The 52,992-nt window shown below is 63.8% G+C and carries 50 protein-coding genes, 1 tRNA gene and 1 pseudogene; 25 read left to right on the top strand and 27 right to left on the bottom strand.

Annotated elements, in window-relative coordinates; translation table 11 throughout:
- The 3 genes from EOA79_RS03545 to EOA79_RS03535 form a co-directional block, all read right to left on the bottom strand.
- On the bottom strand, positions 1–893 hold an 893-nt coding region (locus EOA79_RS03545; RefSeq protein ID WP_245489836.1), incomplete at its 3' end, for a mannitol dehydrogenase family protein.
- A complete protein-coding gene (locus EOA79_RS03540; protein WP_095823471.1) occupies positions 890–1,672 on the bottom strand; it encodes an SDR family oxidoreductase in 783 nt (260 codons plus the stop codon). The genes EOA79_RS03540 and EOA79_RS03545, both read right to left, overlap by 4 nt.
- A 71-nt stretch (positions 1,673–1,743) precedes the next feature.
- Complete coding sequence (locus EOA79_RS03535) at positions 1,744–2,631, bottom strand: MurR/RpiR family transcriptional regulator (protein WP_127334726.1); 888 nt, start codon at positions 2,629–2,631, stop codon at positions 1,744–1,746.
- 304 nt (positions 2,632–2,935) lie between these two features.
- Between EOA79_RS03535 and EOA79_RS03530 the strand changes: the two are divergent.
- Both EOA79_RS03530 and EOA79_RS03520 read left to right on the top strand, forming a co-directional pair.
- Positions 2,936–4,119: pseudogene (locus EOA79_RS03530) on the top strand (Gfo/Idh/MocA family oxidoreductase).
- 627 nt (positions 4,120–4,746) lie between these two features.
- Positions 4,747–5,181 carry a hypothetical protein gene (locus EOA79_RS03520; protein WP_067003930.1) on the top strand — a complete coding sequence of 145 codons (435 nt, stop codon included), beginning with the start codon at positions 4,747–4,749 and terminating at the stop codon, positions 5,179–5,181.
- 224 nt (positions 5,182–5,405) lie between these two features.
- On the opposite strand, the gene EOA79_RS03515 is transcribed toward EOA79_RS03520, so the two are convergent.
- The 7 genes from EOA79_RS03515 to EOA79_RS03485 all read right to left on the bottom strand — a co-directional run bounded on the left by EOA79_RS03515 (position 5,406) and on the right by EOA79_RS03485 (position 13,686).
- Positions 5,406–6,596: an NADH-quinone oxidoreductase subunit D gene (locus tag EOA79_RS03515; RefSeq protein WP_127334727.1), complete on the bottom strand. Its 1,191-nt coding sequence runs from the start codon at positions 6,594–6,596 to the stop codon at positions 5,406–5,408.
- Positions 6,597–6,645: 49 nt separating this feature from the next.
- Entirely contained in the window at positions 6,646–7,038 is a 393-nt protein-coding gene (locus tag EOA79_RS03510; protein WP_095823594.1) for a hypothetical protein, read from the bottom strand.
- A 111-nt stretch (positions 7,039–7,149) separates the two neighbouring features.
- Entirely contained in the window at positions 7,150–8,757 is a 1,608-nt protein-coding gene (locus EOA79_RS03505) for an FGGY-family carbohydrate kinase (RefSeq protein WP_095823468.1), read from the bottom strand.
- Between the two features lie 197 nt (positions 8,758–8,954).
- On the bottom strand, positions 8,955–9,839 hold the full coding sequence (locus tag EOA79_RS03500) for an AraC family transcriptional regulator (RefSeq protein WP_095823467.1): 885 nt from the start codon (positions 9,837–9,839) through the stop codon (positions 8,955–8,957).
- Positions 9,840–10,010: 171 nt separating this feature from the next.
- Positions 10,011–10,961, bottom strand: a complete 951-nt coding sequence (locus tag EOA79_RS03495; protein WP_164748133.1) for an ABC transporter permease — start codon at positions 10,959–10,961, stop codon at positions 10,011–10,013.
- A 17-nt stretch (positions 10,962–10,978) separates the two neighbouring features.
- Positions 10,979–12,499 (bottom strand): sugar ABC transporter ATP-binding protein, encoded by a 1,521-nt coding sequence (locus tag EOA79_RS03490; RefSeq protein WP_095823465.1) that lies wholly within the window; start codon positions 12,497–12,499, stop codon positions 10,979–10,981.
- 74 nt (positions 12,500–12,573) lie between these two features.
- Complete coding sequence (locus EOA79_RS03485; protein ID WP_127334728.1) at positions 12,574–13,686, bottom strand: sugar ABC transporter substrate-binding protein; 1,113 nt, start codon at positions 13,684–13,686, stop codon at positions 12,574–12,576.
- Between the two features lie 362 nt (positions 13,687–14,048).
- On the opposite strand from EOA79_RS03485, the gene EOA79_RS03480 reads away from it, so the two are divergent.
- The 4 genes from EOA79_RS03480 (at position 14,049) to EOA79_RS03460 (ending at position 18,097) form a co-directional block, all read left to right on the top strand.
- Positions 14,049–15,230: an SGNH/GDSL hydrolase family protein gene (locus EOA79_RS03480; protein ID WP_164747343.1), complete on the top strand. Its 1,182-nt coding sequence runs from the start codon at positions 14,049–14,051 to the stop codon at positions 15,228–15,230.
- Positions 15,231–15,778: 548 nt separating this feature from the next.
- The gene (locus EOA79_RS03470; RefSeq protein ID WP_095800528.1) at positions 15,779–16,255 is read left to right on the top strand and encodes a hypothetical protein; all 477 of its coding nucleotides are present in this window, start codon (positions 15,779–15,781) and stop codon (positions 16,253–16,255) included.
- A gap of 73 nt (positions 16,256–16,328) precedes the next feature.
- Positions 16,329–17,612 (top strand): SDR family oxidoreductase, encoded by a 1,284-nt coding sequence (locus tag EOA79_RS03465; RefSeq protein WP_128292867.1) that lies wholly within the window; start codon positions 16,329–16,331, stop codon positions 17,610–17,612.
- Entirely contained in the window at positions 17,612–18,097 is a 486-nt protein-coding gene (locus EOA79_RS03460; protein WP_095823461.1) for a DUF2269 family protein, read from the top strand. Before EOA79_RS03465 ends, EOA79_RS03460 begins: the two co-directional genes overlap by 1 nt.
- Positions 18,098–18,180: 83 nt before the next feature.
- On the opposite strand, the gene EOA79_RS03455 is transcribed toward EOA79_RS03460, so the two are convergent.
- The 4 genes from EOA79_RS03455 to EOA79_RS03440 all read right to left on the bottom strand — a co-directional run bounded on the left by EOA79_RS03455 (position 18,181) and on the right by EOA79_RS03440 (position 21,004).
- Positions 18,181–18,486, bottom strand: a complete 306-nt coding sequence (locus tag EOA79_RS03455; protein ID WP_067318770.1) for a hypothetical protein — start codon at positions 18,484–18,486, stop codon at positions 18,181–18,183.
- Between the two features lie 19 nt (positions 18,487–18,505).
- Positions 18,506–19,429, bottom strand: a complete 924-nt coding sequence (locus tag EOA79_RS03450; RefSeq protein ID WP_245322269.1) for an NAD(P)/FAD-dependent oxidoreductase — start codon at positions 19,427–19,429, stop codon at positions 18,506–18,508.
- A 641-nt stretch (positions 19,430–20,070) separates the two neighbouring features.
- A complete protein-coding gene (locus EOA79_RS03445; protein ID WP_127334730.1) occupies positions 20,071–20,427 on the bottom strand; it encodes a hypothetical protein in 357 nt (118 codons plus the stop codon).
- 97 nt (positions 20,428–20,524) lie between these two features.
- Complete coding sequence (locus tag EOA79_RS03440) at positions 20,525–21,004, bottom strand: MgtC/SapB family protein (RefSeq protein WP_067004189.1); 480 nt, start codon at positions 21,002–21,004, stop codon at positions 20,525–20,527.
- 143 nt (positions 21,005–21,147) lie between these two features.
- On the opposite strand from EOA79_RS03440, the gene EOA79_RS32615 reads away from it, so the two are divergent.
- Entirely contained in the window at positions 21,148–21,315 is a 168-nt protein-coding gene (locus EOA79_RS32615; protein ID WP_164746634.1) for a hypothetical protein, read from the top strand.
- A 372-nt stretch (positions 21,316–21,687) separates the two neighbouring features.
- Here the strand turns inward: EOA79_RS32615 and EOA79_RS03435 are convergent, their stop codons facing one another.
- Complete coding sequence (locus EOA79_RS03435) at positions 21,688–26,529, bottom strand: winged helix-turn-helix domain-containing protein (RefSeq protein ID WP_127334731.1); 4,842 nt, start codon at positions 26,527–26,529, stop codon at positions 21,688–21,690.
- Between the two features lie 141 nt (positions 26,530–26,670).
- Here EOA79_RS03435 and EOA79_RS03430 point away from each other — a divergent pair, with 141 nt between their 5' ends.
- Positions 26,671–27,531 (top strand): DUF1194 domain-containing protein, encoded by an 861-nt coding sequence (locus EOA79_RS03430; RefSeq protein WP_095823458.1) that lies wholly within the window; start codon positions 26,671–26,673, stop codon positions 27,529–27,531.
- A gap of 144 nt (positions 27,532–27,675) precedes the next feature.
- Here EOA79_RS03430 and EOA79_RS03425 read toward each other — a convergent pair.
- Positions 27,676–27,765: transfer RNA gene (locus EOA79_RS03425), tRNA-Ser, on the bottom strand.
- 403 nt (positions 27,766–28,168) lie between these two features.
- Between EOA79_RS03425 and EOA79_RS03420 the strand changes: the two genes are divergently transcribed.
- From EOA79_RS03420 to EOA79_RS03405, 4 genes are all read left to right on the top strand, one after another.
- Positions 28,169–28,870 carry a hypothetical protein gene (locus EOA79_RS03420; protein ID WP_067325731.1) on the top strand — a complete coding sequence of 234 codons (702 nt, stop codon included), beginning with the start codon at positions 28,169–28,171 and terminating at the stop codon, positions 28,868–28,870.
- A gap of 91 nt (positions 28,871–28,961) precedes the next feature.
- On the top strand, positions 28,962–29,282 hold the full coding sequence (locus tag EOA79_RS03415) for a hypothetical protein (RefSeq protein ID WP_127334732.1): 321 nt from the start codon (positions 28,962–28,964) through the stop codon (positions 29,280–29,282).
- 196 nt (positions 29,283–29,478) lie between these two features.
- Positions 29,479–30,468 (top strand): BMP family ABC transporter substrate-binding protein, encoded by a 990-nt coding sequence (locus EOA79_RS03410; protein ID WP_067325733.1) that lies wholly within the window; start codon positions 29,479–29,481, stop codon positions 30,466–30,468.
- Positions 30,469–30,538: 70 nt separating this feature from the next.
- Positions 30,539–30,994, top strand: a complete 456-nt coding sequence (locus tag EOA79_RS03405) for a GNAT family N-acetyltransferase (RefSeq protein WP_095823457.1) — start codon at positions 30,539–30,541, stop codon at positions 30,992–30,994.
- Here EOA79_RS03405 and EOA79_RS03400 read toward each other — a convergent pair.
- Both EOA79_RS03400 and EOA79_RS03395 read right to left on the bottom strand, forming a co-directional pair.
- Entirely contained in the window at positions 30,989–31,396 is a 408-nt protein-coding gene (locus tag EOA79_RS03400; RefSeq protein ID WP_095800519.1) for a hypothetical protein, read from the bottom strand. The two genes, EOA79_RS03405 and EOA79_RS03400, sit on opposite strands and share 6 nt — an antisense overlap.
- Positions 31,397–31,434: 38 nt before the next feature.
- Entirely contained in the window at positions 31,435–31,644 is a 210-nt protein-coding gene (locus EOA79_RS03395; RefSeq protein ID WP_067002641.1) for a SlyX family protein, read from the bottom strand.
- Between the two features lie 162 nt (positions 31,645–31,806).
- Between EOA79_RS03395 and EOA79_RS03390 the strand changes: the two genes are divergently transcribed.
- The 6 genes from EOA79_RS03390 to deoA are packed head-to-tail and all read left to right on the top strand — an operon-like array spanning position 31,807 to position 38,018.
- Positions 31,807–33,339: an ABC transporter ATP-binding protein gene (locus EOA79_RS03390; protein ID WP_067325742.1), complete on the top strand. Its 1,533-nt coding sequence runs from the start codon at positions 31,807–31,809 to the stop codon at positions 33,337–33,339.
- Positions 33,336–34,475 carry an ABC transporter permease gene (locus EOA79_RS03385; protein WP_095781077.1) on the top strand — a complete coding sequence of 380 codons (1,140 nt, stop codon included), beginning with the start codon at positions 33,336–33,338 and terminating at the stop codon, positions 34,473–34,475. The genes EOA79_RS03390 and EOA79_RS03385 overlap by 4 nt, the downstream gene beginning before the upstream one ends.
- Before the next feature lies 1 nt (position 34,476).
- Complete coding sequence (locus tag EOA79_RS03380; protein WP_095778796.1) at positions 34,477–35,448, top strand: ABC transporter permease; 972 nt, start codon at positions 34,477–34,479, stop codon at positions 35,446–35,448.
- Between the two features lie 58 nt (positions 35,449–35,506).
- On the top strand, positions 35,507–35,899 hold the full coding sequence (gene cdd, locus EOA79_RS03375; RefSeq protein WP_095823592.1) for a cytidine deaminase: 393 nt from the start codon (positions 35,507–35,509) through the stop codon (positions 35,897–35,899).
- Positions 35,896–36,702 (top strand): purine-nucleoside phosphorylase, encoded by an 807-nt coding sequence (locus EOA79_RS03370; RefSeq protein WP_127334733.1) that lies wholly within the window; start codon positions 35,896–35,898, stop codon positions 36,700–36,702. Before cdd ends, EOA79_RS03370 begins: the two co-directional genes overlap by 4 nt.
- Positions 36,702–38,018 (top strand): thymidine phosphorylase, encoded by a 1,317-nt coding sequence (gene deoA, locus EOA79_RS03365; protein ID WP_095823454.1) that lies wholly within the window; start codon positions 36,702–36,704, stop codon positions 38,016–38,018. The genes EOA79_RS03370 and deoA overlap by 1 nt, the downstream gene beginning before the upstream one ends.
- A gap of 8 nt (positions 38,019–38,026) precedes the next feature.
- On the opposite strand, the gene EOA79_RS03360 is transcribed toward deoA, so the two are convergent.
- The 3 genes from EOA79_RS03360 to EOA79_RS03350 form a co-directional block, all read right to left on the bottom strand.
- Complete coding sequence (locus EOA79_RS03360; RefSeq protein WP_095823453.1) at positions 38,027–38,593, bottom strand: TIGR02281 family clan AA aspartic protease; 567 nt, start codon at positions 38,591–38,593, stop codon at positions 38,027–38,029.
- Between the two features lie 105 nt (positions 38,594–38,698).
- On the bottom strand, positions 38,699–39,328 hold the full coding sequence (gene upp, locus EOA79_RS03355) for a uracil phosphoribosyltransferase (protein WP_095823452.1): 630 nt from the start codon (positions 39,326–39,328) through the stop codon (positions 38,699–38,701).
- Between the two features lie 161 nt (positions 39,329–39,489).
- Positions 39,490–40,464: an adenosine deaminase gene (locus EOA79_RS03350; protein ID WP_095800650.1), complete on the bottom strand. Its 975-nt coding sequence runs from the start codon at positions 40,462–40,464 to the stop codon at positions 39,490–39,492.
- 171 nt (positions 40,465–40,635) lie between these two features.
- On the opposite strand from EOA79_RS03350, the gene ubiE reads away from it, so the two are divergent.
- From ubiE to coaBC, 3 genes are all read left to right on the top strand, one after another.
- Positions 40,636–41,412, top strand: a complete 777-nt coding sequence (gene ubiE, locus EOA79_RS03345; RefSeq protein WP_095800515.1) for a bifunctional demethylmenaquinone methyltransferase/2-methoxy-6-polyprenyl-1,4-benzoquinol methylase UbiE — start codon at positions 40,636–40,638, stop codon at positions 41,410–41,412.
- A 13-nt stretch (positions 41,413–41,425) separates the two neighbouring features.
- A complete protein-coding gene (gene ubiB / locus EOA79_RS03340; RefSeq protein ID WP_095781082.1) occupies positions 41,426–43,000 on the top strand; it encodes a 2-polyprenylphenol 6-hydroxylase in 1,575 nt (524 codons plus the stop codon).
- Positions 43,001–43,073: 73 nt separating this feature from the next.
- Positions 43,074–44,546: a bifunctional phosphopantothenoylcysteine decarboxylase/phosphopantothenate--cysteine ligase CoaBC gene (gene coaBC / locus EOA79_RS03335; RefSeq protein WP_206522069.1), complete on the top strand. Its 1,473-nt coding sequence runs from the start codon at positions 43,074–43,076 to the stop codon at positions 44,544–44,546.
- Here the strand turns inward: coaBC and EOA79_RS03330 are convergent.
- The 6 genes from EOA79_RS03330 to EOA79_RS03305 form a co-directional block, all read right to left on the bottom strand.
- Positions 44,543–45,994 carry an MFS transporter gene (locus EOA79_RS03330; RefSeq protein ID WP_245489835.1) on the bottom strand — a complete coding sequence of 484 codons (1,452 nt, stop codon included), beginning with the start codon at positions 45,992–45,994 and terminating at the stop codon, positions 44,543–44,545. The two genes, coaBC and EOA79_RS03330, sit on opposite strands and share 4 nt — an antisense overlap.
- 195 nt (positions 45,995–46,189) lie before the next feature.
- Positions 46,190–46,666, bottom strand: a complete 477-nt coding sequence (locus tag EOA79_RS03325; protein ID WP_095823451.1) for a DUF992 domain-containing protein — start codon at positions 46,664–46,666, stop codon at positions 46,190–46,192.
- A 189-nt stretch (positions 46,667–46,855) separates the two neighbouring features.
- Entirely contained in the window at positions 46,856–47,707 is an 852-nt protein-coding gene (locus tag EOA79_RS03320) for a tetratricopeptide repeat protein (RefSeq protein ID WP_067002613.1), read from the bottom strand.
- 136 nt (positions 47,708–47,843) lie between these two features.
- Positions 47,844–48,107 carry a 30S ribosomal protein S21 gene (gene rpsU / locus EOA79_RS03315; protein ID WP_040969057.1) on the bottom strand — a complete coding sequence of 88 codons (264 nt, stop codon included), beginning with the start codon at positions 48,105–48,107 and terminating at the stop codon, positions 47,844–47,846.
- Positions 48,108–48,284: 177 nt separating this feature from the next.
- The gene (locus EOA79_RS03310; protein WP_095781084.1) at positions 48,285–48,671 is read right to left on the bottom strand and encodes an SET domain-containing protein-lysine N-methyltransferase; all 387 of its coding nucleotides are present in this window, start codon (positions 48,669–48,671) and stop codon (positions 48,285–48,287) included.
- A 108-nt stretch (positions 48,672–48,779) separates the two neighbouring features.
- Positions 48,780–49,538, bottom strand: coding sequence for an SDR family oxidoreductase (locus tag EOA79_RS03305; protein WP_127334890.1), 759 nt, complete (start codon positions 49,536–49,538; stop codon positions 48,780–48,782).
- Between the two features lie 253 nt (positions 49,539–49,791).
- Here EOA79_RS03305 and EOA79_RS03300 point away from each other — a divergent pair, with 253 nt between their 5' ends.
- The 4 genes from EOA79_RS03300 to EOA79_RS03285 all read left to right on the top strand — a co-directional run.
- The gene (locus tag EOA79_RS03300) at positions 49,792–51,045 is read left to right on the top strand and encodes a sarcosine oxidase subunit beta (protein WP_067002609.1); all 1,254 of its coding nucleotides are present in this window, start codon (positions 49,792–49,794) and stop codon (positions 51,043–51,045) included.
- Positions 51,046–51,054: 9 nt separating this feature from the next.
- On the top strand, positions 51,055–51,465 hold the full coding sequence (locus tag EOA79_RS03295; RefSeq protein ID WP_127334889.1) for a hypothetical protein: 411 nt from the start codon (positions 51,055–51,057) through the stop codon (positions 51,463–51,465).
- Entirely contained in the window at positions 51,465–51,761 is a 297-nt protein-coding gene (locus EOA79_RS03290) for a sarcosine oxidase subunit delta (protein ID WP_067325793.1), read from the top strand. The genes EOA79_RS03295 and EOA79_RS03290 overlap by 1 nt, the downstream gene beginning before the upstream one ends.
- Positions 51,758–52,992, top strand: a 1,235-nt coding sequence (locus EOA79_RS03285) for a 2Fe-2S iron-sulfur cluster-binding protein (RefSeq protein WP_128292864.1), incomplete at its 3' end; no start/stop codon positions are given. The genes EOA79_RS03290 and EOA79_RS03285, both read left to right, overlap by 4 nt.

Here is a 52,992-nt window from a genome sequence, read left to right as displayed (position 1 = left end):
ATCTTGAGATGCTCGAACGGCGTGACGTCGTCTACGAAAGCGGCGCCGCTGCGGTCCCAGCGCGGCACGCGGCCGGCGAAGCGGTTCTCGATCACCCATTGCCGAAAGCGCTCGCCGACGACGACGGCGCTGTCGCGATAGCCGAAGCGCTGCTCGACCGTCTCGATATCGTTCTCGGTCGTTGCAGGCGCGATGCGGTCGACCATGGCCGAGGGGAAGGCGACGTTGGCTGCGATCCAGTCCGCCAAGCCGTTGCCGCGCCGCTCGGCGAATGTCCCCACGACATTGCCGAGGATAGTGCCGTTGGCCGGGATGTTGTCGCAGGAAAGCAGCGTCACCGGGCGGCCATGCGAGCCCATGCGCAGCTCAAGCGCTCGTGCCAGGATGCCGGGCACGCTGCGCGGGGCCTCAGGGTTGGCGAGGTCGTGGACAATGTCGGGATGGTCTAGGTCGAGCGCGCCGCTCGACGGGATGTGGCAATAGCCCTTTTCGGTCACCGTCATCGTGATCATCTCGATTTCGGGTGAGGCGAGCACCTCGAGTGCGGGCGCGGCGCTGTGCTGGCTGTCGACCACACCGACGATGCTGCCGATGACGCGGGCCTCGACCTCGTTGTTCTGACGGATGAGCCGCGTATAGAGGCCGTCCTGCCGGCCGAGCGTCGCGGCGAGCACGGGAGGCCGGATGTTGATGCCGACGAGCCCCCAGCGATCGAAATCATCCGCCAGGAGGTCATCCGTGTATTCGGCCTGGTGGCAGCGGTGAAAGGCGCCGACGCCGATATGGGCAATGCCCGGCTGCAGCGCCGAGCGAGCGTAAGCCGGTTTGCGGACTTCAGGCGGCAGGCCGCCGAGCAGGGCGGGGCCGAGATTGGCGGAGGGTGAGATGCTCACCGGTTCGCTCCGATCACCCATTGCTCCTGGTCGATCAGCGCGCCGGTCATCGGCCCGGCCGCGTCGGAAAGCAGGAAGACGGCGAGGTTCGCTACGTCGGTAACGGAGAGTAGCCGGCCGAAGGGCTGCGCGGCATTGGCCGCGTCTAGCCAGCCCGGGCCGTGGCCGAGCGTTTCGGCCTGCATGACGCGTTCGGCGGGCGTGTCGGTCCAGCCGACATTGATGCCGTTGACGCGGATGCGATCGAAGCGGTGCGCGTTGGCGGCATTCTTGGTCAGCGTCGCCAGGGCGCCCTTGGTGGCGGAATAGACGGCGAGATCCGGGGCGCCGCAATGCGCATTGATCGACAGGATGTTGACGACGGCGCCGCCTTGTCCGCGCTTTTTCATGTCGGCGATCGCCGCCTGCATCAGGAAGAAAGGCGCACGCGCATTGACGGCGAACAATGATGTCCAGTCGTCGAGGCCGGCATCGACGAAGGAGGCCCGGTCGGTCAGAGCCCCTGCATTGACCAGCCCGTCGATGCGGCCGAAGCGCTCGGTGCATGCGGCGGCGAGCAGGGCCGGAGTCTCCGGGACGCCGAGGTCGGCTGCCAGGAAAGCGGACGGCGCCCCGATCGCCGACAGTTCCGCCGCGACCGCGTCGCCGCGCTGCCGGTTGCGGCCGGTGATCAGCAAACCTTCGGCGCCGGAACGGGCGGCCGTCCAGGCAATCGCGCGGCCGATGCCTTGGGTCGAACCGGTGATCAACAAGACCTTGCCGTCGAGCCGAACCTCCATTCCTCCTCCTGGAACAAAGTTTCTATTTTCTCGAATATGGAACGACAGTTCCTTGCAGTCAACTGCGCCGATCAACCTGTCCGCCGCGCGACGACGCCGTGGACCAAAGCCATGCCGACGGCGAGCGAAGCGGCGAGCGAGCGGAAGCCTGCGAAGTCCTGTTCCACCACTTCCAGCCAGGTGTCGGAGAGTTTCACCAGCGGTGAGAAGGTGCTGTCGGTGATGGCGACGATGCGTGCTCCGCGATCATGGGCGAGGGCGACCAGGTCTGGCGTAATCGAGTTGTAAGGGCTGAAGGAAACGGCGAGCACCGCGTCGCGCTGGCTTATGCAGCCGACCTGATCGAGCGCGGTCGAGCCGACATTGTCGACCAACACGTTGCGCACGCCCTGTTGCGACAGCGTCAGCGACAGATAGGTGGTGACCGGGAAAGCGCACTTGCTGCCGATGACATAGATCAGCTCGGCTCCCGCCAGCAGGTCGGCCATCTTCTCGAAGCTGTCGGTGTCGACACCATTGCCGATGCGGTTGAGCGAAGCCTGCGAGGCGCCGACCATGCCGTTGAGGAAATGCAAGTCGGCGTGGGGTTCGGCTGCTGCCGGTTCCTTGTTGTCGCGCGTGCGTCCTTCCGGCCAGGAGCCTTTCAAATGGTCCTTGAACAGGCCCTGGAAGTCGGAAAAGCCGGCATAGCCGAAGATCTGCGCGAAGCGTACCAGCGTCGAGGGCTGCACGCCTGCCTGCGCCGCCACCTGGGCGATGGTGCCGAGCGCAACGTCGCTGGGATGCTGCCATAGGAAGATGGCGACCTGGCGCATCCTTTTCGGGAAATGCACGGTGCCGGAAGAGAGCACCGCGCGCAGCTCCTCATAGGTTTGTGGTTTCGTGTAGCCAAGTGCCGCCAGCGAACGGCCGCGTTTGCGGGGAACGCGCTCGCCGGGTGAGGTTCGTGCGCCGCTCATCAGATGCACCGGATTCGAGCTGTTGTACCTGAGGCGCCCCCAACTTGCGGTGAAGATCGCCAGTCGCCGACGGTTGGAAAAAGGGGAGAATTCAAAACCTGAAGCGATTGTCTTGCTTCCATCGCCTCGACAAGCCGGCGGGTAGCCATGCGACGCTTCACCATCCGAACCCTCCTCCACCGGTCTCGCACAAGGCTAGTGCGGCACGATCGTTTTACAAAACAAAATTTGGAAAGCCTGTTCGAAATTGGCGGGGCGCCCCCTATAGTCCCAGCGCTGGACGGCATCCGGGAGGACTCGAACCATGGTCTACGCAACCGCTGACGGAACCTTACGCAAACGCCTGACGGTCGGCATGGTTGGAGGCGGCCGCAACGCCTTCATCGGCGCGGTTCATCGGTTGGCCATACGGCTCGACGACCAAATCGCGCTGGTGGCGGGTGCGCTGTCTTCGGATGCCGAAAACGCCGCGGCATCGGCCGCCGAGATCGGCATCGCGCCGAAGCGCAGCTATGCTGACTACCATGCGATGGCAAAGGCCGAAGCGGCGCGGACGGACGGCATCGAGGCGGTGGTCATCGTCACGCCCACCCATCTGCGTGCGCCGATCGCCACTGCTTTTCTGGAAGCCGGCATCGACGTCATCTGCGACAAGCCGCTGTCGACGACGCTTGCCGAAGCTGAGGCGTTGGTGGCGCTGACGAAAGCCAAGAAGCGCCGCTTCCTCGTCACATTGAACAACACCGGTTACGCCATGGCGCGGCAGGCGCGCGAAATGGTGGCAGCGGGCGAACTCGGCCGCATCGTGTCGGTGCACGGCGCTTACATCCAGGACTGGCTGACGCAGCCGATCGACGCGCAAGGCCAGAAGCAGGCCGAATGGCGCACCGACCCTGCGCGCGCGGGGCAATCGGCGGTGCTTGCCGACATCGGCGTGCACGCCTTCAACCTGGCGAGCTTCATCTCTGGCTTCGAGGCTTACGCCGTATCGGCGGACCTTTTACCTCCGTGCCAGGTCGTCGCCTCGACGACAACGCGCATGTCCTGGTGCGCTGGACCGGCGGGGCGCGCGGCACCATCCTCGCCAGCCAGACTTCGCCCGGCCACTACAACGATCTCTCGGTGCACATCTATGGCGACCGGGCCGGGCTCGAATGGTCGGGCACGCGGCCGGAGGAACTGCGCCTTGCGCCGTATGGCGAGGAGGCACGCACGCTGGTGCGCGGCGGCCACGGCTCGACGGCGGAAGCCCGGCGCGTCTCGCGCATGCCGGCGGCGCATCCCGAGGGCTATATCGAGGCCTTCGCCAATTTCTACCGCGATGCCGCCGACATCATCCGCGCGCATCGAGCGGGCACTGCGGTCGATGTTGGGCGCGCGGCGCAGGTACCGGACGTCGTCGACGGCGCTCGTGGTGTGAAGTTCGTGGCGGCGGCAGTGGAGTCGAACACGGCTGGAGGAGCCTGGACGCCGGCGCGGTTTGAATAGACGCCGGCTTGGTGCTTTGAATCGTTCAATCCGCTTTACAATGCGGGGCGGCGCGACCGGCCGACGTGTGGCCAATCAGCCGAGCGGCCGAGGTCGGCCTCATCGATGATGTCCCGCACCGATATGGCCTCGTGGCCCTGCACCGAGCGCACCCGAGTGCTTGGGAGGCACGTCGTTCTCATCCGGATTGGGAACGGGTTCCTCGTCCGGCAGCCTCTCCGGATCTGGTTCGCGCATCGGTTTTGGGTCGGGAAACGGCGGCGGCGTGGGGACCGGCGTTGGCGTGGGGTCGGGAGTGGGGAGAATAGCCATAAGGTGGTCCCTCGTTGCGCTGGCAGAGCAGTCCGCGAGATGCGGTTTGGGCAACCGGTATCTGCCCGACCAGAACATGATGGGTAGAGCCGCCTCATCCGACGCTTCATCGACACCTGATCACCGGCGGCTGACGCATGGCAGAACGGCCTCGACCGGGGATGGTTCCACAGCGATCCCGCCGCGCTTCGGCGGGGTCGGACACGAATGACGATCAAATGATTTCCCGTCGCCCATTTCGCCCTTGCCGGCGCCATGCAGCGCCTTAGTTCCGTTTGCGGGGCGGGTGATCATCTGCCGACATAGGAGGCGGCCTTGAAGCACCAAACCGTAGACCAACTCAATGCCGTTGCCGACGTTCATGCTGAAGCAGCGGTTCTCATCGCCAGTCGTGGCCAACGCCTCGAACGCTGGGCGCAACTTCTCGAGCAGGATCCCGGCCGGCGCCTTATGGCGCTTGCGGGCACCGAATACGCCACACCCGACGTGCGCGAAAAGATGCGTTCCACCGGATCGCCGATTACTGTCGCCTTCGAAGACCCGATCTTTCGTGCTCAGGGCCTGAAGGACGACACCTACGGCGAAGCAAAGCGCTTCTTCGAACTCAGCGACTGGCAACTGCACGAGGTCGTCTGCCATTGCCATGTCGGCGCCAATCTGCCGGCACGCTGGGCGGCGTCCCGCGTTCGCGCGGCCATCTCTCCAGGCTCGGGCATTCTTGCCTGGCTGAGATCGGTGTTCATGCACTAAGACGACTGCCGCGGTTCCAAGAACCGCGGCAAGTTCAATCCTTATCGGAGACGGAGGGGAGTTGTCCCCAGCCGTCGGTAGCTAGAGCGATTCACCGTTTTGCGAGAACGTCGAACCGCTCTATCTTTTTGCTTTCGCTCATTCTGCTGTTGATGCAATTCCCCGCGCGAAGTTGGGACTGTGTCTGGAATTTGCTCTTAGGGCTGCCCGCGCCGTACCTCCACTCAGCGATCGATCTCTCCGAACACGATATCCAGCGATCCGATGATGGCCGCGACATCGGCGATCATGTGCCCGCGCGACAGGAAGTCCATCGCCTGAAGGTGGGCGAAAGACGACGCACGTATCTTGCAGCGGTACGGAACATTGCTGCCGTCAGAGACAAGATAGACGCCGAATTCGCCTTTGGGCGCCTCCACCGCGGCGTAGACCTCGCCCTGCGGCACATGATGGCCTTCGGTGTAGAGCTTGAAATGGTGGATCGTCGCCTCCATGGAACGCTTCATGGTGGCGCGCGGCGGCGGCGTGATCTTCTGGTTCGGTACGGCGACCGGGCCGTGCCCGTCGGGCAAGCGCAGCTTCTCCAGACATTGCCTCATGATCCTAACCGACTGCCGCATCTCCTCCATGCGCACGAGATAGCGGTCGTAGCAGTCGCCGTGCTTGCCGACCGGAATGTCGAAATCCATTTCGGGATAGCATTCATAGGGTTGCGCCTTGCGCAAATCCCAGGCCGCGCCCGAGCCGCGCACCATCGGGCCGGAGAAACCCCAGGCCCAGGCATCGTCCTGTCCGATCACGCCGACGTCGACATTGCGCTGCTTGAAGATACGGTTTTCGGTCAGGAGTTCATCGAGATTGCTCAATGTTCCCAGGAAGGGATCACAGAAATTCCAGATGTCGTCTAGCAACTCTCCCGGCAGATCCTGATGCACGCCGCCGATCCTGAAATAGTTGGCATGCATACGCGCGCCCGACGCGCGCTCATAAAAGACCATCAGCCTCTCCCGCTCGGCGAAGCCCCAGAGCGGCGGCGTCAGCGCGCCGATATCCATCGCCTGCGTGGTGACGTTGAGCAGGTGCGACAACAGCCGGCCGATCTCGCAAAACAGGACGCGGATAAGCTGTCCGCGCCGGGGAACCGATATTTCGAGCAGCTTCTCGGCGGCGAGGCAGAAGGCATGCTCCTGGTTCATCGGCGCCACATAGTCGAGCCGGTCGAAATAGGGCAGGGCCTGCAGATAGTTCTTGTATTCGATCAGCTTCTCGGTGCCGCGGTGGAGTAGGCCGATATGCGGATCGGCGCGGTCGACGATCTCACCGTCGAGTTGCAGCACCAGCCTGAGCACGCCATGCGCCGAGGGGTGCTGCGGTCCGAAGTTGAGCGTGAAGTTGCGAATTGCGGTTTCGGCCATGGCGGCCTCTTCGCGGACTCTCGTTTTGTTTGGCGCGCGGCGGCGCCGATCATGTCGTGGTCTGGATGATCAGCGTCAGCGTGCCGTCGCCATCGATGTTGGCGGCGACGACCTGCGAGGAATTCAGCCCGTTCGCATGCAGCACCGATACCGCCTCGGGCGAGGCATCGATCGATTTCTGCAGCCTGGCCAGGTCCGTGGCGGTTGTCCTGGTGACCACGGCTTCGGCCTGGACCTTGATCTCCGCGGGCAGGTCCTCCATCGCCACCACCACGACGTTGATAACGGTCTGGCCGGAACTTCCCGGATCGGGTTGCACCTGGTCGAGCCGAGGTTGTTCAGCCGGGGGCAGAACCTGGGGCGGTTGCGGATCGGCGTGTTGAGCCGAGACCGGCTGCGCCAGGGCAAGGGTCGAAAGAGCGAGCATCATCAATGTCCGCATCGTCTTTCCTTCCATGTATCGAAGTCTGACGACACAACCCCTCCGCCCGGCGATGGTTCCGGCCCAAGAGGGCAAGTGACGGTGAATGTTGGCGGGCGACGGCTGGATATCTCACACAGCCAAAACTGACAGCGCAGCAGCCTGCAGGCGTTCGAACGCGGCAAAGCGCCTGTCGTGGCAGGCAGCGAGCGCGGCGTTCGGCGAATAGACCTCGCCCACCTCCGACATCGCCGCCATGGCCGCGCGAAGGTCGGAGTGGCGCCCGGCGGCCACCGCGCCGAGCATCGCTGAGCCGAGCAGCACCGGCTCGGGGGACGTTGGCGCGTAGACCACCTTGCCGGTGGAGTCGGCGATGAGCTGCCGCACGAGCGGGCTCTGCCCTGCGCCGCCGCTGATGGCGATCGTGTCGATCTTGATGCCGCGGCCATGCATGGCCGCCAGGATCTGGCGGGCGCCATAGCCGAGGCCGCAGAGGCCGGCGACATAGAGCGCGACGAGACTGTCGGCCCCGGTCGCCATGTCCAAGCCGGCGACCAGTCCGCGCGCGTCGGGATTGGCCAAGGGGGCACGATTGCCTAGAAATTCGGGAACGACATGCAGGCCGCCGACCAGTCTGTCCGCCTTCGCCGCACCGCCATGCCGCTCCGCCTCCTGCGCCAGCCACTGGCTGAGGTTCTGGCCGCCTCGCGCCGCGATCCCCGCCAGCTCGACGGCGGCGGGGTGCATGCCGACCAGGCGATCGATGGCGGCGCCCGCGGCCGACTGGCCACCTTCGTTCAGCCACAGCCCGGGCACCATAGCGGAGAAATAGGGCCCCCACACGCCCGGCACGAAAGCCGCCTGCTCGGTCGTCGTCATGGTGCAGGCCGAGGTGCCGAAGACATAGGCCATGCGCGTGGTCACATCGCCGGCGCCGCCGTGCGCGCCGACCGAGCCGATGCCGCCGGCATGGGCATCGATCATTCCGGCGGCGACCGGCGTTCCGGGCAAAAGGCCAAGCTCGGCCGCCGCCTCGCTCGTCAAGCCGTTGGGGAGCGCGCTCCCCGGCGCCACGACCTCGGTGCCGATCCGGGCAAATTTCTCATCCGCGAGCGCGCCGAGCCCGACCTTGCGAAAATAGCCATCATCCCAGCGTGCCTCATGCGCGAGATAGGTCCACTTGCAAGTCACCGTGCAGGTCGAGCGCGCCAGGCTGCCGGTCGCACGCCAGGTGAGGAAATCGGCGAGATCCATGAACTGCCATGCCGCGGCGAAGGTCCGCGGCATGTTCTCGGCGAGCCATAAGAGCTTCGGGGTTTCCATCTCGGGCGAGATTGTGCCGCCGACATAGCGCAGCACGTCCTCGCCGGTGCCGTTGATCCTGCGCGCCTGCTCGGTGGCGCGGTGGTCCATCCAGACGATGATGTTGCGCTCGGGATCCCCTGACGGGCTGACCGTCAGCGGCTCGCCACCCGGCCCCAGAACGACAAGCGAGCAGGTGGCGTCGAAGCCGATGCCATGCACCGACTGCGCCGAGATGCCGGCAAGCGACACCGCCTCGCGGACGGTCGTAGCAACGGCGCGCCAGATGTCATTACTCGATTGCTCGACGATATGGCCTTCGGCATGCCAGGTGGCGATGTCGGCCTTGGCGGACGCAAGCATGGCGCCCGCTTCGTCGAAGACGCCCGCGCGGGCACTGCCGGTGCCGATGTCGATGCCGATGAAATGACTGCTCATAACTTCAGATCCTTCGCCCGATCCGTTCGGTTGCTATAGGTCATTGCTTTGCGGCAGGATGACAAGGTCGCGGACGGTGATGTCACCTTCGTTCCCTATCGGTGTTGCCGTTCCGGCTAGCGGCGCAGGCAAAGCTTTGCCTTGCCGCGCACGTTTGCCCATGCCAATTCGACGCCGCTGCTTGTCGTGCCGGCTGGCTAGGCCGCTTTCGCCCGGTTGATGTTGTGCAGTGTCAGCCGCCGGAAATGCGAGGGCGTCATGCCCTTTTCGGCGAGAAACTGCCGGTTGAAGTTGGAAAGGGTGTTGTAGCCGACCTCGAAGCAGATGCTGGTGATCGAAGCCTGCTCGTCGCTCATCAGCATCTGGCAGGCCAGGTTGATACGCAGCCGCTTCACATACTGAACCAGCGTCATACCGGTGTGCTGGCGGAAGGAGCGGGAGAATACACTGGGCGACTGGCCGGCGATGGCGGCCAGGTCCGTCTCGCTGAAGGGCTGGGTCAGGTTCTCGCGCAGATAGGCAAGCGCCTTGTTGATGCCGGCCGACATATAGCCCGACGGATCGGGCAGGTAGCTCGCGCTGGCCAGCATGCGCGCGCCTTCGGCGCGGCTGAGCAGACCCATTATCATCATGAACAGTTCGATGCGGCGCACGCCTTGCGAATTCATGATCTCTTCCATCAGCGGGCCAAGCTGCTTGCTGGTCTGGCGGCTGAACAGCACGCCGCGGCGCGAGGCTTCGAGCACCGGCGTCAGCGCCGCGAGCTCGGGGAAGGTGTTGATGGCGCCGTCGATAAAGCCTTCATTGAACTGGATGATGCGGCAGCGCAGCGGCACCGTCGCGTCCTTCGGCACATCGCTCACCCAGTTGTGCGGCAGGTTGGGGCCGGTCAGCACCAGATTGCCCGGCTCGAACTCGCCGATGAAGTCGCCGACGAAATAGCGGCCGCGGGTGGCGACGATGAGATGCAGTTCGTATTCCGGATGGAAATGCCAGCGCACCGTGCGGAACGGGTAACCGTGCGACCAGGCAGTGAAAGACTCGCCCGGCCTGATCTGCACAACTTCAAGATCGGGTTTCATCGCTGCTCCTCCCGTATTGAAGCCAAGGCGCGTCCCCTCTACGACGCGCCGTCCGGTTTCGGCCTCATGTCAGCCAAGCTACCGAGCCGACAAGATCTTCGCCACCATGTTCGCGTCACTCCATTGGTACTTTTTTGACTATTCTGAGCCTCCACGCCGCTGAGCGGCGCCTCAAACGACGCCGCGTTCCTCGCTCCTTATGCGGAAGGCATCGACGGCGATCGCAAGCAGGATCATCGCGCCGCCGATCATCTGAATGTAATAGGCCGAGACGTTGATGAGCTGCAGGCCGGTCTGGATGACGGTGATGAGCAGCGTGCCGCCGAGCATGCCGATGACGCGGCCGCGGCCGCCGAACAGCGAAACGCCGCCGATGACGGGTGCTGCCACGGCATAGAGCAGCGTCGTGCTGCCGACGGTCACGCTGACGCCGCCGAGATAGGAGGTGTAGAGGAAGCCGGCCACTCCAGCGAGGAAGCCGGAAGCGCTGAAGGCGCCGCGCCTCGCGCGCTTGACGTTGATGCCTGCGGCATTCGCCGCCCGGCGGTTGCCGCCGGTGGCATAGAGGTTGCGACCCCAGGCCGAATAAGCAAGCACGACATGCGCCAGGAGATAGGCGACGAAGAGGGCGATCGGCATTACCGGCCAGCTGCCGATGGTGGCGCTGCCAATGTAGCTGTAGCCTTCATCGGTCACCACCATGGTGCGGGCGTGGGTGGCGCCGAGCACCGCGCCTTGCAGAAAAAGCCCCATGGCCAGCGTCGCGATCAGCGAATTCATGCGCAAATAGGCGACGAAGTAGCCGTTGAGCAGACCGACGAGCACCCCGGCAACGATGGTGATGAGCACGGCCAGCGTCCAGTGGACGCCGAACTGCTGCATGGCATAGGCGCCGACCATGCTCGAGAAGACCAGATTGCCGACCACCGAGAGATCGATCTCGCCGACCAGAAGCGTGAAGGAGACCGCCAGCACTAGCACGCCCAGCGTGGTGGCCTGCACCAGCACGTTCTGCAGATTGCCTTCCGAAAGGAAGAAGGGATTGAGGAAGCCGGCGAGGATGCTGAACACGATGATCAGGATCCAGACCACATTGTCGAGAAGGAATTTCTTGCTGGTCATGTCTGATACTGCCCCTGTCATCGCGCCGCTCTCGCTTCGGCGATCGCATCGATGGTGATCTCGGCGCCGCGCAGCATTCGCGCGATTCGACCCTTGGAGAAGATCACCACGCGGTCGACGAGGCGCTGCATCTCTTCCGGGTCCTGCGCGAGCAGAAGCACGCTAACGCCCGCCTTCGTCGCACCGTCGATCAGGCGGTGGATCTGCTCCTTGGCGGCGACATCGACGCCGACGGTCGGTTCGTCGAGCAGAAGCAATCTCGGCTTGCGTTCCAGCAGCCGGCCAAGCAGCACCTTCTGCTGGTTGCCGCCAGACAACTCGCCGATCTCCTGGGCGCCGCTGCCCATGACGATCTCCATGGCGCCGCGCGCCTCGCGCATGCGGCGGTTCATGCCGGCGCCGCTCACCAGCCAGCCGAGCGATAGCGGCCAATTGCCGAGGTTGAGGTTCTCGGTCACCGACATCGAGCCGACCAGGCCTTCGCCGATGCGGTCATGGGTGAGGTAGGCAATGCCCGAGCCGAGGCTCTGCCCCGGCGAGCCGAGACGCGCTTCCCGGCCATCGATCAGGACGGCACCGGCCTCGATTGGCAGCAGGCCGCCCAGCGCCCGCATCAATTCCTGCGGCCCTTCGCCGAGCAGGCCGACGAGGCCGACGATCTCGCCGTGGCCGATCGCAAGATCGACCGGGCCGCCGCCGGAAAAGGATAGCCCGCTGAGCTCGATGGCCGCGCCATGATCCTTGCGGGCGCGGTGGAATTCGGCGACGTCGGCGCCGGTGATGACGCGCGCCATGGCCTCGGCCGAAAGCTCCGCCGCTTTGCCGCTGGCGGTCACCTTGCCGTCGCGCAGCACCGTGTATTCCGAACAGAGCTGGCGCACCTCGTCGTTGTGGTGCGAGATGTAGATGAAAGACGTGCCCCGTTGGGTGAGGCTCTCGACCCATTCCAGCAGATGCAGCCGCTCGGCCGCCGCAAGGCCTGCGGTCGGCTCGTCGAGGATGATCAGCGAGGCTTCGGCCGCGACCGCCTTGATGATGGCGAGCCTGCGCCTGTCGCTGGCGCCGAGGTCGCCGGCGCGCCGCCTCGGGTCGACCGGCATGCCATGGCTTTCGAGCTGGCGCGCCGCCAGGCGGCGGAGCGCGGGCCAGTCGGTCAGGCCGTAGCGTCTCGGCAGATCCGGCAGCAGAAGGTTCTCGCCGATCGAAAGGTCTTCGAAGATCTCCGAATGCTGCGACAGAAGGTGGAGTCCGCGCTTCTTGCGCGCCGTCAACGGCAGAGCCGACACGTCCTCCCCATTCAACAGGATGGTGCCACTGTCGAGGCGCAACAGGCCGGCGATGATGTTGGATAGCGTCGATTTGCCGGCGCCGTTCTTGCCGAGCAGGCCATGGATCGCGCCCCGCGACACGCTCAGCGAGACGCCGTCCAACACCGCAAGCGGGCCGAAGCGCTTGAAGACATTGTCGACGGTCAGAACAGCGTTGGCACCGTCCTGCGCAAGGCTATCGGGCACGATTGTGCCGTCGGCGTTGACCATTGGGATAACCGGCAATCTCGAAATGAGGTGAGAACGCGATGGGCGCGTTCTCACCCGCCTCGTCGGCTGCGATCTCAGCCGGCGTTCTGCTGCATCTTCCACACCTGGGTCACGACATTGGCCCAGTGGCGCGGGTCGTCGGCATTTTCCTTGGTGAGGAAGTAGGGCGGGATGGTGAGCAGCGGGCCGGACGGGCTGTCGGCGATCGTGCCCTTCTCCCAAAAATACTTCTTGTTTGCGTAAGGTCCGATCGGAACCGGCTTGCCCTTCAGCGTGTACTCTTCCAGCAGGTCGACGACGATCTCGACATAGGCGATCGGGTCCTGCGCGATGTCGGCGTCGATCTCACCCGCCTTCACCCATTCCAGCGCATTCGGCGAGGCATCGATGCTGGTCAGGATGATGTGCTTCTCATGGCCGACCGGGAACAGCCGTTTCTGCGTTTCGAGCGCCTTGCGGGCATCAACGACGAAGATGTCGGTCGGCATGTGGATGGCGTCGAGGTCCGGCCGCTCGCGCAGCGTCGCCGAGACCACGGCGAGCGCCTGCTCATGCTGGTTGTTCTGCGGCCGCGAGATGATCTCGATGTCGGGATATTTGCTCTTAAGCGTGTCCTCGAAACCGTCTTTGCGATCGCGCAGCGCCACCGCGGTCAGCGAGCCGTAATTGTTGAGCACGCTGCCCTTCGGCGAGCCGTGCTTCTTGGTGAGCAGCTCGGCGGTCTTCTCCGCCGCCATGACGCCCGACTGCTTGTTGTCGAAGGTCACCGAAGCGGCTACCTCTCCGCCGGTAAGCACGGTGTCGACCATGCCGAGCGGCACGCCGAGCGACTTCGCCTTCTTGCTCAGTGGGATGAGCAGCTCCGAATCCAGCGCGTCGGAAATGAGGTAGCGCGGCTTCTGCAAGAGCAGGCTGTTCCAGTCGTTGACCTGCGCGTTGGCATCGCCATTGGCGTCCTTGCCGACGAATTCCAGGCCGAGGCCTTCGACCTTGCGCTTCAGCGCCTCCTGCAGCACGACGAAGAAGAAGAAGCCGAGATAGCCGGTCTCCCAAGCCACAACCTTGGAGGTCGTGCCTTGCGCCGCGGCGCGCTCGCCGCCCGCCAGCAACAGGCCGCCGGCAGTGGCTGCCGCGCCCTGCAAAAGCGCGCGGCGGTTCAATGTTAAGCTCTTGGTCTCGCAACCCATGTCTCGCTCCCTGAAATGGTTGGAATCTTTGCCGGTAGAGCTTTCCACCAAGCCCGCCCGGCGGGGCACTCAGCCCCAAACATCCCCCGGAACGTTTCCTCCCCCGGACGATCTGATCAGGCTAGGCGCGCGCTATCCGGCCAGCCACCACGTTCCGGGGCGGGTGTTAGTACTTTTTTGATTCCGCTAGTGAAAGCCGAGGCCGCGATTACGACTGCGCTACAACATGCTCGACCTCCGGCGCGTTGCATTCGGAGTCAAAAATCTATGTGTCGCGGAAAGCGCAACCGGTAGCTCGCGCCGCAAGCCGCGGCTATCTGTCTGGCGGAGGGCCGCGCGTCGAAACCGAAGGGATGGAGAGAATGAAGCACTGGATCGGAACCTGGAGCGCAAGCCCGATGAACGTCTGGCCGGGAGACGCCGTGCTCTATGGCTTCCACCGGCAGACGGTACGCCAAGTCGTGCGCGTCAGCACCGGCGGTGAGAGGTTGCGATTGAGGCTGTCCAACGAATATGGCGCCTCGCCGATTCGGATCGGCGCCGCGACCGTCGCGCTTGCCGCGAAAGACGGCGCGGTCGACGCCGGCAGCATCCGGCAGGTGACGTTCGGCGGCGAACGGCAGACCGATCTAGCGCCCGGCGCGCCGCTGCTCAGCGATGTTGTGGACCTAGCGGTTCCCGATCTCGGGCAGATCGCGATCAGCCTCTATTTCCCCGATTTCGCTCCGATCGAGACCTATCACTACGAGGCGCAGCAGACCGCCTACATCTCCGAAATCGGCGACTTCGCCGGCGCAGCCGAACTGCCGGTGCAGCAGACCTCGACCAGCCGCTATTTCCTCAGCGCCGTGCTGGTCGAGAGCGGGCCGGACAGTGGCTCTCTGGTTTGTCTCGGCGATTCCATCACCGACGGCTTCGGCTCGACCGTCGACGGCAATGCGCGCTGGCCGGACCGGCTGGCGGAGCGGTTTGCGAAAAGCGGCCGGCTGTCAGGCATCGGCGTCCTCAACCAGGGGATCGGCGGCAACCGCGTGCTTGCCAGCCGCGCCCGCGGCGCCAACGCGCTCGCCCGCTTCGACCGCGACGTTCTGGGCTTTCCCAACGTCCGATGGGTCTCGGTGCTGGAAGGCATCAACGACATCGGCTGGCCGGAAACCATGCTTGCCGGCCGTCAGGAGGCCGTCGCCGTCGAAAGCCTGATCGCGGCTTACCGGCAATTGATCGCACGCGCCCGCCTCAACGGCATCAAGGTGCTGCTTGGCACGCTGCCGCCCTTCGGTGGCGCCTTCGAAGGCCAGCCGCTCAGAACCTTCTACTCTGCGACCAAGGAGCGCGACCGCGAGGCGGTGAACGCCTGGATCAGGACATCGGGCGAAGCCGATGCCGTCGTCGATTTCGAGCGTGCGCTGGCCGATCCCGCCAACCCGTCGAGGCTGCTCGCCGCCTTCGATTGCGGCGACGGCCTGCATCCGTCCGACGGCGGCTATGCCGAGATGGCTAGGCTGTTCGAGGAAGCTTTCGAGAGCTTGCTTCGCGGCCAATAGGATTACCTGGTTCTGCGAGTGGCGGCTGCTGCCCGCGCCGGCGCCTTCTGGATGTTGGCGGCGCTGCCCATGTCACCATTCTTGGTGCGACCCGCCCCGGTCGTGCTCCAATATCGGCGCCCGTCGTCGGGTGCAATTCGGCGAAAACACGGATGGCCAACCTCAGAACAGGACGACGAGCACTTAGCATAATGGACCTGACAGAAGAGCTCAGCTGTCCAGGAACAAACTGCAAGTCTTTCCGGTTTGGTGACCGAACCGATTGCGGTCACGAAAATGGTTGGACATAGAAGACATAATAATGAGCAGATTGCGCAGCTACTGAGGCGCCAGTTTTCCAGTGAGATAATGAGGCGCCATCTGCGTGCACTTCCGCTGTTTCGGACCGAGAGGTGGCTCCCTGACCGGCTTGCCGGGTTGATGGAGGTTTTAAAGCGAAGTGAGGGTCGAGGACGACGGCGTTGATTCTTGCTTCTGGCCTGAAGCGTCGACGTCAGGCTGGACGCAAAGGTCGTCTTTCGATCCCAATGGAGAAGAGATGGTGAGCAATGCGGCCGCTCAATAAGGCGTTGCTTGGGGCTGTGGCAGGCGTCGCGGCGACCATGGCGATGACATCAACGATGAGGCGCCTGCACGCAGTCCTGCCCGACGACGAGCGCTATCCGCTCCCGCCTCGCGAGATCGTCGACCGCACTTTTCCAGCTGTTGACGAGCGCGAAGCACGTTCAAGAACACTGCTTGCGCATTTCGGGTTTGGCGGTCTCACCGGTGCTTTGTTTGCCCTGCTGCCCACCACTCGAGGGAGCGGGATCGCCTATGGTTTATGCATCTGGGCGCTGAGCTATCTCGGTTGGATTCCCGCCGCCCGCATTCTGACCCCGGCGCACCGTCACCCCATCAGGAGAAACATGCTGATGATTGCAGCTCATGTCGTTTGGGGCCTGACGCTTTCGAGATCACTGAGAGAAATGGAACGCGCCGCCATCGAGGCGTTCGACCAGCAAGCCGAGAGGAGAAGCCGGTGACCGGGCGGCGCGTTCTGCGGAACGATCCGACCCTTCGGCCCGCCGCGCTGTCTTGTCCGGCGGGACATCGGCAATGAAGGTTCTCGTAACGGGATCGAACGGTCTCATCGGCACAGCGGTGTGCGCGCGTTTGGTCGCGTCAGGGCACGAGGTCGTGCGGGCCTCACGACGCCGATCAAGCCGGGCCGGGGAGGCGGGAACGGTCGCCATCGATATGGCGAAGGCGCTCGCCCCCGAGAACTGGGGCAGTGCTCTTCAAGGCGTTGACGTGGTGGTGAATTGTGCCGGTGTTCTGCAGGACAGCGCCAGCGAAAATGCGACAGGGGTTCATGCATTGGGCGCAGCGGCGCTGTTTCGTGCCTGCCAGCAAGCCGGGGTGCGCCGGGTCATCCACTTTTCCGCTATCGGCGTCGATCGTGAGCAACCCTCGGCCTTCTCCGCCAGCAAATATGCCGGCGAGGAGGCCTTGATGACGCTCGACTTGGATTGGGTCGTGCTGAGACCCTCCGTCGTTCTGGGCCGCCCCGTTTTTGGAGCGAGCGCCCTGTTTCGCGGCCTTGCCGCGCTTCCTCTGCTGCCCTCCATGCCCGGCTCCGGCCGTCTGCAGGTGGTTCAACTTGAGGACGTGGTCGAAACGGTGGCGTTTTTCCTCAGCCCTGACAGCCCGTCACGGATCGCTCTCGACCTTGCTGGTCCGGACGCCTTCGCAATGGAGGAGGTAGTCGCGCATTACCGCAGGTGGCTTGGATGGGACGAGGCTCGCGTCCTGGCTCTCCCGAGATGGGCGGCGCGTCTACTTTATCGGCTGGGTGACGCCGTCAGTGTGCTGGGATGGCGCCCTCCCATGCGCACCAACGCCGCCCTTGAGATCAGCCGGGGAGCCACCGGTGATCCCGGACCCTGGAAGGCGATAACCGGGATCGAGCCGCGAGGTCTCCCGACAGCACTCGCCGCAAACCCAGCCACGGTGCAGGACAGGTGGTTTGCCGGCCTCTACTTCATCAAACCCGCGATCTTCACGGTGCTGCCGTTCTTCTGGATCATGACCGGAATCATATCCTTGACAACCGGATGGCAGAGCGGCGTCCAACTCCTGATCGGTACCGCGGTGAGCGCGCTGGCGGCGCCGTTGGTCATCGCCGGCGCGCTGGCCGACCTGGTCATCGGCCTTCTCATCGCGCTTCGCAAAACCGCGCGCGTTGGGCTCTGGGGAGCGATCGGCGTATGCGTTTTTTATGCATTGGCCGGCACGCTCCTGCGGCCCGATCTGTGGAATGAACCGCTCGGCCCGCTGATGAAGATCCTGCCGATCGTTCTTCTGCACTTCGTCGCATTGGAGATCCTGGAGGAGCGCTGATGCTCTACTTCGGTCTCAAATATCTCCATATCGTCGGCGCGGCGGTTCTGCTGGGGACGGGCGCTGGCATCGCCTTCTTCATGCTGCTTGCACACCGGACCGGCAACCCGGCTACCGTGGCCGCGGTCGCGCGCATTGTCGTGATTGCCGATTTCCTGTTCACGGCAACGGCAGTTGTAGCGCAACCGATCACCGGCGTCGCGCTTGCCCGGCTCGTCGGCTATTCGCTCTGGGACGGCTGGATCGCGCTGTCGATCCTTCTCTACGTCGTGACCGGTGTTTTTTGGCTTCCCGTGGTCTGGATGCAGATGGAGATGCGCGATCTTGCCCTGGCGGCGGCGAAAGCCGGCCAGTTGCTTCCGCCGCGCTATCACCGGCTTTTCCGGCTCTGGTTCGTCTTCGGCTTTCCGGCCTTCGGCGCGGTCGCCGCTATCTTATGGCTGATGATCACCCGCCCGGCCATCGAATGGTTCGGGACCGGCTGATCCCGACGGGCCGAGCGAACTCATCTTAGCTACGCCGGGAGGAGAGGCGCCGGCTCTGATTTCCCGTGCATGGACAAGAACGACTACACCAGCGCGATCGGCATGTAGCGGATAACCACCTTCTCCTGTCGAAACCACCGCTCGAGTGCGATCCGGCGTTCACGCCAGTCGATGAGATCGACCTCGTTGGCCATGACTTCGAAGATCACAATCTTGTCGGCGTTGGACTCGGCACCCTTTTTCCACAAACCGTCGGCAGGCGCCTGAAGGTAAGCAGTAACGCCTTCGAAGCGACTCGCCAGTTCTTCCTTCACGCGGTCGAAATCTTCTTGAGCGAAAGGCTGGCCGTTGTTGTCCGAGCAGGGGAGCAGGATCTGAACAAGATGCATCACAATTCACCGGTGAAAACTAGCACTTGGTATCGTCAAGATAGTTATGCATGTCGGTGGCTGCGATCGAGGCGTGGCCGAATGCGACAGCAATCTGATTGATTTCGTTGACCACATCGCCAGCGGCATACAGGCCTGGCACGACCGTGCGCTGATGCGCATCCACGACAAGATTTCCAAGCTCGTCGCATGTCGCCCCGAGATCTAGGCCAAGTTGCGACCTTATCGTGCATCCCATGGCTGGATAGACGGTATCGAATGAGGATGCTGTTCCGTTGGAGAGTTGAATGGTGGCCTGCTCTCCCGAGGGTCGTAGCGAATGAGGGATGCAGGGCTCGAGCTGGATTCCAGCTTCGTGGATCAGTCGGCCGGCATCTGCATCAATTTCACTCGAAGCATCGGTCGTCAGCACGGTGACGTCGCGAGTGTAGGTCCGCATGAACAATGCCTTCTTCACCGCCTCTTCCGCCGGGCCCAGGACTGCGACGCGCTTATCGATCACCTCATAGCCGTCACAGATCGGACAGAGGCGCAAGGTGCCGGCTCTGATCATATCGTCTGCCGAAGGCGTCTCTGGAAGCTTATCGACAATGCCAGTAGCCAGGAGCGCCGCGCGGGAACGAATGGCTGTCGAACCGATCGCAATAAAATCCGTTCCGTCGCGGCCAATCTCGTGGATTATATCGTGCCTAAGATCGGCTCCGCTCTGCAAAGCCTGCTGCCGCAGCCGATTCAGCAGTTCGGCGCCGGCTATGCCGTCGGGGAAGCCGGGACAGTTGCGGGTAATCGGAATGAGCTTCGCGCGGCTTTGACCGCAATCGACAACGACGACCCGGCGGCGAAAGCGCCCGAGATACGTCGCTGCTGCCAGGCCGGCCGGACCGCCACCGATAACCAAGCAGTCAATTCGTTCCCACTGACAGACGCTATCGTCTTCGATCACCAAAGAACTCCCGGGAGGTGATGCAGAGCTATTGCAAGCGGCTCGTGCCCGGCAAACGAACTTGTCTGTTGGTGACTAAGACCAAGGGCGTGCGCGACTGCTTCCCGGTTCTCATAAGAATGAGGCCGACACAGATGTCGCTGGTGAGGATGGCCTCGTTTCCTTCCGAACAGACAGAAACGAGGGCGCAAAATCCGGCCTCGACCGCGTGCACCGGTAAGCGCGGGATCAGTTGTTTCGTTATAGGCGACCATCTGCCCCAACCGCGCCCTTGCCTATTGGTTCCGCCGTGCATTCGCGTTGCTCGCCGATCCGTTGTCTCGCCAGACGCTGACGACGTTCGGCTGCCTTCACGTGCCGCAGGCCGCCGTTCTCGCCACGCGGCGGACCGGACGGTGCAAAAGTTCGCTTTTGTGGATCAAAGTAGCCCGGCCTGCCGGGCGGGGTTGGGGGCTTGACATACAGGCCGGGCCCTTACCCCGCGCAGCGGAGCAGAGTTCCATTATGCGCCGCGCTTGCGGCAACCGACATTAACATTTTCTAAGACTTGAAAAGCCCGTCGCAGCTAATGAGCGTAAGCGACGGGCTTTGTGCTGCCGAGACGGCTACGTCCCAACGGTAAACGACCGCTCCATAACAAGTCATGGCCGCGCAATCAGTTCCAATCTTGGACAGCCCACCCGAGGAACGTCACGACACCAGCGACGTTCCGGTAAATGGCAATCGACGATGATATCGAAAAGGCCAGGCGGCATGTTCACGAAGGCGAGCGGCACCTTCGCCTTCAGCACGAGTTGGTTGCCGACCTCAGCGATCAGGGATTGCCGACCGATGACGCCCTGCGCTTCCTCCAACTGCTTGAAGACATGCAGGCGATGCATCGGCAGCACTTGTCGCGGCTGCTGCGCAGAGCCGAAAATGGCTAGGAGGATTCCTGCCTTGTCGGCCCGGACCATGGGTGTCTGCACTTGATCTGGTGACAAGTGATGATCTGCCATGAGTGCGCCGGCCGAGACGATCGGTATCTGCAATTCAGCAAAACACTGTAACGCCGACAAGCGCAGGGACTGGACGCCCTGCCTCCAAATGCTCCGACTATTGCTTGTCCTTTGGGGCAACCTGCACCAGCTGCAAAAGCCCTAGCACGATCAGCGCCAAGACTGTGCCAAGAATTGCGATCTGCCAGAACCCGAGACCCACTGCCAATCCAATGGCACCGGCCAGCCACATTCCCGCGCCGGTCGTCAGCCCCTGAACTTCCCCTTTGGAGAAGAATATTAGCCCTGCAGCCAGAAATGCGACGCCGGCAGTTGTGGCTTCAATCAGGCGGATGGGGTCAATGGCTATCTCCTGGCCATCGAAGACGGGGAGATGGGTGATTTCGATGGCCAGGATGGCGATCAAGGCGGTTGCTAGACAGATCAGGATATGCGTCCTCAGCCCGGCCGGCCGGTTACGCCATTCACGCTCCATGCCGACGAGTGAGCCAAGAACCGCAGCCAGTAAAAGCCTGGCTGAAATTACGGAAAATGGCAGCCAGGTTTGCTGCCCGAAACGTTCAACAAGCTCATCCATGAGCGCCAGAACGTATCTGTGGGCTGCCCGGTTCCTTCCGCAGGACGCCGGGATGTCCTTGCAATGCATATCGCCGGCAAAGCGCCGGAACATTCGAGCTCAGCCCACGTTGGGTTCTGTTCGACTGACAGGGACACACCTCAATGGAACCCAAATCATCGCGCGATCTGCCCGGTCCTAAGCCCCGCAAGGACAAGGAACGGGAAAACCAAAAAGCTGCCGCGAAAACGCCTGACAAGACCAACGATTGGGACCGGAACCAGGTGCATGGCGAGGGCGAGAGCATCGGGATCGACAAGGACGAACCATAGGCCGATCCACACCCCAGAGCGCGCAATCTGAGCCGCCCGCGATGCGGCTTGCCGCCATCCCGACCGTTGGAGTGCTGGCGAAGAGAGCGTCTTTCGAGTTCGCATCTAAATAATTGAAAAAATTTGGCTTTCGCGCCGGCTCGTTGCGCTGTTTGCTTCACGGTTGCCTTGGATGGCGACCGGCAAGCCTACCTGTCTGAGGTACAGACACGTCTCCATCCCAGTTTCTTATGAATTCGATCAGAATGCCCAACCCAGACCCGGAATGGCTGCTACGCACCCTCCACAGCGGACGAAGAAGATCGAAAACATGCTGCGGTATCGGCCTGGCATCGCAGATTGATCACAAGCGCTCTGACCCCGTTGTCGACCTCAGCCCGGACAAGTGCCAATTGCAGGGTCTTCAGGAAGGAAGAAGCTTCGCCGCTCGCAAGCGGTGAGTTCGCGAGGGACGGTGCGCCGGGCGAAGTCAATGAGGTCCCGGGACGTTTGGAAGACGCGAAGGATGCGGACATCTTTTTCGCCGGAAACAATTGCAACGCGGGTGCCGTCGGAACTGAAAGCTGCGCGTGTAAAGCCCAGTAGAATGGTTGCTTCGTCGTGGCTGCCGAGGACGGCAATCTGGCGTCCCGATTGCGTCGCCCAGAGCCGGACCGTGCGATCCTTCGAGGACGCGGTCACGACATACAAACCGTTGGGACTGAACTGGGCGCTGTCCACCGCGCCGCTGTGGCCCCTTAGAACGGCCCTTTCCAGTCCGCCAGCGACGCTCCAGATCCGGATGGTTCCATCGCGCGAGCCGGTCAGCAGCAACTGACCGTCGGGGCTCAAGGCGACGACCGTTACCGCGCCGGTGTGTCCCACTAGCGTTCTGACGTTTGCTCCGTCCGTGGTCGACCAAATGCGAGCCGTGTGGTCGAGTGAGCCCGTGGCGACGAGTTGACCGTCCGGGCTGAAGGCCGCTGCCGTGATGCGATCCTGATGCCCCACAAGAACCCTGAGCTCGGCTCCGCCCGTCGTCAAGAGGTGGCCCGCATTGTCTTCCCTGGCTGAGAGGATCAGATTTCCGTCAGGGCTAAGAATGGCCTGCGGTAGGTTGCTGCTCGTGTTAATGGCGGCTAGCTCGGTGCCGGTCGCCGCGTCCCACAGCTGCGCGGTGCCGTTCATCGATGCGCAGAGAAGCGATTTGCCGTCGCGACCAAACTGGATCTGGATCAGGCCGCGATGTGATCGGAACTGGGCGGTCTCGTGTCCCGTGGCCACATCCCAAACACGGACCTGCCCCCCAAGAGATGCCGTCGCGACGCGCCTTCCATCTGGGCTGAACGTCGCGCTTTGAACGATCTCATGTGTATCGAGCCGGATTGTCTCGCGCCCGCTCACGACATCCCACAGGTGCGCCGCGCTGTCGCCGCCGCCGGTCAGCAGGTGGACATTGTCGGGACTGAAGACCGCGAAAGTCGGCCGATATTCATGTGAGAGCGCAGTCGTCAGCGCGCCGTCGACATCCCACAGCCGAGCGGTGCCATCGTGTGAAGCAGTGAGAAGAATGTTGCTGTCGACCGGGCTGAATTCCATATGCTCGACCAAGGATTCATGACCGGCGATCGTCGTCACCAACGAGGCGCGTTCAGCGTCCCAGATGCGGATCGGCCCATTGACCGAGGCAGTCGCCAGGAAGCGGTCGTCCGGAGTGAAAGCACCGTTCATCTCCACATCGCGTTCATCCGTATCGATGTCTGCCTTCAACCCCGAAACCTCTTGGCCTAGCACATGATCCAGCGTTCCCAACGCTCCATCCCAAATTCGGGCAGTGCCATCGATGGATACCGTGGCGATTCGCTGACCCCCATGACTGAAAATGACGCCGTTCAATTGCGTGTCGCTCTTGCTGCCGGCCAGCTTTGCGATCTCCGTTCCTTTCGACAAATCGAAAAGGCTGGAAGTGTCTCGGTGTGAATGCCAACCCCACGGGCCGGCCAGCATCCGGCTTCCGTCCGGGCTGAACGCCAGGCTGTAGGGCCAGGAGGTCACTCGCATTGACCGCGTCAGCGCGCCGTCTGCGCTATTCCAGATCGAAACAAAATGCTTGCCTGCCGTCGCGAAGCTGCGGCCGTCTGAACTGAAAACAGCACGCGTATATGCGTCGCTTTTTACACCTAGAACTTTCTTTCCAGTCCGAGCATCCCAGAGGGTTGCATCGCTGTTCTCCCCCGCCGTCAGCACCCGGGTGCCATCCGGGCTGAAGATTGCCGTCGGATAATTGCCTACCGGGCGCATGATAAAGAGCTGCTCTCCCGAGACAGCGTCCCAGAGACGTGCAGTGCCATCCCTCGCCGCCGTCAGGATACGGCTCCCGTCCGGGCTGAATTCAGCCCTCTCCAAGGCCGCTTCATGACCCATTAGAACTGCAGTTTCGGCACCGCTGGAGATGTCCCAGACGGCTGCAGTCTTGTCGTAGGATGCGGTGACGATGCGATCGCCGCTCGGATTGAATGCCGTATCCGTCACGCCGGCGCCATGCCGGAAGATTTTGATCTGGTGGTGCGCCAGCAGAGCCTTGTAGAGGGCTGCCTCCGCCTCGAACAGATATTGCCGCTCGGATTGGTCTTTTGAGGGCAGTGCTTCAAGCGCCAAGAGGATCGCAGCCTCGGTGCTGCCTGCCGCGGTGGACTGCTCCGAAAGGAACGAGAGCGAAAGGAACTGATTGCGCATCGCCTGGTCGCGTTGCGACCTCGCTTCCTCCTGCGCCCTGAAGGCGACCAGCGCGCCTGCGCCCGCGATGAGAGCGAGCATTATCGCCACAATCGCTGCGTTGCGGGTACGTCGGGAAAGCCGGTTTGCTGCGGCCGCCGCCAGGCTCCGGCGCTCGGCTTCGCGCTCCAGGCGCTCGTGTTTTGCCTCTTCGGCGGCCTCGATCAGCGCTAGCGCTGCGTGCCGGTCCTTCTCCTCTTTCTGCCGATGGGCACGCAAAGACTCCTCGATGTACTCAAGGACATAATCGTCGATCTCCTCCCGTCTCGACAACATTAGTTCTTCGCCCTCCGCCAGACGTTTGCCGGACGGAAGGAGAAGCTCTCGATTCCTGCTTTCCAGGTGCCATCGGTGGGCATCAGCCCTGAGGCGTTCGCGCGTCTCGAGAAAATTCCGGTTTGCATTCACAATGTCACTTGCGCGCGGCCAGCGCCTCAACAGTGCTTCATGTGCAACGCGCACGAAGACACGCCCTGCGGCGTCCTCGTCGCTGACGAGGAGCCGCGCGTCGATCAGGGCTCTGACCAGCGCCGATCGCGCGGGAGTACCTGCGACTTCGGTGAGCAGGGCTGGACGTGCCGTCACGGTGTCATCGCTCAGACTTGCAGTTGTGAGGGCGCCCAGTACCGTCGGTAAGGCCTCCTGGATCTCGGGCGCCAGTAAATCCACGACTTCATCGGCGCGGCGCGCGATTGCGCCTTCGAGCCCGCCGAGCGCGCGATAATCCGCAAAGGTGAGAACGCGGCGCTGGCGGCCGGCCTGGTACAACGCGTCGAGCACAAACTCCAGAAGCGGCAATGATCCGGGATCGGCAGCTGCTGCCTCCTGCAGCACGTCATCGAGTCGCCCCAACTCGGCATTCTCCTCAAAGCGGAGTCCGGCAACGCCCGCCGGCTCACGGATGATCTGACCGATCTCCGGGCCAGTCGGCGGCAGGAGTTCGTAGCTGGAGAGGCCATCCTTGAGCGCCGAGAACCCCGGGACCTCGCCGCAACGGTGAAAAAAATCTGAACGGATCGCCGCGATCACCCAGGCCAGTCCGCTCGCGGCGAGCAGCGTCATGAGCCGCACGAGAGCCTCGCGCGTCGCCGGCTGCTTCTCCGTCGTGAACAGCTCCTCCAGCTGATCGATGGCGACAACCAATCTGATCTGCGAGCGGGCCGACCCAGCGGCTTTGCCAAGTGCCTGGCGAACCATCGCCAGCGCCCGATCCGGCGCGCTTCTGCAAAGCCGAGCGAGCTCCGCGGCTGTTACTTCGCAGGCCAGTTCCGGCACAGCAGCTTCGCTAAGCAGCGCCGCAGCCAGCACAGCGAATGAATCCGGTCCTTCGGAGAGGCGGATCAGGCAGCGGCGCCACAACGATATGCCCGCCACGGTTCCGGGCCGGATCAATGACGGCAGCAGGCCAGCGCGCAGGAGGGAAGACTTGCCGCAACCGCTCATGCCGTAGATTAGCAGGAATGCGGTGCCGCTTGCTGCCTGCTGCTCCAGTCTTGAAGTGCAGGCAGCAATCGCCCGCGCTCTGCCGAAGAAGAGATCGGCATCTTCGAATTCGAAGGCATCGAGACCGCGAAATGGCGACCTGACCGGTTCCTCTGAAGCAAGAGGTACGCGGTAGATGCGCAGGGCACGTGCGACGTCCTTCAGCTTCTGCTCGCCAAGCTCGATGAATTCCAGCGGGAGCCGGTCTCGAGCCTGGGCATGAACCGCTTCCGTGATGCAAATCCCGCCCGGTCGTGACAATGATTGAACATGGGCTGCGACCTCGACCGCCTCGCCCCCGAGGTGGTCGCCCTCGTCGACGACATAACCGAGGTGAAGCCCGATGCGGAAGCGCAGGCGCTTTGTCTTGGGAACTTGGCAATTCCGTCTGTCGACCTCATGCTGGATGTCGCTCGCACACCGCAAGGCCTCGACAGGGCCTGCGAATTCGGCGACCACGCTCTCTTCGGCGCTCGAGAACACGCGACCGGCATGTTGCACCAGCAGCCGATCGACGATCTGCCTGTACGGCCCGATTGGTACAGCAGCGCCCCGCTCAGCCTCACCTGGCGGCCGACCGTCAGCAGCCAGTTCGGCTGCCAGGATAGTGGCCATTCTTGGCCCGGCGCTTGAAGGACGGACCAGCCTGTAACCGCGCCGAGGCACCGTCTCCACAACAGCCTGCCGACCGTCATTGAGCGCCGCACGGATCTCGTGAATGCATTGCACAAGGCTGTCGTCGGTGACCGCGATCCCGTTCCAGACCGCCCTCATCAGCTCGTCCTTGGTGACGACGCGATCAGCGTTCTCCAGAAGGTGACGAAGCACCGCGAAGGTTTGGTGACGAAGTGCGATTGTGCTGTTGGATTTGTCGCGCAAGGTCTCGCTGCTCACGTCGACGGTAACGCCGTTGAGCACGAACATCGTGGGCGGCGAGCTACTCAAGCCGTTTCCCTCAAGCACGAAGCCGCAGTCCAATGTTTCGATCCTAGCACGGTTTCGCGCTTGCCATCATCATTCACATCGGGCGGGGAGCGCGATTTCGGCAAATGATCGGAAGCCGTTCGTGACCCCGAGACGCCTCGGACCGACAATCGCAGCGTCAGCGAGAGGCTCACCATGGACGACGAAGTGCAGATTGCTCGAAGTGTGGGCGCAAGGCTGGTGCTCCGGCTCACAGGCGTGTGCCTGATGACCCTGTTCTTGGCAATGGCGCCCCAGGCTCACTCAACCGACCGTTCCCAGGACGGCCTGGTCGACGTCGATCTGCAATTGATCCTTGCAGTGGACGTTTCGCCGTCGATGAGCAAAGTTGAGCAAAGAGTGCAGCGCGACGGCTACGTCGATGCTTTCCGCCACGCGGACATTGCGGGGGCAGTCAAGTCGGGAGAGCGTGGAAGAATTGCAGTGCTCTATCTGGAGTGGGCAGGGCCAAATCAGCAAACCGTCATCGTGCCATGGACAATCGTCCAAAGTCGCGAGGACGCTCTCACTTTGGCAGACAGGCTCGCGGCTTTGTCGTTGACTGAAGGCCGCGGAACGTCGATTTCCGGTGCATTGTCTGCCGCGAATGATCTGTTCGCGAATAGTGGCTTGCGCAGCCCGCGCAGGGTCGTTGATATATCCGGCGACGGACCCAATAATGCCGGAGCACTCCTTGACCCCATCCGGCAGGTTCTTCTCGCGGAAGGCGTGACGATCAACGGGCTGCCTATCGCACTGCCCCGGATTGGCGGGGCCGACGGGTTCGCGAGGTATGGCCGTTCCAACCTGCAATCCTATTTCGAGCGCTGCGTCATTGGCGGACCAGACGCGTTTGCAATCGGTGTCACAGAGCCCGCCATGTTCGCCACCGCAGTCCGTCGAAAGCTGGTGCGTGAAATCGCCATGAACACGGATTTGGTGATCTACGCCACCTACACGGCGCGTTCAGACAGCACGACCGATTGCAACGTGATCGGTCAGCTGCCAGGGCGGTAACCGATCGGCGTTAGCGCGACGGTTTCTGGGGCGGGCCGCACGGAACGTCTTTTCGGGCACCTGCCTAACAGCCAATTGCGGACGGCTTTGGGGTGCCTTCCTTCTTCGCAAACTAGTTGAAAACATTAGTATTAGGAAAATTGATGGCGGAGAGAGCGGGATTCGAACCCGCGTTACGGTTTCCCGTAAACACACTTTCCAGGCGTGCGCCTTCAACCACTCGGCCACCTCTCCGTCTTGCATGTCGCGTCGGCCGGTTTCGCCGCGCGGGTTGGGGAGATGCATCTCCCTCGGGAAGGCCTCTCGGCCTAAATTTGGGGTGCCTTCAACCGGCAGGCAACCCTTTCCCGGCACCTCTAGCCGTCTAGGCAAAACAGGCGCGGGGCTCATCTAGTCGATCCGAAAGCGAATGCCAAGTCATTCCGTGGCTTTTGCCGTGGATGACACGGAAGCTGCCTCGGTGGCCTGCCATGCAGCCGAATGCTGTGCACAGGCCGGCCGGCGGAGTTTCCCGCGCTTGACTTCGGCTCTGGCCGCCTGTCGACTCCCTGAGGCGTTTGTTTTGTGCACTTCCGGACGGAAAACCACGACGCAGTTCCCGGAACTGCTTGGGCTTTGCGAGGGGCATCGTCCTGACATGGCATCGATCAACCAGCAGCCCGCGGGCCGGCCCGACAGCGGGCTCTCCTTCATCCCGGTGGCGTGGCTGATCATCGTGATGGCGCTTTCGGCCTATGGCCTGATCTCGAGCTGGCGGCTGATCGGCGACTTCAATCTGCCGGAAAGCGTGCTCTTCCTGATCTACGGCGGGCTGACCGGCGGCGTCGTGACCATTCTGTGGGGACTTTACCTGCTCGGCCTCGCCTTCAACCGGTCGGCGCGTTTCCCGCGTCACTATACGATCGGGCAGGTCGCCATCATCCTTTGGCTCGTCGTGCGTCAGGCCTACACGCTTCTTGTCCCCGATTTCGTCTTCTCGGCCGAAGGGCTGGGCTTCACGGTGGCCGAGATCGCCATCGGCCTGCTCTGCATCTACCTCCTGCGGCGCGGCGCCGGCGCCGACACGGTGTATGCCAATCCCGAGGCCGTACGCCCGCCGCTCCTGGTCTCGCTCGTCGCCGCGTTGCTCGGCATCATTCTTGGTGGCGCCATCGGCGCCTGCATCGGATTTTTCGCGGGGTCGCTAATCGCCGACGCCACCCATATGAGCTGCTTCGAGGGCGCCTGCGGGTTTTTTGCTGTCTTCATCGGCTTGGGCGGACTGATCATCGGAGCCGTCGGCGGCGGGATTTTCGCCATCTGGCGCGTCAACCGGCGCAAAGCGGCGCGGAGGGCCTAACTCAAAATCACGTGTCGCGATTGCGTGGCGGTTGTGCACGCTCTATGTCGTTTGGCGGGGCAGACGGGAGTGTTCCCGGGGAGTGCGTTGGATGCTGCGTTTCATCTTTCGGCTGGCGGCCATGGTTGCGTTGTCGATTTCTGTCATCATGGCGGTGATCGACACCACGCGCTCTGTCGCGGCGTCGGCGCTGGTCATGACGCCGCTCAACGCAAGCTGGCTGGCGGTATCGCCCGACACGCGCGCCGCGTTCGAGACCTATGTGCGCGCCAAGGCCAGTCCGCTGGTCTGGGACGGGATCATCGCCTGGGTGCTCGGCCAGCCGGGATTCGCCGTGTTCGCGGTATTGGCGTTCCTGCTCTACGCCCTCGGCTACCGCCGGCGGCGCCACGAACTCGCCCCGACCAACTGACGCTGACTCCGCCCGAAACGGTCGGCCTTCACGCTTTTTCCAACAGGTCAAAATTCCACGTGAATTTTGTTTCGGGCCGTGCCAGATTGGCCGCGAGCGGGAGGGGCATACACTTCCTGCCTGACGTCGCATGCCTGCCGGAGAACCGGGCAGGGTGTGCGGTGCAACGGAAAATAACCGACAGGGTGTGGATCACATGAAACGTATCGTTCTCGGCCTCCTGGCCGCAACCGCAATGGTTCTCCCGGCCTTCGCCGCGGATGTCCAGCCGGCCATCCTCTACGATCTCGGCGGCAAGTTCGACAAATCCTTCAACGAGGCTGCCTATAACGGCGCCGAGAAATTCAAGAAGGAAACCGGCGTCGCTTATGTCGAATTCGAAGTCTCCAACGCTTCGCAGCGCGAGCAGGCGCTGCGCCGCTTCGCCGAGGACGGCCGCAACCCGATCGTGATGGCCGGCTTTGCCTGGGAAGATGCGCTGAAGAAGGTCGCGGCCGAATATACCGACCTCAACTTCGCCATCATCGACGATGCCGTCGACCTGCCCAATGTCCGCTCGCTGGTGTTCAAGGAGAACGAAGGCTCCTACCTCGTCGGCATTCTGGCTGCGATGGCGTCAAAGTCGAAGAAGGTCGGCTTCGTCGGCGGCATGGACATCCCGCTGATCCGCAAGTTCGAATGTGGTTATGTCGGCGGCGCCAAGTCTGCCGGGGCCACCGAGGTCATCCAGAACATGACCGGCGATACCCCGGCCGCCTGGAACGACCCCGCCAAGGGCGGCGAGATCGCCAAGACCCAGATCGATCAGGGCGCGGACGTCGTCTATGCCGCGGCCGGCGGCACCGGCGTCGGCGTGCTGCAGGCGGCCGCGGATGCCGGCAAGCTCGGCATCGGCGTCGACTCCAACCAGAACGGCCTGCAGCCCGGCAAGGTGCTGACCTCGATGCTGAAGCGCGTGGACGTTGCCGTCTACACGGCTTTCATGGACGGCAAGAACGGGACCTTCAAGGGCGGCGTCGAAAATCTCGGCCTGAAGGAAGGCGGTGTCGACTACGCCATGGACGACAACAACAAGGCGCTGGTGACGGACGAGATGAAGGCGGCGGTCGAAAAGGCCAAGGCCGACATTATCGCCGGCAAGGTCCAGGTGCACGATTACACCACCGACAACAACTGCCCATATTGATCGGCAACTGAACGAGGCTTCTTAGACCGCCGGGCTTTTTGCCCGGCGGTTTGTTTTTGGGACCAGCATCATGCAACCGATTATCGAAGCCATGAGGGAGCGCGATGTCGAGACGATCGCCAAGCTGCGCCTGGCCGCCTTCTTTGAAGGCACAGGGCGGACGCTCGCAGAGGATATTGCGGGACTTCGCGGGCTGATCGCAGGCGACGGGTTCGAGGCGGCTGTCGTCGCCCGCCTCGGCGGCTCGCCGATCGGAAGTTGCCTCTTCGTCCGCAACGAGATCGACCCGGCGCATGATCTGACGCCGTGGCTCGCCGGGCTTGTTGTTGACGAGGCGTATCGAGGGCAGGGCGTTGGCACGGCGCTGGTCAGGGCCATAGAAGGCCACGCCGCGTCGGCCGGCGTTAACCGGCTCTATCTCTACACCTGGCAGGCACGACCGTTCTACGAAGCGCTTGGCTGGACTGCGGCGGAAGCTTTCGAGCAGGAGGGCGAGCCGATGCTTTTGATGTCGTGCGCCCTATAGCGTGCCGGCGAGATAGCCCAGCGCGAAGGCGGCCGCCAGGGCGAGCGCGATAGCCAGGCCGAGCCGGCCGCCAAGAGAATGCAGGCCGACGCCATAAGGCTTGCGCTCGATCTTGTTGATCACGATCGGCTGCGGCTTCGCATCGCCCTTGTCCAGCCCGGCAAACCGCATTTGCGGCAATTCGCCAAGCCGGCGCTGGATAAGCTGCCAGCGCTCATCCGAAGCCGTGGCCGACGCTCCCTGCGGCTCCAAAGCACGCATGCGTTCGGCAAGCCGCAGCACCGCGTCGCGAAAGGCGGGATCGATCTGTAGGTCGCGCTCGGCGCGAGCGCGCTCCCGTTCGTCCATCAGGCCGAAGACATAGTCGCCGGCCCTTGCGATGCGGTCTCCTTCACCGGCCATGACCGTTCTCCTCGAACTCGCTCGCTCCCCCTGCAGGCTCAGTAGTGCGGCGGCTTGGTCACCGGCACGTCGGGAGCGGCCTGCTCCTCCAGGGCCAGGAACCGGTCGGCAAGGGCGGCCAGCTTGCGTTCCATGCGCTCGATCACCGTCCACTGCTCGGCGATCTGGCCGGACAGTTCCTCGATCGTCTTTTCCTGCTCGGCGGCGCGGATTTCCAGCGTCGTCAGCCGATCGTCAGGCATCGTCATCATCCCGGTCTCTGTGAATGTGAAGCTCCCGGCCACCTTCGAAATTGACAAGCGCGGGGGGATTTGTCGAGAGTGAATGGCGTTCCGGCCAATTGGCACGGGCGGGGCGTCGTGCTAGGCAATTTGACCAAGCGATAAAAAATAACGAGTGGGACAGGCTGCATGGCGCAAGCCGCAATCGAGCTCATAGGCATCAACAAGAGTTTTGGCGCCGTGCGCGCCAACCGCGACATCAACCTGGAAGTCACGCGCGGCACCATCCATGGCATTGTCGGGGAGAACGGCGCAGGCAAATCGACGCTGATGTCGATCCTCTATGGCTTCTACCAGGCCGACAGCGGCGAAATCCGCGTCGCCGGCAAGGCGGTGTCGATCAACACCCCAAACGACGCGATAGCGCTCGGCATCGGCATGGTGCACCAACATTTCATGCTGGTCGACAATTTCACGGTGCTGGAGAACGTCATCCTCGGCGCCGAGACCGACGCGCTGTTGAAGAGCAGCATCGCCAAGGCGCGCTCCGAGCTCGAACGGCTGGAGCGCGAATACGGCCTCGAGGTCGATCCCGACGCCATCATCGAGGAATTGCCGGTCGGCCTGCAGCAGCGCGTCGAGATCCTCAAGGCGCTCTATCGCGGCGCCGAGATCCTGATCCTCGACGAGCCGACAGGGGTTCTGACGCCAGCCGAGGCCGACCATCTGTTCCGCATCCTCAAGCAGCTGAAGGAACAGGGAAAAACGGTGGTGCTGATCACCCACAAGCTGCGCGAGATCATGGCCGTTACCGACACGGTCTCGGTCATGCGCCAGGGGACCATGGTGGCGACCAGGGTGACCAGGGAAACGACGGTCGGCGAGTTGGCCGAACTGATGGTCGGCCGGCGCGTGCTGTTGCGGGTGGAGAAAGGCCAGTCGGAGGCCGGTGCGACAAAACTCTCGGTCAAGAACCTGACGGTCAAGGATTCACGCGGCGTCACCATGGTCGACGACGTCTCCTTCGACGTGCGCGGCGGCGAGATCGTCGGCATCGCCGGCGTGGCCGGCAACGGCCAGTCGGAGCTGCTTGAGGCGATCTCCGGCATCCGGCACGCCGTCTCGGGCGAGGTCATGCTCGACGGCAAGCCAATCGACCTGACCGGCAAGGCCGATCCCGGCGAATTGCGCGACCGCGGTCTCGCCCATGTGCCGGAAGACCGCCACCATGTCGGGCTGGTGCTCGCCTTCGAGGAGAACGAGAACTCGATCCTCGGCTATCATGACGACGAGCGCTATCTCAAGGGACCGTTCCTGAACGTCGATGCCATCATGGCCGACGCGAAGAACAAGATCGAGAAATACGACATCCGTCCCGGCAATCCGCGGCTGAAGACCGCAAATTTCTCCGGCGGCAACCAGCAGAAGATCGTGCTGGCCAGGGAGATGGAGCAGGATCCCGGCGTGCTGATCGTCGGCCAGCCGACGCGCGGCGTCGACGTCGGCGCCATCGAATTCATCCACAAGCGGCTGATCGCCATGCGCGATCAGGGCAAGGCGGTGCTGGTCGTGTCGGTCGAGCTCGACGAGATCCGCTCGCTGTCCGACCGCATCCTGGTGATGTTCGCCGGCCGCATCGTCGGCGAACGCGGACCGGAAGCGACGGAAGGCGAGCTTGGCCTCTTGATGGCCGGTGTCGAGCACCAGGAGGCCGCCGAATGAGCACGCCTTACGCCAAGCTCCCGGCCTGGGCCGATTATGGGTTGATCCCTTTGATCAACCTGTCGGTTGCTTTCATCGTCGCGGGCTTCGTCGTCATGCTGGTCGGCGAAAATCCGTTCCGCGCCGCCGTCATCCTGGTCGAAGGCGCTTTCGGCAAGGGCACAGGCATCGCCTTCACCTTGTTCTATGCCACGACCTTCATCTTCACCGGGCTGTCGGTGGCGGTGGCGGCGCATTGCAGCCTGTTCAACATCGGCACCGAAGGCCAGGCCTATATCGGCGGCCTCGGCATCGCGCTCGTCTGCCTGAGCTTCGACAGCGTCCTGCCCTGGTGGCTGATATTTCCGATGGCGATCGTCGCCGCGGCGGCGTTCGGCGCGCTCTGGGGTTTCATCCCGGCCTATCTGCAGGCCAAGCGTGGCTCGCACATCGTCATCACCACCATCATGTTCAACTTCATCGCTGCCTCGGTGATGGTCTATCTGCTGGTCGGTCCGCTGAAGCCGGTCGGATCGCAGGCGCCGCAGACACGCAATTTCCTGGCCGGCGCGGAATTGCCGAAGCTCAACTGGATGATCGAATTGTTCGGCGCCAAGATCCGCTCGGCGCCGCTCAACATCTGCTTCCTGCTGGCGCTGGCGATGGCGTTCCTGGTCTGGCTGCTGATCTGGCGCACCAAGCTCGGCTACGAGATGCGCACCTATGGCCATAGTCCGAAGGCGGCGCGCTATGCCGGCATTTCGGAAACCCGCATCATCCTCACCGCGATGATGATCTCGGGTGCGTTGGCCGGCATGATGGCGCTCAACCCCGTGATGGGCGACCAGCACAATGTGGCGATCGATTTCGTCTCGGGCGCAGGCTATGTCGGCATCGCGGTCGCGCTGATGGGCAGGCTGCATCCGGTCGGCATCGTGCTGGCGGCGATCTTGTTCGGCATGCTCTACCAGGGCGGCGCCGAGCTAGCCTTCGAGATGCCGGCGATCAGCCGCGACATGATCGTCATCATTCAAGGGTTGGTCATCCTCTTCGCCGGCGCGCTGGAGCATATGTTCAGGCCCTATATCCAGGCGCTGTTCGCATCGGTCAGCCCGAAATCGGTCGGCATGCAGGCGGTCAAGGGGAAGGGGGCCTGAGATGGACAGTTTCAACGCGATCGTCCAGGTCCTGGATTCCACCATCCGCCTGTCGGTGCCGCTGCTGCTTGCCTGTCTTGCCGGCCTCTATTCAGAGCGGGCCGGCATCTTCGATATCGGTCTCGAAGGCAAGATGCTGGTCGGCGCCTTCGCCGGCGCTGCAGCGGCATCGGTCTTCCATTCGGCCTTTATCGGTCTCGGCACCGCCGTCCTGATCTCGGTCGCCTTCGCCATGGTGCATGGTTTCGCCTCGATCACGCATCGCGGCAACCAGATCGTCTCCGGCGTCGCCATCAACTTCGTCGCCGCCGGCTCGACCATCATCCTCGGCCAGGCCTGGTTCGAGCAGGGCGGCCGCACGCCGGCGCTGCAGCCGGGCGAGCGCTTCGAGGCGATCGTGTGGCCGGGCGCCGAAGCCGTTCGCAACGTGCCGATCCTCGGGCCCGTTTATGCCGAGCTGATCTCCGGCCATTCGATCCTGGTCTACTTCGCCTTCGCGATGGTGCCGTTCACCTGGTGGGTGCTGTTCCGCACCCGCTTCGGTCTCAGGATGCGCGCCGTGGGCGAAAACCCGGCCGCCGTCGACACCGCCGGCATCTCGGTCGCCTGGCTGCGCTATCGGGCGCTGATCTGCACCGGTATCCTTACCGGCGTCGCCGGTGCGTATCTCTCCATGGTCCAGAATGGCGGCTTCGTAAAGGACATGACCGCAGGCAAGGGCTACATCGCGCTTGCCGCGCTGATCTTCGCCAAATGGAAGCCGGTCAACGCGATGTTCGCCTGCCTGCTGTTCGGCTTCCTCGACGCGGCATCGATCCGCTTGCAGGGCTCGCCGCTGCCGATCCTGGGCAAAGTGCCGGTGCAGTTCATGCAGGCGCTGCCCTATGTGCTCACCGTCATCCTGCTCGCCGGCTTCATCGGCAAGGCGATCCCGCCGCGCGCCGGCGGCGTGCCCTATGTCAAGGAACGCTGAGGCTCGGGCAGTCTCGGCAACCGGCAATTTGAACAAGATCGTGGGAGAGAAGAAGGAAATGTCGCATGATCTGTTCGAAGCGGCCAGGACGGCGATGGCCAAGGCCTATGCGCCCTATTCCAAGTTTCCCGTAGGCGCCGCGCTGCGCACCGAGGACGGTCGCGTCTTCACCGGCGCCAACATCGAGGTGGCGTCCTATCCGGAAGGCTGGTGTGCCGAGACCACCGCGCTCGGCCACTACATCATGGGCGGCGGCGGCAAGATCACCGAGATCGCGGTGATCGCCGAGCGCATGGTCAAATGCTCGCCCTGCGGCGGCTGCCGGCAGCGGCTGGCGGAATTCTGCCGGCCGGAGACGAAACTCTATCTCTGCGACAACACCGGCGTGGTCGAGACGGTCACCATGGGCGATATGCTGCCTTACGGCTTCAGGGGCGATATCCTGAAATGAAGGAAGCGCTGGATCATCTGGTCGAGAAACTGGACGGGCTGGCCCCGACCGCGGCGCTTGTGCTGGGCTCCGGCCTCGGTGGGCTGGTCGACCAGGTGGAGGACGCAAGGCGCATCCCCTATGCCGAACTGCCGGGCTTCCCGCGCAGCGGCGTCTCCGGCCACGCCGGCGAGGTGGTGGCAGGGCGTTTCGCCGGCACGCCGGTGCTGATGCTTTCCGGGCGCGCGCACTATTACGAGCACGGCAATGCCGCCGCCATGCGCCCGGCACTCGAGGTGCTTGCCGGCATCGGCATCTCGCATCTCATCCTCACCAACGCCGCCGGTTCGATCGATCCCGAGATGGGACCGGGCTCGGTGATGATGATTACCGATCACATCAACTTCTCCGGCTCCAATCCGCTGATCGGAGAGCCGAGCGACCGCCGCTTCGTTGGCCTCACCGAGGCCTATGATGCCGGCTTGCGCAAGGCGATCGAGACGGCGGCGAAGGAGACCGGCACCGCGCTCCACCAAGGCGTCTACATGTGGTTTTCCGGACCATGTTTCGAGACGCCGGCCGAAATCCGCATGGCGCGCGTCATGGGCGCCAACGCGGTCGGCATGTCGACCGTGCCCGAAGTGATCCTGGCCCGCTTCCTCGGCCTCAAGGTCGCCGCCTGCTCGGTCATCACCAACCTTGCGGCAGGCATGACCGGGGCGGAACTCTCACACCAGGAAACCAAGGACATGGCGCCGGCCGGCGGCGCGCGGCTGGCGACGATCCTGCGGCGCGTCTTCGAGGAAGGTTTGCCGGAAAGCTGATGCTCCCGCAGGAAATCATTCGCCGCAAGCGTGACGGCCACAAGCTCTCGGCGCCCGAGATCGCGGCCTTCATCCAAGGGATCACGGCCGGCACGCTCTCGGAAGGCCAAATCGGCGCCTTCGCCATGGCGGTGTTCCTCAAAGGCATGAGTCGCGAGGAAGCAGTGGCGCTGACGCTCGCGATGCGCGATTCCGGTGACGTGCTCGACTGGTCCGATTTGCCGGGACCGGTCACTGACAAGCATTCGACGGGCGGCGTCGGCGACAATGTCTCGCTGATGCTGGCGCCGATCGTCGCGGCCTGCGGCGCTTATGTGCCGATGATCTCCGGCCGCGGCCTTGGCCATACCGGCGGCACGCTGGACAAGATGGATGCCATTCCCGGTTACGTCAGCCAGCCGGATTTGGGGGGGTTCCGCAAGACGGTGCTCGAGACGGGCTGCGCCATCATCGGCCAGACCGCCGATTTGGCGCCGGCCGATCGCCGGCTCTACGCGATCCGCGACGTGACGGGCACAGTGGAATCGGTGCCGCTGATAACGGCTTCGATCCTGTCGAAAAAGCTTGCCGCCGGGCTCGGCTCGCTTGTGCTCGACGTCAAGGTCGGCAACGGCGCCTTCATGGAGAAGTCGCGCGATGCGGCAGCACTTGCGAACAGCCTGGTCGAGGTCGCCAATGGCGTCGGCCTGAAGGCTTCGGCACTGGTGACCGGCATGAACGAGCCGCTGGCCTCGGCAGCGGGCAATGCGGTCGAGGTGAAGAACGCGGTCGACTTTCTCACCGGCCGGTTCCGCGACCGCCGGCTGGAGGACGTCACGCTGGCGCTTGCCGCCGAGATGCTGCAATTGGCGGGAATTGTCTCGTCCAACCAGGACGGGATCAGGCGCGCGGCCGAGACGCTTGCCGGCGGCCGCGCGGCGGCGGTGTTCGCGCGCATGGTGACGGCGCTCGGCGGTCCCGCCGACTTCGTCGAGAGCCCGGAGAAATATCTGCCGAAGGCGGCAGTGGAAATGGCGGTCAAAGCGGCCGAGGACGGCTTCGTCACCGGGATCGCGACGCGCGAAATCGGGCTCGCCGTCGTTGCGCTGGGCGGCGGGCGCGTCCGCCCGGACGACAAGATCGATCATTCCGTCGGCCTCACCCGGCTGCTGCCGGTCGGCGCGGAGGTGCATGGCGGCGAGGCGCTGGTGCTGGTCCATGCGCGGACCGAGGCCGACGCCGAGGCTGCCGCCGTCGCGGTGCGCGCCGCTTATACGGTCGGTCACTCGAAGCCGACCGCAGAAAAGACGGTGCTCAGGCGGATACTGCCGCTGTAAAATCGCGCCTATTGAACAAGCAGCAGCGCGCCGTCCTGGACTTCGTATTTCTGCAGCCGCTGCAGGAAGCTCATGCCGATCAGGTTGGTTTGCAGCGCTCGATCGTCGAGCACCACCGCCTGGACGTTGTCGAGGGAAATCTTGCCGATCTGCAGCCGGTCGACGGTGACCACGGCAGCCTTAATGGCGCCGTTCGCCGTGTTCACCTGTTGATTGAAATCCGACTGGTTGAGCGAGATGCCGATCCGGCGCGCCGTCGATATGTTGATCGCGACCAGCGTCGCGCCGGTGTCGATCATGCCGTCTATCTGACGGCCGTTGAACTTGAAGGCGGAAGTGAAATGGCCGCGCTGGTCGGCATTGACCAGCACCTGGCGGCCGAGCGGCATCGGCATCGCCGGCCTGGCTGGAGCCGAAGCGAGATTGACGTCCGGCTGAGCCTCAGGCGGCGCCGGCTTCGAAGCAACCGCCGATCTCAGCAGGGTTTCCACCATCTGCGGGTTCGACTGATAGACAATCGGAATCGATGCGGAGCTTCCGACAAAGACGCCAAGGAGAAGAAGCTTGCGCAGCATGGATCGACCTTCGTGAAGGTTCGATCCTTAAGCCGACATGGTGTTTTCGGCTTTAACGCGCGCCGGAACCACGGCGTTTCGTAAACGAGCGGTTAAGAAAAGATCTCACTTGGTCCCGTACATGCGGTCGCCGGCGTCACCGAGGCCAGGCATGATGTAACCCTTGTCGTTCAACTGGCGGTCGATCGAGGCGGTGAAGATCGGGACATCCGGATGCGCCTTGGTGAAGCGCTCGATGCCTTCGGGCGCGGCCAGGAGGCAAAGGAAGCGGATGTTGGTGGCGCCGCGCCCCTTCAGCTTGTCGATCGCCGCGATCGCGGAATTGGCCGTCGCAAGCATCGGATCGACCACGATCACCAGACGGTCGGCAAGGTCGCTTGGCGCCTTGAAGAAATATTCGATCGCCTCGAGCGTCTCATGGTCGCGGTAAAGGCCGATATGGGCGACGCGCGCCGCCGGCACCAGATCGAGCAGGCCTTCGAGCAGGCCATTGCCGGCCCGCAGCACGGAGGCGAAAACCAGCTTCTTGCCCTCCAGCGTCGGCGCTTCCATCTCCTCGATCGGGGTCTCGATCTTGGTGGTCGTCAGTTCGAGGTTGCGGGTCACCTCGTAGCCGAGAAGCAGGGAGATTTCGCGCAGCAGCCGCCGGAAGCCTGCCGTCGAGGTCTCCTTCTTGCGCATGATGGTCAGCTTGTGCTGGACAAGGGGGTGGTCGACGACGGTGACGCCCTGCATGGTCTTCTCCAGTGAATGGTGAGTAGTGAATAGTGAATAGTGAGCCGGTTTGCGAGTCCTGATGGGCCGATGATTGGTTGACACGCTGAAGCCGCCGGCAAACGTTCACCATTCACCATTCACCATTCACCATTCACCATTCACCATTCACCATTGACCATTCACCGGCCTTTGGGGTCGAGCCGGCTCATCAGCATCGCCTTGGTCTTCCGGTCGACGAAGGCCGCCTCGATGGCCGTCCTGGTGACGGCGATAAGCGCCTTGTCGTCCATCGCGAAATGCTCGGCGGCGATGTCGTATTCGCGCTTCAGCGAGGTCCAGAAATAGGGCGGGTCGTCGGAATTGAGCGTCACCTTGCAGCCGGCCGCGCGCAACGCCGGAAAAGGATGCGTGGCGAAACTATCGAACACCTTGAGCGCGATGTTGGAGCCGGGGCAGCATTCCAGCACCACGCCCTCGGCGGCTATGCGGCGAACGAGGTCCGGGTTCTCGATGGCGCGCACGCCATGGCCGATCCGCGACGGGCGGATATGGTCGAGCGCTGCCGCCACGCTTTCCCAGCCCATCAATTCTCCGGCGTGGATGGTGATGCCGAGGCCGGCCTCGCGCGCGATCTCGAACGCACGGACGTAGTCCTCGAAATCGCCGATGCGCTCGTCGCCGGCGACGCCGAAGCCGGTGACCAGCGGATGGCCGCAGCGCGCCGCAAAGCGCGCCGCCTGCTCGATCGCCTCGACGCCGACGTGGCGTACGCCGGTGACGATCATGCGCCCCTCGATGCCGGTCCTCGCCTTGGCGCGGGCCATGCCTTCGCCCAGCGCGTCCGTATAGGCCTTGGGCGAAAGCCCGGCCCTTTTCGCGTGATCCGGCGAGGTGAAGACCTCGGAATAGATGGCGCCGTCGCGGGCGAGGCTGGTGAGATAATGATCGGTCAGACGGGCGTAATCCTCCTCGGTGCGGAACAGGTCGGAAGCAAAATCATAGGCGGCGAGGAAAGACGTGAAATCGTGCCAGACGAAAGAGCCGTTCTGGATGTAGGGCGAAGGGTCCTTGCCGTATTTGCGGGCCTGGCTGACGACGAGGTCGGGCGCCGCTGCCCCTTCGATGTGGCAGTGCAATTCGGCTTTCAAGATCATGCGGCCATCCCGTGCGGTATTCTTCTGTCGTGGCGCCGATTCCGGGTGGAAAATCGTGGCAAACTCTTCCCCGACCCGTTCTGAAAGCGCGGCCGAAAACCGCGCCTTGGACAATAGCGCCCGCCCCATCGATCGGCTATGGTCCCGCCGGTTTTATGGCGGATCGAAATAATGTCAGTTGAGAGAACCACGGCCGCGGGCGGCATGGAAACCTCCTATGGTTTCAGGAAGGTTGGCGCGGGCGACAAGCAGTCGCTCGTCAATGACGTCTTTCACAAGGTGGCCAATCGATACGACCTGATGAACGATCTGATGTCGGGTGGGTTGCACCGGCTGTGGAAGGACGCGATGGTCGCGTGGCTCAACCCCCCGAAGCGGCCGGGCTGGAAGGTGCTCGACGTCGCCGGCGGCACCGGCGACATCGCCTTTCGCATCATCGAGGCAAGCCAGCGCCATGCGCATGCCACGGTGCTCGACATCAACGGCTCGATGCTCGACGTCGGCCGCGACAGGGCCGAAAAGAAAGGCCTCTCGGAAAACACCGATTTCGTCGAGGCCAATGCCGAAGCGCTGCCGTTCGAGGACGGCACGTTCGATGCGTATACGATCGCGTTCGGCATCCGCAACGTGCCGCGCATCGATGTGGCGCTGAGCGAAGCTTTTCGTGTGCTGAAGCGCGGCGGGCGCTTCCTATGCCTGGAGTTTTCCGAGGTCGACATGCCGCTGCTCGACAAGGCCTACGAGGCTTGGTCGTTCAACGCCATCCCCAAAATCGGCAGGGCGGTGACCGGCGACGACGAGCCCTATTCCTATCTGGTCGAATCGATCCGCAAGTTCCCCAACCAGCAGAACTTCGCCGCGATGATTGGTCGGGCCGGCTTCGATCGGGTTACTTTCCGCAACTATTCGGGGGGCATCGCGGCGCTCCATTCGGGCTGGAAGCTTTGAGGCAGGGCGTCCGATGACCAGCGTTGGCGCCGGCTTCCGGCTCGCCAGGGCCGGCTGGGTGCTGGTCCGCGAGGGCGTCGTCGCGGCGCTGCCCGGCGAAGAGCTTTCCGGTATGCCGAAGCTCGGCTGGCGGCTGGCGCGCGTGCTCACTCGCCGCCGCGCCCGAAGCCATCTGCGCGGCGACCGGCTGGCGCAGGCGGTGGTGCGGCTGGGGCCATCCTATGTGAAGCTCGGCCAGTTCCTCGCCACGCGGCCCGACGTCGTCGGCAACGACATGGCGGTCGACCTTGCGCTGCTGCAGGACAAGATGCACACCTTTCCGAGGGCGGAAGCGGTCGCGGCGATCGAAGCCTCGCTCGGGCGCAGGATCGAGGATCTCTACGCAACCTTCGGCGAGCCGGTCGCGGCGGCATCGATCGCCCAGGTGCACGGCGCCGAAGTCGTTCGCGACGGAAAGGCTTCACGGGTCGCGGTGAAGGTCATCCGCCCCGGCGTGCGCCATCGCTTCTTCCAGGATCTCGAGAGCTACTTCCTCGCCGCCCGCCTGCAGGAGAAGTACATCCCCTCCTCGCGGCGCCTGCGGCCGATCGAGGTGACCCAGACGCTGGCGCAGACCACCAAGGTCGAGATGGACATGCGGCTCGAAGCGGCCGCGTTTTCCGAGCTCGCTGAGAACACCAAGGATGATCCGGGCTTCCGCGTGCCGGCGGTCGATTGGGAGCGGACCGGCCGAGACGTGATCACCATGGAGTGGATCGACGGCGTCAAGATGAACGATCTGACCGGCCTTGCTGCCGCCGGTCACGACCTCAAGGCGATCGCAGCCAATCTCGTCCAGTCCTTCCTCAGGCATACGCTGCGCGACGGCTTCTTCCATGCCGACATGCATCCGGGCAACCTGTTCGTCGAACCGGACGGCACCATCGTTGCCGTCGATCTCGGCATCGCCGGCAGACTCGGCAAGAAGGAGCGGCGTTTTCTGGCCGAGATCCTCTACGGCTTCATCGTGCGCGACTACCGGCGCGTCGCCGAGGTGCATTTCGAGGCCGGCTATGTGCCGCGTCAGCACAATGTATCGGCCTTCGCGCAGGCGATCCGCGCCATCGGCGAGCCGATCCACGGCCAGTCGGCCGACACGATCTCGATGGCCAAGCTTCTGACGCTGCTGTTCGAGGTCACCGACCTCTTCGACATGGCGACGCGGACCGAGCTGGTGCTTTTGCAAAAGACCATGGTGGTGGTCGAAGGCGTGGCCCGCACGCTCGATCCGGCGTTCAACATGTGGAAGACTTCGGAGCCGGTGGTCAGTGACTGGATCGCGGGCAATCTCGGCCCGCGCGGCGTGCTCTCGGACGCGCGGGACGCCGGCAAGGCCTTGATCTCGCTGGCGAGGCAGGCGCCGGACATTGCGGTTCGCACCGAGCGGCTGTCGCGTGAGATCGACCTGATGGCCGAGCATGGCTTGCGCTTCGACGAGGCGACCGCGCGCGCGATCGGCAAGGCGGAGGCGCGCCACACCCGCTCCGGCCGGGTGGCGCTGTGGACCATTGCGCTGACGCTGATTTACATCGCGTGGCGGATTTTCTGACCGCCCGCCGCCTTGCTGCGTTTTGATTGCATTGCTATCATTGCCGGCGCTAGTTTGAGGCGGGTGCAATCAGATGGCCAGCATCACGATCCGCAACCTTGACGATGGAGTTAAGGACCTGCTGCGCCAATTGGCTGCCGAAAATGGCTGCTCGATGGAGGAGCAGGCCCGGGCGATGATCAGGGCGGCGGTTGAGGGCCGGGCAGGGCAGGCCGACCGCATCGACCAGATCGAGAAGACGCTGCGTGCGCTGACCGGCCCCGGCCAGCAAGCACCGCCTATCGCCGACATGCCCGGCAGGCCATCAGTTCGCGGAACGCTCTCCGGCAAACGCGTCCTTCTCGTCATCGGCGGCGGCATCGCCGCCTATAAATCGCTCGATTTGATCCGGCGCCTGCGCGAGCGCGGCGCTTCTGTCCGGGTGGTAATGACATCAGCCGCGCAGGAATTCGTCACCACGCTGTCCGTCGGCGCGCTTTCGGCCGACCATGTTTTCACCGAACTCTTCGACCGCAATGACGAGCACGATGTCGGCCACATAAGGCTGTCGCGCGAGGCCGATCTGCTGGTCGTGGCGCCGGCCACCGCCGACCTGATGGCGAAGCTCGCCAACGGCCATGCCAATGATCTTGCCTCGACGGTGCTGCTTGCGACCGACAAGAAAGTGCTGATGGCGCCGGCGATGAATCCGAAGATGTGGTCGCATCCGGCAACGCGGCGCAACCGGGCGACCCTGCAGAAGGATGGCATCGCCTTTGTCGGGCCGGCCAAGGGCGAGATGGCGGAAAGCAACGAGGCGGGCGAAGGCCGCATGGCCGAGCCGCTGGAAATCGTGGCCGCGATCGAGGCGATGCTCGGCGAGAAGCCGAAGCCGCTTGCGGGCCGCAAGATCATCGTCACCTCGGGGCCGACGCATGAGCCGATCGATCCGGTGCGCTACATCGCCAACCGTTCGTCCGGCAAGCAGGGCCATGCTATCGCGGCGGCACTGGCGAAGCTCGGCGCCGATGTCCGGCTCGTGTCCGGTCCGGTCAACATCGCCGATCCGGCCGGGGTGAAGACCACTCATGTGGAAACAGCGGCCGAGATGAAGGAAGCGGTCGAGAGCCTTTTGCCGGCGGACGCGGCTGTTTTCGTCGCGGCCGTCGCCGACTGGCGCACCGCGAATGCCGCCGGTGAAAAGATCAAGAAGGTGGCGGGGAAGGGCCCGCCGTCGCTCAAGATGGTCGAGAATCCCGACATCCTCGCGGGCGTCGGCCATCATGCGCAGAGGCCCGGTCTTGTCGTCGGCTTTGCCGCCGAGACGCAGGACCTCATCGGCAACGCCGAGGCCAAGCTCAGGAAGAAGGGCGCCGATCTCATCGTCGCGAACGACGTCTCGCATGGCAGCGGCATCGGCCCTTCCGGCGTTATGGGCGGCGATCGCAACAAGGTGCGCATCGTCTCGCGCACGGGCGTCGAGGAGTGGCCGGAGATGGGCAAGGACGAGGTGGCGACACGGCTCGCCGCATCGATTGCCGAGCGGCTGAAAACGACAGTGGTTTAGCTGGCCGCTGCCTGCGGTCGCATTGGCGGCAGCGCGATCCGCAGCGCGGCGACGCAGCCAAGGATCCCAAGCGGCACGAAGGCGAGGAAGAGCCAGCCGGCCACGCCTGCAGCCGCGTCACGATTGAGGCCTTGCGAGAAGCCGCTGGCGTTGGCGACGATGCCGGCAAGGGCCGCGCCCACCGCGTAGCCGATCCGCTGCATGGTCGGCACGGCGGCGGAAGCGATCGTCTGCTCGCCGTCGCGGGCCGAAGCGACGATGACGCGCGTCAAGAACGGCCAGCAGACGCCGAAGCCGCCGCCCTGCAGCAGAGCGCAGAGCAGGATCAGCGGGATCGAACCTGCGGGGATGGCGTAGGCGAAACTGGCAAGACCGGAGGCGATCATCAGCGCGCCGACGACGATGATCAGTCTTTCGCGTTCCAGCGGCGCATTGGCGATGAGGATCGACAGGATCGACCAGGCGATGGATTCGGCGGCGATGATATAGCCGGTGGTCAGGATCGGAATGCCGTGCAGCGTGGTGAGCAGCAGCGGCCCGTAAATGGTGAACGTGCAGGTCGCTACCGAGAAGGCCGCAACCATGGTCATGCCTGAGCCAAGCGGCGAGCGCCATGAGAACAAAGGTGCCGGAAACAGGCGCGAGCGCGGCCTGCGGGCATCGATGCGGAAGAAAAGCGCCAGGCCGATCAGCCCGAGGGCCAGCAGCAGCGACGAGCGCAGCGGGGCGATGTCGATGCCGGCGGCAGCGATCAGCACGACGGCGATGGCGAGACAGGCAAGCGCGGGATAGGGAAAGGGCGGCGCCGTGCCTCTGCCCGCCTGCGGCCTCGTCGCCTCCGGCGTGTCCAGCACGATAAAACTCGCCAGCGCCATCGCCGCGCCGCCGACAGTGAAGACGCCAAAGGCCCAGCGCCATGACAGGAACTCGGTCATAACAGCGCCGAGCATCGGTCCGCTGAAGGCGGCGACGCCCCAGATCGCCGACATGATGCCGAAGAGCTGCGGCCAGATGTTGCGCGGAAAGAGACGCTCGACCGAAACGAAGGCGAGCGACACCAGCGCGCCGCCGCCAAGTCCCTCGACCAGCCGCCCGGCGAGGAAGAACGGCATGGAGGGTGCCGCCGCGCAGATCAGCGCGCCTGCCGCGTAGAGCAGGGCGGCGACCATCATGTTGGAGCGCAGCGCGACATAGCTCACCAGCCGCCCGGCCGCGGCACCAGCGACGATGGCGCCGAGCTCATAGATCGCCAGCGACCAGCCAACGAGCTGCACGCCGGCCAGCTCGCCGACCATGGCCGGCATCACCGTCGCCACCATAGTCTCATTGGTGGCATGCAGCAGGATGCCGAGACTGACGAAGCAGAAACGCGCCAGGTCGCCGCTTGCCCACAGCGCTCGCCAGTCCACCTTGTTGCCGGCCACCTTGCCGCCGCCTGCTGCCGTCACGTCGATCTCCCGCTTGTTTTCCGCAACCTCATCCGCATTGCGAACGAAGCGCCAGATCCAGTTCGGCAGGGCTTGTAGAACCTCAAGCGCAGTTGAGCTCAAGAGGCTTTTTCGGCGATGTCAGCGAGCAGCGCGCCAAAAATTCGGCCCGGAACGAGCGTCCCGGGCCGTATCGGTGCTAACTGATTTGAAATTTCACTTATAGGAGTGGACGAGGTCCAGCGAAGCCACGGCAACAGCGAGGTTGACGCCGGTCTGTGCCTGGACGCTCAGCGGCTCGAGCATGAAGGCGCCGTCGAGACCACCGACCAAAAGATTGGCGCCGCCGCCGGTCACGACGCTCGCCTCCGCGTTGACGCCGTAATAGCTGCCGGCGAGATCGCCCGCGTCATGGTGGCGGGTGGCGGCGAGAACCGCCCAGACAAGCTGACCTTGATGCGTCCGGCCGATATCGACGCCAAGCTTGGAGATCATGCCCGTATAGAGCTCGGCCGGACCGTGATGATAGGGGCGGAAGACGCAGGACACGCCCTTGTTGGAGGTGATGACGTAACCGGTGCCCCCGTCGATGGTGCAATCGAGCGTGCCGAGCCGGATCGTGCCGGCGCTGACCGGAGAAGCGAGGACCGTGGCGGCAAGCGCGGCGGCGGCACAGGCAAGTGTCTTGATCATCGGAAATGTCCTTTCGCAACAAACGGCCCCGGTTAAACGGTCGAGGTGCGAGGAGCGTTCCGCCCAAAACTTGGCGCGAGCATGGCGAGCCAAAGCATCGCCGTTGGCGGCTGACGGCCAAATCGGCGTGTCAGCGCCGCAATAGACCCATCGCGGGCGACCGGACCCCCGGGCGGCCTTAGCTTCCGATCAGCTGGCGCCGGCCGAGGTGCGCGACAGGCCGTCCTTGGCGGGTTGGTAGTTCGGGTCGAGGTGGACAGCCTCGCGGTAGGACTTGGCCGCCCTTTCCTTGTCGCCGCGTCGCTCGTAGATCAGCGCCTGGTTGGCCCAGGCCTCGGCGTTCTTGCCGTCGAGCTTGATGGCCATGTTGAAGTCGGCGAAGGCGTTGTCCTCGTCATTCATGGCGAGATAGGACAGGCCGCGGCCGTTGTAGGGCTCGGCTGCGTCCGGCGCCAGCGAGATGGCGGTCGAGAAATCCTCGATGGCGAACTTGTGCTGGCCCTGGCTCTGATAGATCAGGCCGCGATTGTGGTAGGCGCGGGCGTCGGTCGTGTCGAGTTGGATCGCCTTCTGGAAATCGTTGAACGCGTCGTTGACGCGGCCGGCCTTGCGATAGAGATTGCCGCGGCCGATATAGGCGGCGTCGTAATTGGCGTTGATCTGGATCGAGCGGTTATAGTCGGCAAGCGCTGCTTGCTGGTTGCCGAGGAAACGCTGGATGAGCGCCCGGTTCGAATAGGCCTGATAGAAGTTCGGATTGAGCTGGATGGCGGTGTCGAAATCCTTGAGCGCCGCCTGGTACTGGCCGCCGCGGCCATAGGCCGAGCCGCGCACATTGTAGCCCTCGGGATCCTGAGGATTGCGCTGGATGACAGCCGACAGCGAGGAGATGTTCTCGGTCGAGCCTTGCGCCTTGTCGATATTGTTGAACTCCCCCGTCGGGGCGGTCTGGCATGCTGCAAGGGTCAGGCCCGAAAGCAGGGCCGCCGTCAGGGCGAAGCCGCGAAAAGCGGTTCTGCGCTCCACGGTAATTGCGTTCATCTCAGTCCTCACTGGCGCCGCGCCGTCAGGTCCGTTCCCTCTCCGAACCGGCTCGAACGCATAAACAAAAAGGTGGCGGCGATTCCGCATCGCGCCACCCTCGGTATCCTTCGAAAAGGACGAAAAATTGACGGTATCAGCGCGGCGAACGCGATGCGCCGGCAGCACCAGCCGGAGCCGGGCGCGGGGTCATCGGCAGCAGGCCTTCGCGCTGGGCGCGCTTGCGGGCCAGCTTGCGGGCGCGGCGGACGGCTTCCGCCTTCTCGCGGGCACGCTTCTCGGACGGCTTTTCGTAGTGACCGCGCATCTTCATTTCGCGGAAAATACCTTCGCGCTGCATCTTCTTCTTCAGCGCGCGAAGCGCCTGATCAACGTTGTTGTCGCGGACGAGTACCTGCACGTGCAATCCTGTCTTCGGGTTTGAAATCTCAGGCAAGCAGCCCATAGCCGCATGCCTCCGCAGTGACCTGCACCGCGAATTGTGCCGGCTGATAGCAGAATCAGGCCGTGCTGTCCACCGTTGATTGCAGGAAACCGCGATCGGAAGCCCGAGCGCCGTGCCTTGCCGGTCTGAGCCTTAGGCGGTCGCCAGATGCAGACGGGCGAAATCCTCAAAGAATTCGCCATAGTCGCAAGTGATTTCCTCGCCGGCCGCGATATCCCGGGTCGCTGTGGCGCCACCATATTGGGAGAAATCCGTGTTCGGCCGCTCGGAATGGTTCATGAAGCGGCCATTGTCGACCTCATATACCATGAAACCCGGCTTGTCCGGGCTCGGATAGGCGTAGCGGTCGAGCAATTCCTTGAGATGCGGCGGCGCCTTCTCGTATTTCTCCATGGGGATCAGCCGGTCGAAATCGGGATCGAGCCGCCAGATGGAGGCACCTTTCCTGACCGGCTCGGCGGCGAAAACGCCGACGCCTTCGATGGCGCTCTGGGCTACATAGGTTCTGATCAGCAGCATCGTTCCGATCCGTTTTCGACGGGAAACCAAATCGTCAAAACGGACCGGAATGCAAGGCCCCGTCGCGCGATTTCAGCGGATGAGCATGGCTGCCGACCGTCAGATGATTCACGTCCGATTGATCGAGACGCCACCATCGGCAAACAGCGCCGCGCCGGTGGTGAAGCTTGAGGCGTCCGAGGCAAGGTAGAGCGCTGAGCGGGCGATCTCCTCGGGCCGGGCCACACGCTTCAAGGCATGCAGGTTTTCGACGAATGTCCGCGACTCCGGCGTCTTGAACGTCGCTGCGGGCGTGTCGGTGCCGCCGGGCAGCAGCGCGTTGACGCGCAGCCCTTTCGGGCCGTATTCGGCGGCCAGCACCTGCGTCAGCCCGATCAGCCCTGCCTTGGCGGCGGCATAGGCGGCCATGCCCGGCATGCCGGCGGTATAGCCGACGAAGCTCGAGGTGAAGATCAGCGAGCCGCCCCCGCGCTCCAGCATCGCCGGGATCTGGTGCCTGGCGGCGAGGAAGGCGCTGGTCAAATTGGTGTCGATCGTGTCGTGCCAAGTCGCCGGCGCCATCTCCGGTACCGGCGCCATCAAGCCGACGGTGCCCGCATTGTTGAAGGCAATGTCGAGGCCGCCGAACCTTTCGACCGCAAGCTCGACCAGAGCTCTGGCATAGGCTTCGTCCCGGACATCGCCGGCGAGTCCAATTGCGGTTCCACCGGCCGTCTCGATTTCGCCGACGAGTGCATCGAGCTCGGCCCGGCGGCGCGCCGCGACGACGACACTGGCGCCCTGCTCGGCGAACAGACTGGCCGTAGCGCGGCCGATGCCGGAGCTGGCGCCGGTGACGATGGCGACCTTTTCGGTGAGTGCGAACATTTCTCATCCTTTCTCTATGCCGGTCCAGCCGGTGGTGGGATGCTTGGTCGCAAATCGGCATTTCGGCAGCCACCCGAAAGCTGACTTGCCGATCGGAATGCAAGTTGTCGGGCATGCGCCGCGCAGCCGCGGCGCAAAACGGCAAGCGCCGTCGCAAACAGCGCAAGGGTGACTGCACGCTTTCGCTAGTGATACACCACGCGCGCCGGGGAATGCCCGGCCGAGATCCGCGATTTTTGGCGCGAGGCTGAACGTGAAGAAATACTCCGTATTCGCCATTGCCCGCGAGGCGATGCGCGGCCACAAGGGCTGGGAAGAGCAATGGACCTCACCCGAGCCGAAGAAGGAATATGACGTCATCATCGTCGGCGCCGGCGGCCACGGCCTGGCCACCGCCTATTATCTGGCGACCGAGCACGGCATCACCAATGTCGCGGTGCTGGAAAAGGGCTGGCTCGGGGGCGGCAACACCGGCCGCAACACCACCATCATCCGCTCCAACTATCTCTATGACGAAAGCGCCGGCATCTACGACCATGCGCTGAAATTGTGGGACGGACTGAGCCAGGAGCTCAACTACAACGTCATGTATTCGGCGCGCGGCGTCATGATGCTCGCGCACAATGTGCATGACGTCCAGGTGTTCAAGCGCCACATCCATGCCAACCGCCTCAACGGCATCGACAATGAGTGGCTGACGCCGGAACAGGCGAAGGAGTTCTGTCCGCCGCTCAACATTTCCAAGGAGGCGCGCTATCCGGTCATGGGTGCCGCGCTGCAGCGCCGCGGCGGCACGGCGCGCCACGATGCGGTCGCCTGGGGTTATGCGCGCGGCGCCTCGGCGCGCGGCGTGCACATCATCCAGAACTGCGAGGTCACCGGCGTCAAGCGCGCGGCCAACGGCGCGGTCACCGGCGTCGAGACGACGCGCGGCTTCATCGGCGCCAAGAAGGTCGGCGTCGTCGCTGCCGGCCATTCGTCGGTCATCATGGATATGGCCGGCGTGCGCATGCCGTTGGAGAGTTATCCGTTGCAGGCGCTGGTCTCGGAGCCGGTCAAGCCGGTGGTGCCATGCGTCATCATGTCGAACACGGTGCACGCCTATATCTCGCAGTCGGACAAGGGCGAGCTGGTCATCGGCGCCGGCACCGACCAGTATATCTCCTATTCGCAAACCGGCGGCCTGCACATCCTGCAGCACACGCTCGACGCCATCTGCGAAATGTTCCCGATCTTCACCCGCATGAAGATGCTGCGCTCCTGGGGCGGCATCGTCGATGTGACCCCCGACCGCTCGCCGATCCTGGCTAAGACGCCGGTCAAGGGCCTCTATGTCAATTGCGGCTGGGGCACGGGCGGCTTCAAGGCGACGCCAGGTTCGGGCAACGTCTTTGCCCACACCATCGCCAGGGACGACCCGCACCCGATCAACGCGCCCTTCACGCTCGAGCGCTTCCGCACCGGTCGTCTCATCGACGAAGCGGCGGCGGCGGCGGTGGCGCACTAAAGAACTGCGATGACGCGCAAAACTCACACCATGCTTTTCGGGTTGGGCCTCGTGGGCGTCACCGTGCTGTTTATACTGTTGTCCGTCAGGGAGATTTTGGTTCGAATAGTTGGGTATGAGGCCAATGGGGTCGATCCCGTCATGTTGGCTATGTTTGTGGTTGTCGGCCTACCTACCTTTTTCTGCGTGTGGGCATTTGCCATACCGAAAATACGCGAAAACGTGTTTCTGAATATCGGTTCCCCAAGAACCTTCTCTGGGCCACGAACGCAGGCTGATGTCGATCGAGCCAAAGTGAATTTGCGGGCGATAGGATTGCTCATTGAAGACCGTACTTCCAAAGAAAATGCTGTGACCGATCGTGGCAGGCCTGAAGGCAATGCACATGGTGGGTCGACCAAATCCAAGAAAGTCGATTGATGCTTCTCATCCGCTGCCCCTATTGCGAGGAAGAGCGCCCGGAACTCGAGTTCCGCAATGCCGGCGAGGCGCATATTGCGCGCCCGACCAACATTGCCGCCGAGAGCGACGACGATTTCGAGAAATTCTTCTTCATCCGCTCGAACCCCAAGGGCGTGATCTATGAGCGCTGGCGGCACATCCATGGCTGCGCGCGCTTTTTCAACGCCGTGCGCGACACCGTGACCGACAAGTTCGTCATGACCTACAAGGCCGGCGAGCCGAAGCCTGCGAAGCTGCCTGGAGCCTCGAAATGAACGCCGCCTTCCGCATTTCCGGCGCCGGGCGTCTCAGCCAGGCGAAGACCGCCTCGTTCAGCTTCGACGGCAAGCAGTATATCGGGATCGAGGGCGACACGCTGGCCTCGGCGCTGCTCGCCAACGGCGTGCATCTCGTCGGCCGCTCCTTCAAGTACCACCGGCCGCGCGGCTTCCTCTCGGCCGGCGCGGAAGAACCCAACGCGCTGGTGCAGATCGTGCGCGACGACGCGCGCAAGACGCCGAATGTGCGGGCGACCGTGCAGGAGCTCTATGACGGGCTGACCGCCCATTCGCAGAACCGCTGGCCCTCGCTCGCCTTCGACGTCGGCGCGGTCAACGACATTGCCTCGCCGATGTTCTCGGCCGGCTTCTACTACAAGACCTTCATGTGGCCGAAGTCGGCCTGGTTGAACTTCTATGAGCCGAAGATCCGCGCGACGGCCGGCCTTGGCGTTTCCCCCGACCGGCCGGATCCCGACCATTATGCGGCGCGCTACGCGCATTGCGACGTGCTGGTGCTGGGCGGCGGTGCGGCCGGCATCACTGCGGCGCTTGCCGCAGCCGAAACCGGCGTGCGGGTGATCCTCGCCGACGAGCAGGCCGAATTCGGCGGCAGCCTGCGCTTCGAGAGCGGCGCCAGGATCGATGGCGAGGACGGCTTTGCCTGGGCACAAGCCGCGATCGCCAAACTCAAGGCGATGGACAATGTCCGAGTGCTGTCGCGCACGACAGCTTTCGGGTACTACGCGCAGAACTTCGTCGGCCTTGTCGAGCGGGTCAGCGACCATCTCAAGAGCCCCGGCCGGGAGCTGGCGCGCGAGCGCCTGTGGCAGGTTCGCGCCAAGCGGGTCGTGCTCGCGACCGGCGCCATCGAGCGGCACATGGTGTTCGCCAACAACGACCGGCCGGGCGTCATGCTGGCATCGGCGGCGCGCACCTACCTCAACCACTATGGCGTGGCGGTCGGTAGGAATGTCGGCGTCTATACGGCAAACGACTCGGCCTACGCGGCCGCGATCGACCTGAGGAAGGCCGGCGTCAATGTCGCTGCCATCGTCGACCTGCGCGACAACCCGTCGGGGGCGGTGATCGACGAAGCGAGGAGCCTCGGCATCGAGATCAATTTCGGTCGCGCTGTGGTTAGCGCCGGCGGCAAGCTGCGCGTATCGTCGTTGACGGTGCAGCCGAAGAACGGCGGCGGCGAGCGCAGGATCGCGGTCGACGCCAT

This window comes from Mesorhizobium sp. M1A.F.Ca.IN.020.03.2.1, from assembly GCF_004023205.1.
In the GTDB taxonomy this organism is placed as follows: domain Bacteria; phylum Pseudomonadota; class Alphaproteobacteria; order Rhizobiales; family Rhizobiaceae; genus Mesorhizobium.
The sequence above is the reverse complement of the archived record's forward strand: the minus strand, read 5'-3'. Positions and strand labels throughout refer to the sequence as shown.

Coding starts and splice junctions, on each gene's coding strand:
- EOA79_RS03540 (WP_095823471.1), bottom strand. CDS start 1,672: ATGGAGGTTCGGCTCGACGGCAAGGTCTTGTTGATCACCGGTTCGACC.
- EOA79_RS03535 (WP_127334726.1), bottom strand. CDS start 2,631: ATGAGCGGCGCACGAACCTCACCCGGCGAGCGCGTTCCCCGCAAACGC.
- EOA79_RS03515 (WP_127334727.1), bottom strand. CDS start 6,596: ATGGCCGAAACCGCAATTCGCAACTTCACGCTCAACTTCGGACCGCAG.
- EOA79_RS03510 (WP_095823594.1), bottom strand. CDS start 7,038: ATGCGGACATTGATGATGCTCGCTCTTTCGACCCTTGCCCTGGCGCAG.
- EOA79_RS03505 (WP_095823468.1), bottom strand. CDS start 8,757: ATGAGCAGTCATTTCATCGGCATCGACATCGGCACCGGCAGTGCCCGC.
- EOA79_RS03500 (WP_095823467.1), bottom strand. CDS start 9,839: ATGAAACCCGATCTTGAAGTTGTGCAGATCAGGCCGGGCGAGTCTTTC.
- EOA79_RS03495 (WP_164748133.1), bottom strand. CDS start 10,961: ATGACCAGCAAGAAATTCCTTCTCGACAATGTGGTCTGGATCCTGATC.
- EOA79_RS03490 (WP_095823465.1), bottom strand. CDS start 12,499: ATGGTCAACGCCGACGGCACAATCGTGCCCGATAGCCTTGCGCAGGAC.
- EOA79_RS03485 (WP_127334728.1), bottom strand. CDS start 13,686: ATGGGTTGCGAGACCAAGAGCTTAACATTGAACCGCCGCGCGCTTTTG.
- EOA79_RS03480 (WP_164747343.1), top strand. CDS start 14,049: ATGAAGCACTGGATCGGAACCTGGAGCGCAAGCCCGATGAACGTCTGG.
- EOA79_RS03470 (WP_095800528.1), top strand. CDS start 15,779: ATGCGGCCGCTCAATAAGGCGTTGCTTGGGGCTGTGGCAGGCGTCGCG.
- EOA79_RS03465 (WP_128292867.1), top strand. CDS start 16,329: ATGAAGGTTCTCGTAACGGGATCGAACGGTCTCATCGGCACAGCGGTG.
- EOA79_RS03460 (WP_095823461.1), top strand. CDS start 17,612: ATGCTCTACTTCGGTCTCAAATATCTCCATATCGTCGGCGCGGCGGTT.
- EOA79_RS03455 (WP_067318770.1), bottom strand. CDS start 18,486: ATGCATCTTGTTCAGATCCTGCTCCCCTGCTCGGACAACAACGGCCAG.
- EOA79_RS03445 (WP_127334730.1), bottom strand. CDS start 20,427: ATGGCAGATCATCACTTGTCACCAGATCAAGTGCAGACACCCATGGTC.
- EOA79_RS03440 (WP_067004189.1), bottom strand. CDS start 21,004: ATGGATGAGCTTGTTGAACGTTTCGGGCAGCAAACCTGGCTGCCATTT.
- EOA79_RS32615 (WP_164746634.1), top strand. CDS start 21,148: ATGGAACCCAAATCATCGCGCGATCTGCCCGGTCCTAAGCCCCGCAAG.
- EOA79_RS03430 (WP_095823458.1), top strand. CDS start 26,671: ATGGACGACGAAGTGCAGATTGCTCGAAGTGTGGGCGCAAGGCTGGTG.
- EOA79_RS03420 (WP_067325731.1), top strand. CDS start 28,169: ATGGCATCGATCAACCAGCAGCCCGCGGGCCGGCCCGACAGCGGGCTC.
- EOA79_RS03415 (WP_127334732.1), top strand. CDS start 28,962: ATGCTGCGTTTCATCTTTCGGCTGGCGGCCATGGTTGCGTTGTCGATT.
- EOA79_RS03410 (WP_067325733.1), top strand. CDS start 29,479: ATGAAACGTATCGTTCTCGGCCTCCTGGCCGCAACCGCAATGGTTCTC.
- EOA79_RS03405 (WP_095823457.1), top strand. CDS start 30,539: ATGCAACCGATTATCGAAGCCATGAGGGAGCGCGATGTCGAGACGATC.
- EOA79_RS03400 (WP_095800519.1), bottom strand. CDS start 31,396: ATGGCCGGTGAAGGAGACCGCATCGCAAGGGCCGGCGACTATGTCTTC.
- EOA79_RS03395 (WP_067002641.1), bottom strand. CDS start 31,644: ATGACGATGCCTGACGATCGGCTGACGACGCTGGAAATCCGCGCCGCC.
- EOA79_RS03390 (WP_067325742.1), top strand. CDS start 31,807: ATGGCGCAAGCCGCAATCGAGCTCATAGGCATCAACAAGAGTTTTGGC.
- EOA79_RS03385 (WP_095781077.1), top strand. CDS start 33,336: ATGAGCACGCCTTACGCCAAGCTCCCGGCCTGGGCCGATTATGGGTTG.
- EOA79_RS03380 (WP_095778796.1), top strand. CDS start 34,477: ATGGACAGTTTCAACGCGATCGTCCAGGTCCTGGATTCCACCATCCGC.
- cdd (WP_095823592.1), top strand. CDS start 35,507: ATGTCGCATGATCTGTTCGAAGCGGCCAGGACGGCGATGGCCAAGGCC.
- EOA79_RS03370 (WP_127334733.1), top strand. CDS start 35,896: ATGAAGGAAGCGCTGGATCATCTGGTCGAGAAACTGGACGGGCTGGCC.
- deoA (WP_095823454.1), top strand. CDS start 36,702: ATGCTCCCGCAGGAAATCATTCGCCGCAAGCGTGACGGCCACAAGCTC.
- EOA79_RS03360 (WP_095823453.1), bottom strand. CDS start 38,593: ATGCTGCGCAAGCTTCTTCTCCTTGGCGTCTTTGTCGGAAGCTCCGCA.
- upp (WP_095823452.1), bottom strand. CDS start 39,328: ATGCAGGGCGTCACCGTCGTCGACCACCCCCTTGTCCAGCACAAGCTG.
- EOA79_RS03350 (WP_095800650.1), bottom strand. CDS start 40,464: ATGATCTTGAAAGCCGAATTGCACTGCCACATCGAAGGGGCAGCGGCG.
- ubiE (WP_095800515.1), top strand. CDS start 40,636: ATGTCAGTTGAGAGAACCACGGCCGCGGGCGGCATGGAAACCTCCTAT.
- ubiB (WP_095781082.1), top strand. CDS start 41,426: ATGACCAGCGTTGGCGCCGGCTTCCGGCTCGCCAGGGCCGGCTGGGTG.
- coaBC (WP_206522069.1), top strand. CDS start 43,074: ATGGCCAGCATCACGATCCGCAACCTTGACGATGGAGTTAAGGACCTG.
- EOA79_RS03325 (WP_095823451.1), bottom strand. CDS start 46,666: ATGATCAAGACACTTGCCTGTGCCGCCGCCGCGCTTGCCGCCACGGTC.
- EOA79_RS03320 (WP_067002613.1), bottom strand. CDS start 47,707: ATGAACGCAATTACCGTGGAGCGCAGAACCGCTTTTCGCGGCTTCGCC.
- EOA79_RS03310 (WP_095781084.1), bottom strand. CDS start 48,671: ATGCTGCTGATCAGAACCTATGTAGCCCAGAGCGCCATCGAAGGCGTC.
- EOA79_RS03305 (WP_127334890.1), bottom strand. CDS start 49,538: ATGTTCGCACTCACCGAAAAGGTCGCCATCGTCACCGGCGCCAGCTCC.
- EOA79_RS03295 (WP_127334889.1), top strand. CDS start 51,055: ATGACGCGCAAAACTCACACCATGCTTTTCGGGTTGGGCCTCGTGGGC.
- EOA79_RS03290 (WP_067325793.1), top strand. CDS start 51,465: ATGCTTCTCATCCGCTGCCCCTATTGCGAGGAAGAGCGCCCGGAACTC.